Genomic DNA, 48499 nt, shown 5'->3' with positions numbered 1-48499 from the left:
GAGCGACCAGAGTTCGTCAGGAACCAACCGCTGCGACAAACCAACACCCATGGCACGGCATCATGCCGCATCAACCTCACACCACGTGAGACAAGCTCTGAGTCAAGCCACGTGCATGGTCTATCGAAGAGCGCCGAAGCCACTGTCTTACCTGTGCAGCTACCGCCGCGTCGCCGTGCCAAGGCTGATTCCGCAGTGATTTCGCCGCCGAAGATGGACGATGATGGAGCCCCTCGCACCAGACGACGACAAGGGGTGGGTGACTTGGCCGACCTGATCAGACGCCAGGAGTATCCGGTTAATGTGGACTACAACGGGTGGGCCTTGCAGGACTTCGACGACACGCAGGTTCCTGTGCTGTTCCCTGAGGGCTTTGAGAGCGGCACGTTCCTCACTGCTCACCCTGGGCGCCTTGATTTCTACAGTGCCGGACACACCCACACCGCGTCCCTGACGGTGGAGATCTGGGACGGGGAGCCAGCGGTGCCGACCGGAGAGTGGGACGAGGCAGCCCTGGCCAGCATCGTTTGTTCCTCGGGCAAGCTGCGGGCCAGGGGGATGGCGGCAGGACCGATGCTGGAAGCGATCGAACTGTCGGACGGGCCGGGCGTCTGGACGGTGCGAGTGGTGTGCGCCGGTCGTGAGGCGGCAGCTGCGCAGACCCAGCACGGTGTGGTGCACGGAGTCGAGCGCTATATCGCACAGTTCTGGCCGAACGCCTAGTTACGGGGGGCGGCTCGTATCTCCCGAGCCGCCCCCGCACCTGGCCAAGGCCCTACGAGATGATCTCGACCCAGAAGCCGTCATCCGGTCCGTCTATGACCCTGTTCTTGTCATAGAACTGGGCGAGCAGGTTTCCGGCAGCTCCATTGTCCTCCCTCTTGACAGGCAAGACACTAAAGTTCCCCGGCTCAGCGAGATGATCGTAGTCGGAGTGGCGGGATCCCTCGTACGTAGATGCCATCGGATACTCGTCGCACTCCCGTGCATATCCGGCTGACGTCGCGTAGTCCTCGCCGAAGTACTTCCCGCAGTTGTACACGGAGCGGTTGCGGTTCTCCTCCCGGCGTTTGGTGTCCCAGTACAGACGCGTCAACCCGGGGTCGGGACTTTTACCTGGAACGTCCTTCTTTGCCATGGGGGGCTGCGTCATCCCCGGCGTGGTGAAAGCCTTCTGGATATGGAGTGCCACCTCCCGCTCCGGAGCACCGACCGCCGTGCTGTACTGCAGCGGCGTGGTTACGGCCCAGGAGGCTGCCCCCGCCGCCGCGTTGGGCAGGTATGGGGCCTTGTCCCAGCGGGGCGGCAGCATGAACAAGTCGCCGCCCGTAATCGGCTCCGTTGTCCACGCGGGCGGTGCCTTGATGCTGATGTTCGGCACGTACACCGCAGCGACAAGGTCGGCCTTCATGCCGGTAGATCCCTGGCCGGCGGCGACGGTCAACGTGTGCTTGTACGTGTCCGCACCCAGCAGTTGACTCCACGTCCGGGTGAAGGGCATGGTGACGCCGCCCTGCGTGTACGCAGCCGTGGAAGGCCAGCGTTGGGCGATGCTGCCCTTGGTTGTGATACCCATCGCGGCGGCGCCATTCTCCTTGGCCGCGGTGAAGTCGGTGAAGTAGTAGGTGATCGTGACGGTCCTGCTGTTCTTCGGGATGGTGCCGATGGCAAGAACGTCGAAGCGGCTGGTGCCGACGGGGCGTCCGTTGCGCAGCCAGACCTGGTCGAACTGCTTTCCGGAACACATTGCGTAGCGGGACTTGATATAGAAGGTCTTTGTCGCCAGTCCCGCTACGCATTCCTGGGTCGTCATCGTGTGCGGCGGCTCGGGCAAGCTGATTGCCGTCGGCGCTCGGGAGGCGAGCGGCTTGCGACCAGGAGGCTGGTATCGCGCCGAAGCCTCCGTGGCGAGCTGAGCGAAGTTCTTGGCCTGGCCGAGCGTCTCACGAGGCAGAACGGCCTGCGCGCTGTCCTCGCTGGACAGGCCACGTAACTTGCTCGGGCGCTCTTGGAGTTCGGTGAGGTCAAGCAACTCGGCGTTCACCGGCCGCATATAGGACTCCATGCTCAGCGAGTCAGAGTCGTCAGCCTGGGCACTACTCAAGGGCATGAGCAGTGAGGTCACCAGCCCGGGCACCAGTACGGCGGCCGCGCGTATTCGAGCCCGCGCGAGCACACGTCTTATCGTCATCCAACACCCCTGTTCTCAGGTACACGCCAAACGACTTGACCCCTACAGGACTACCGGACACAGGGAATCCACAACATCCACGTGATCTCCTCTGGCTTGATCAGGATTGAACCTGACTCAAATATGCGTTCGAGTAGCCGTCTTTCCAGACCCTCATCGCCTGGTCGGCGCCAGAGGTGCGAAGGTTCGGTTGTCGCGCAGGAGGGCCCACAGGACACTGGCGCGTCGGCGGGCGAGCGCGATAACGGCCTGCTCGTGTTTGCAGCCCTCACCACGCTTTTTGAGGTAGCAGTCCCTGTTTGGGCCTTCACAGATGATGCTGGTCTGCGCCGACAGGTAAAAGACCCTGCGTAGACGGCGGCTATAGCGCTTGGGCCGGTGCAGGTTGCCGGTGCGACGACCCGAGTCCCTCGGAACTGGCACCAGCCCCGCCGCGGAGGCCAGATGGCCAGCGTCCGGGTAAGTCGACCAGGTCACCGGTGGCTACGACGAACTCTGCGCCGAGGATCGGTCCCATACCCGGGCAATGATTCGATGATCTCGGCCTGAGGACGGGTGCGAAATGTCTCGCGGATCTGGCGGTCAACGCGCTTGAGTCGGTCATCCAGGCTCAGAACCTGGGCAGCCAAATCGGCGACGATCTGCGCGGCGACGTCCTCACCGGGCAGCGAGGTGTACTGAGCTTGAGAAGCCTCAAGCGCGGTGGCGCGACTGCATGGGCGTTGCGGACGCCGCGGTTACTGACCTTCAAAGCGTGGTGTCGTAGGGGCTGACGCCTCGTGATCCCTGCGGTATGCCGACTGCATGAGGTATGCGCAAGGGGGCGGACTGACCGGTGAACGGCGGGTCTTCCACGAGAAGTTGAGGATGGAGGCGGCCGAGCGGTTCGCCCAGGGCGATGAGAACTCGGTCATCGCGCACGACCTGCGGGTCAGCGTCCGATCGGTTCAGCGCTGGCGCAGAGCCTGGTCGCAGAACGGGCCCCGGGCCCTGGCCTCCAAGGGTCCGGCGTCACTGCCGCTGCTCAGTGACGAACTGTTCGCCGTGCTCGAGCGGGAGCTGGCCAAGGGGCCGGTGGCACACGGCTGGCCGGACCAGACCTGGGCCCTGTCGCGGATCAAGACGCTGATCGGGCGCCGGTTCCATAAGAGCTACACCGTGCAAGGGGTGGCCGCCCTACTCAAGCGGCATGGCTGAAGCTGCCAGGTCCCCGCCCGCCGGGCACTCGAGCGGGACGAGGCGGCGGTGGCCGGCTGGGTGAAGGAGACCTGGTCGAGCGTGGAAGAACCGTGGCGGCGCTCGACGCCTGGCTCGTCTTCGAGGACGAAGCCGGATTCTCGATGGGCTCTGCCAAGATTTCCGTGAAGCGGTGACAGAACGTCATGCTAGGTCGGTGTGCACGGTCTGTGCTGTGACGCGCCGGTGACGCGCCGGCCGGGGCAGCGGGACGCTGCGATCGTGTGAGGCGATGCTGCAGCAGCTCCTCCCGTACCTGGCCGCGGTGCTGGTGGAACAGGTGCGGGTAGAGGAGGAAAAGGTACTGATCGTCGCGCGGACCCGGGACGGCACGATCGTGTCCTGTCCCGACTGCGGTACGCCGGCTCGGCGAGTCCACAGCCGCTACCGGCGGCGCCTGGCCGATGCCGCCCTGGGCGACCGCCAGGTCGTCATCGACCTGTGCGTCCGGCGCTTGTTCTGCGACAGTGCTCGCTGCGCTCGTCGAACCTTTGTCGAGCAAGTAGCGGGGTTGACTGTGAGATACGGGCGCCGCACGGCTGCCCTCGTCGAGATCGTGCAGGCGATTGCTCTGGCATTGGCGGGGCGGGCCGGCGCCCGGCTCGCGGCCGTCCTCCACGTGCCGATCAGCCGAGCCACCTTGCTCAACGTGGTGAGGGCGCTGCCGGATCCGCCCCGCCCTGTACTGCGTGTGCTCGGCGTTGACGATTTCGCGACCCGCCGGGGCCGACGCTACGGGACCGTGCTCGTCGACCTGGACTCCCATCGCGTCGTGGATCTGCTGCCCGGCCGTGAGAAAGCACCCCTGGTCGCCTGGCTGGCCGATCACCCCGGCATCGAAATGATCTGTCGGGACCGGGCCGGTGCCTACGCGGAGGCGGCAAGCGCCGGAGCACCCCAGGCCCGCCAGGTCGCCGACGCCTGGCACCTGTGGGACAACCTGGCCCACGCGGTCCAGCGCACCGTGATCGCCCACCGGTCCTGCCTGATGCCACCGCCACCGGAGCAGGCCGGGCCCGTGTCGGCGAAGACGCCCGACCCCGCCCTCAACCCGGACACCGGCGCCGAGAAGTGGCTGGTCACCCGCACCCGGGAGCGCTACCGAGCCGTCCAGGACCTGCTAGCCCAGGGATGGACGATCAGCGCGATCGGACGCGAACTCGGACTGGCCCGCCACACCGCCCGCCGCTACGCACGCTGCGAGAACCCCGAGGCCCTCGCCGACCGCGCCATCCGCACCACCCGGCTGGACGCCTGGCGGCCCTACCTGATCAGCCGCTGGAACCAGGGCTGCACCAACGCCTCCGCCCTCTTCCGCGAGATCCAGGCCCAGGGCTACCCAGGCCGCACACCGCAAGCCGTCCGCCGCTTCCTACGTCCACTGCGTGACACCGCGAAGGCGGCGCCCGCACCGCCGCCCAAACCCCAGGACCTCACCAACTGGATCACTCGTCACCCCGGACGCCTACGCGCCGAGGAGGAACGACAACTCGACGACGTCCTCTCCCGCTGCCCGCAGATGGCCGCACTGCGCACGCACGTCCACACCTTCGCCCGCATGATCTGCGACCGCACCGGCACCGACCTCCCCGCCTGGATCTGCGCGGCCCGCGCCGACGACCTGCCCCAGCTGCACGCCTTCGTCGACGGACTCGAACGCGACCGGGACGCTGTCCTGGCCGGCCTCACCCTGCCCTGGAGCAACGGTGCCGTCGAAGGTCACGTCAACCGGATCAAGATGCTCAAACGACAGATGTACGGACGCGCGACCCTTCCGCTCCTACGCAAACGAGTCCTCCTCGCATGACGCTCTGTCACCGCTTCACGGAAATCTTGGCAGAGCCCTGGTCAGGTCACACGCGCTAGCCGGATGGGTATGAGGCCATCCGGCTACGCGTCACCGCACCCAGGTAGATTCCGCCGAAAGCCGCCCAGGTAACAATGGCGGATTCTTCGGCGGGCCGTTGTCGTCACCGTACGAACCGCAGCGGCCATGCATCCACGTCGCGGACAGCAGACACACAGATCGTCCCACGTCATTGAGGGTCCTCCCCGCCCACGTCCTCCATCTCACTGGGAGCTCCGGGTCAGGAGTCGTACGCCCATGCCCGGCCCGTCTGCCAGTACTCCTCAACGCGGAAGGGCCGGGACTAGGAACTGGCGAGGCTGCGGGCCGAGCTCGGCCGTCTGCGCAAGGCCGAGGCCGAATGGCAGTTGGAGCGGGAGATCCTGCGGCGGGCGGCCCAGTATTTCGCCCGGGAGATGAGGGCATGACCGGCCGCTGGGACTTCATCTCCCTCCACCGTGCCGACTTCGGCGTGCAGCGGATATGCCGGGTCCTCGGCGTCTCGCGCTCGGGCTACTACCGGTGGACGGCCGGCGCGGCGGCCCGCGCCGAGCGCAGGGCGGCCGACGACGCACTGATCGCGGAGATCCGCGAGATCCACGCCGACCACCGTGGCACCTATGGAGTGCGGCGCGTGCACGCTGAGTTGCGGGGCTTCGGGCACACGGTCAACCGCAAGCGGGTCGAGCGGCTGATGCGCCGGGAAGGAATCGAGGGCCGGCACCTGCGGCGGCGGAAGCGCACCACCGTCCCCGACCGGCTCGCGCCGCCCGCGCCGGACCTGGTCCGACGCGACTTCACCGCCGAGAACCTGGACGAGAAGTGGTGCGGCGACATCACATACGTGCAGGTCGGCGGCACCTGGCTCTACCTCGCGTGCGTCCTGGACATCTGCTCGCGCCGGGTGCTCGGCTGGTCCATGGCCACGCACATGCGGACCGAGCTTGTCGTCGACGCGCTCACGATGGCGGTGGCGACCCGCGGCGGCCACGTGGACGGAGTGATCTTCCACGCGGACAGGGGATCGCAATACACCTCAGCGGCGTTCGCCCACGGCAGCGACCGTTTCGGCATCCGCCGGAGCATGGGTCGTGTCGGGTCGAGCTACGACAACGCCCTGGCCGAATCGTTCTGGCAGGGGCTGAAGAGAGAAGCCCTGCGCGGGGTGTTCACGACGGTGCGGCAGGCCCGGCTGGAGATCTTCCAGTGGCTGACGTACTACAACGCCCGCAGGCGCCACAGCTCCCTCGGCTACCTCTCACCCATCGAGTTCGAACAGCGGCACCGGGCAGAGCATAGACTCACCCTCGCGGCATGAACCCCCGTGTCCACACTCCAGGGGACGCCTCACCAAGCCGCAAACCCCGTCGGCCGCCGACCTGGTGGAACGCAACTTCACCCGTCACGCCCGGGACCAACTGTGGGTCACCGACATCACCGAACATCCCACTCTGGAGGGCAAGGTGTACTGCGCGGTGGCCCTGGACGCCTTCGCCCGCCGGGTGGTGGGCTGGTCCATCGACGCGTCCCCGACCGCCGCATTGACCACCAATGCACTGAGCATGGCCATCGGTAACCGCCGTCCCCGGCCCGGCGGCACCGTCATCCACTCCGATCACGGAGTACAGTTCGGCTCCTGGGCGTTCACCGAGCGGGCCCGCGCCTCCGGTCTTCTGCCGTCCATGGGCTCGATCGGGGACTGCGTGGACAACGCGATGATGGAGTCCTTCTGGGCCCGGGTCCAGGTGGAACTGCTCAACCGCCGGCGCTGGCGGACCAGACTGGAACTGTCCACGGCACTCTTCGAGTACCTGGAGATCTTCCATAACCGCCAGCGCAGGCACTCGGCCCTGGAAATGCTCACTCCGGTCGAGTACGAACTACGTGCAGCACCGGTAGCGTAAAACCAAGCGACCCGACTCCACCAAACTCAGGACACTCCGAGATCTCTATCGAACCCGGAACGGTTCAAACTATGTTGCCCCGCCACATGTGCGCCTGACCTGCGCCTGACCTGCGGATTCCTACGGTGTGGCGACACGCAAACGTCCCCGTCACACCCCAGGAAGTGGTGCCGATGTCGTCGCCCGCAACCGCTCCACCAGCCCCGAACAACCTCAAGCGCATCGTCGCCGCGTCCCTCATCGGCACCACCATCGAGTGGTACGACTTCTTCCTGCACTGCGATTCTGGGCAACAGCGTCCCGCCGGAGCTGAGTAGCAAAATCGCGTGTGTGCGGGCAGCTACGCCATTTTTCATAACTTACAGCCAAGCGAAGATCACTCAACTACCCAGGGGACTTTGCCCAGCCCAAGGGCTCACAAGGACCCTCCTTGGGCAATCTCTATCGCAAGTCCGACGACCCGGAGGATAAACCATCCTTCTCGGAACCGTAGTCGCAGCCGCGAAATCAGGCACAATTCATCCGGCACTCACAAAACTCCGCCATCACGCTGCCCAACTGCCAAGTATCACAACTGATCTCACGCTGAGCATGATCGACTATGCGGTGAGGGTGTGGTTGAGGGTGGTGGCGGCGGTGCTGATGGTGCCGGGCATGAGGTGTCGGTAGATCTTGAAGGTGACGTCGATGTTCTTGTGTCCCATCCATTCGGCGACGTCGGTGATGGGGATGTTGTGGGTGAGGCAGTTGGAGGCGAAGAAGTGCCGGCAGCTGTAGATCACCATGCCCTCGGGGATCTCGACTTCGCCGGCCTTCTTGATCCGCTGCCATTGGTTGTTGAGGTAGTAGTGCGGGAACGGCCGGGACGGGTCCTGGGGGTGGCGTAGCAGGTAGCCGTCGGTGGTGCCGTGTGTGTCGGCGTACCACTCGATGGTCTCCTTGACCCGGGCGGGCAGGGGGACGTCGCGGTATTCGCCCATTTTGCGATGTTTGAGGCGGGCGTAGTGGCCGGTGGTCTGGTTGACCTGTTCGGTGATCCGGTAGACGTCGTCGGCGACGATGTTGCGCAGGTTGACGGCGGCGGCCTCGCCGTTGCGCATGCCGCAGCCGCTCATCAGATCGGTGATGAGCCGGAAGCGGTCGTCGCCGGCCGTGCGTATCTTCCGCAGCTGCGTGGGGGAGGGGATGACCGCGTGCCTGGGGTCATACTGCGGGGGTTTCACGCCGGTGAGGGGGTGGTCGTCGTAGAGGCCGAGGCGGTGGGCGTCCAGCAGGATCGTCTTGAGTTTGTCGAAGGCGTTGGCCTGGGTGGCCAGGCCGACGCCGGCGCGTTCCATGGACCGGATGAAGCCCTCGACGACCCAGTGGTCGAAGGTGTTCATCCGCCGGCTGCCCAGCAGCGGCAGCATGTGGTGCTCCAGCAGGGACTCCAGATGCCGCACCGACGCCGGGCTCAGATCACGCTGACCGGCCTTCCACTCCGCTGCATACTCACCGAACCGCATCGCCCCATAAACCAAGACCCGCTCCGCCTTCGCTGCGCTGCGAGGTCCCGCCTGCTTCCTGGCGTTGTGCACCTCCGTCAACCGCCCGATGGCCTTCTCCTGCGTGGCGAACCCCGACTCCTGAACCTGCCTCCCGGCCGCCGACCGATACCGGATCTTGTATGAGTGCGGGCACTTCGACCACCGCGGCCGCGGATGCTCACATTCCTTGAAGAACGACCCCATCCCACGGACCAACGAACGAGACACAGAGGAGAACATCCGATCGTACTGAAATAGAACCTGCATGGCGACCTGTCGATTTTTCAGGTGGCTGAAACTCGACACTTTTCACAAGGCGCGCTGCTGCTTTACCCAGACCTCTACTTCTGATGCTTTAAATCGAATCTTGGCGTTGGCGCCGACCCCGAACTTGTAAGGAACCAGCCCTGAGTGCGTAGCATTTCTGTAAACCCATGAAGTGGACACGTTCAGATACTCAGATACTTCCCTCACGCTCATGAATTGTGCCGCCACATTTCCTCCTGAGTTCGTTCATGCACTGTTGCCCCCTTGGTCTCTCGCTGACGTCTCGCACCAAGGGTTCAATTTTCCGGCGGATCGCCGGTTTGGCTAACCGGCGATCTTGCGCTATGTTCCTCGCTTCAAAGACAGGCCGCCCTGCTCGACGAGGGTTTGCTACGGCGCAGAACGTCAGGATCGGAGGCTGTCCTTCACCACTCCGTCCAAGTCGGTCGATCCCAGATAGAGCAGGGTGGCGAGGCAATGCCAACGGGCGAAGGACCTTGACCCACCGTCAGCGGCGTGGGCAGCCCAGGTGACGCGAAAGGAGCGGCTACTCGAGCTGCGCGAGTAGGCGGTTGTCGTCTTCTCGCTGATGAAGGAGTCGCTCATAGCGAGGACGTCGACGGGATTGCGAGGGCTCGTGGTCACTGTCGAGACGCTGGATGGAGCGGGCGGCTGGTCCACCGTCATCGAACTGCCCGTCACTGTCGAGATCAGGCAAGGCCCTCGACCCAGCAGGCTCTCGACCGATGCGTGGCAGCGCTACAGAGGAGAGGAAACGTGATCAACCGGGGATGACGTGGAACGGTCCGTCGAGCAAGCCACTGGGGTGAGGGGTTGAATGACGCATCGTTGCTTCCGACAGGCAGGCTTGGGCCTCAGGCTGCTTGACGCAAAGCCCGGGTCGGTACACACCCGTCCGAGTACACCGCTTGTCGGATTCCCACAAGCAACACGCATCGTTACACCTGAGCAGCTGCCATGGGACGAGCCCGCCGACTCCGGAGTCGGCATCAGCGAAGCGCTATAGCAATCGAGGGCACCTCATGAGGGGGCGAGTGGAGAGGACACCACTCCCCTCTACCTGATGACCCATCAGAAAAGTCAGCAAAAGGTCAGCATTGGTTCGGCTAAAGCTGCCCGCAGATGCCCATACCTTGGAATTCGCGGACAGCTTCAGGGGGCCCAGGAAGCAGAAGTCAAAGACCTGCGCCGCGGGATGCCCACACCGCTGGACAGATGCAGTAGCGATCGCAGGACCCGCGGCCCGGAACCCATGTTTCCGCAGGTCAGCGCACCCTTCCTCGCGGTTTCAAGGGTGCGTTCGGCAGCTCGGGCGCGGGCAGTGGAGCCCCGTCGTACCCCTGTACCTCGCCGAAACGTGACCCCTTCATCCAGTCCTCGCGGGCCTGTACGATCTCGTCATGTGACCGGCCGATGAAGTTCCACCACATGACGATCTCCTCCTCGAAGGGCGGTCCGCCCAGGAGCAGCAGGCGGGCCGGACCGCTCGCCCGGTTGGCCAGGGTGAGGGCGGTGCGGCCGGGGGGCGCGTAGCCGAGTTCGGCCGGCTTCAGGGGCGTGTCGGCGAGGAGGACGTCGCCGGTGTCGACGAGGAACCCGTGTTCGAAACCGGGATCCACGTCGAGGGTCACGCGGGCGCCCGGCTCCAGGGTGATCTCGGCGCCGAGCAGCGGGGTGAAGGTGCGTACCGGCGAGGTGTCGCCGGCGAGCGTGCCCAGGAAGACGCGCGCCTGGCCGCCGTCCAGCGCGACCGGGGCGGGGACGTGGTGCTGGAAGTCCCGTGCCGTGTCGCGGTGTTCCCCGGGCAGCGCCACCCACAGCTGCGCGCCGTGCAGGATCCGGGTGCCGCGGGTGGAGACCTCGGAGTGGCTGATGCCGTGCCCGCCGGTCATGAGGTTGAGTTCGCCGGGCCGGACGCAGGCGTGGCTGCCGAGACTGTCGCGGTGTTCGATCTCACCGCTGAACAGCCAGCTGACGGTCTGCAGGCCGGTGTGCGGGTGCGGCGGTACGCGCATGCCGCCGGACTCGGTGACGTCGTCGGGACCGTAGTGGTCGGCGAAGCACCAGGCGCCGATGAGGGTGCGTGCCCGCTGGGGCAGGGTCCGCCGTACCCGCATGGCCCGGGGACCGCCGAGGGGTACGTCCCTCGGGGTGAGGACCTCGATGCCCGGCGGGGGCGGTCCGTCGGCGTCCGCGCCGCAGACCGTCTCCGTCGGGTGCGTCTCCGTGTTGCTCATGCGCTGGTCCCTCCACCACCCAGGAAAGTTTCGCTTTCGACTTCATTGTCGACGACAGGCCGGACACCCCATGACCGCGCGAGGAGGACGAGAAGGGCGAGGACGGCCTCGTGGACCGTCTGCGAGAATGAGGGCCGGTCTCGGAGCACCGCGGATGCGCGGTGCCCGTCGCACAACGGGAGTACGCACGGTGTCGCCACAGCACGAAGCCCCCCGCTCGTCCGGGGACCGCACGGACCTCCGGGCCGACTGCGCCGCCTGCTTCGGCCTGTGCTGCGTGGCCCTGCCCTTCGCCCGCTCCGCCGACTTCGCCGCCGACAAGGCCGCCGGCCGGCCGTGCTCGAACCTCCGGCAGGACTTCCGCTGCGGCATCCACGAGCGGCTGCGCGACGAGGGCTACCCCGGCTGCACCGTCTTCGACTGCTTCGGCGCCGGGCAGAAGGTGTCGCAGGTGACCTTCGGCGGCACCGACTGGCGCCGGGCGCCGGAGTCGGCGCGCTCCATGGTCGAGGTCTTCCCCGTGATGCGGCAGCTGCACGAGCTGCTCCACTACGTCACCGAGGCCCTCGGCCTCGCGGCGGCCCGCCCCGTCCACGAGGAGCTGCGCAAGGCGCGGGCCCGGATCGACGGCCTGACCCGCGGCAGCGCCGAGTCGATCACCGGACTGGACGCGAACGCGCTGCGCGGCGAGGTCAACCCGCTGCTGCTGCGGGCGAGCGAGCTGGCCCGCGCCCGGGTCCCGGGCCGCAGGAAGAACCACCGCGGGGCCGATCTGATCGGCGCGAAGCTGTCCGGCGCCGACCTGCGCGGGGCGAGCCTGCGCGGCGCCCTCCTCGTCGCCGCCGACCTCGGCGGGGCGGACCTGCGCGAGGCCGACCTGATCGGCGCCGACCTGCGCGACGCGGACCTGCGCGGCGCCGATCTCACCGGCGCGCTCTTCCTCACCCAGGCGCAGCTGAACGCGGCCCGGGGCGACGCGGCCACCGCACTGCCTCCCGCCCTCAGCCGTCCCGCCCACTGGTAGGCGCGGGCGCCGGTCCCGACAGTCCGGCGAGCACCTTGTCGGGGGTCAGCGGGAGTTCGCGGAAGCGGACGCCGGTGGCGTGGTGGACGGCGTTGCCGATGGCGGCCGCGCTGCCCACGTTGCCGATCTCGCCGATCCCCTTGCTGCCCATCGGGTTGAGGCGGGTGTCGTCCTCGTCGATCCAGTGCGCCTCGACGGCGGGCACGTCGGCGTGGGCGGGCACGTGGTACGACGCCAGGTCGGACTCGGTGAAGTCGCCGAACGCGGGGTCCATCGTGCTGCCCTCGGTCAGCGCCATGCCCAGCCCCATGGTCATGCCGCCGATGAACTGGGAGCGTGCGGTGCGGGCGTTGAGGATCCGTCCGGCGGCGAAGACGCCGAGCATCCGGCGCACCCGGACCTCGCCGGTGACGGAGTCGACGGTGACCTCGGCGAAGTGCGCGCCGAAGGCGTGCCGGGCGTAGGGGCTGTCGGCGTCCGCCCGGCCGGCCGTGTCGGCGCGGGCGGAGATCCCTTCGTCGGGCAGCCGGCCCGTGAGGCCGCCCAGCCGGCCCGTGAGCCTGGTGCACGCGTCGTGCACGGCCCATCCCCAGGAGGCGGTCCCGGAGGATCCCCCGGCCAGGGACGCGGGCGGCAGGTCGCTGTCGCCGATCTCGGTCCGCACCCGCTCCAGCGGCACGCCGAGGGTGTCGGCCGCCACCTGGGCGAGCACGGTGCGGGCTCCGGTGCCGATGTCGGTGGCGTTGACGCGGACGACGAAGGTCCCGTCCGGCAGCGCGCGTGCCTCGGCGGTGGACGGCCGGACGAGCACGGGGTACGTGGCCGCCGCGACGCCCGTGCCGACCAGCAGCGGTCCCTCCGCCCGGGAACGGGGGCGGGGGTCCCTGCGGTCCCAGCCGAAGCGGCGCGCCCCCTCGCGCAGGCACTCCGTGAGGTGCCTGCTGCTGAACGGTTTGCCGCTGTCCGGTTCGCGTTCGGGTTCGTTGAGGACGCGCAGCTCCACCGGGTCCGTGCCGAGGGCGGTGGCGAGTTCGTCCACCGCGGACTCCAGGGCGTACATGCCGGGGCACTCACCGGGGGCGCGCATCCAGGACGGGGTCGGCACGTCGAGCCGGACCACGCGGTGGAGCGTACGGCTGCTCGGGGCGGCGTACATGACGCGTGCGGGGACCGCCGCCTGCTCCACGAACTCCTTGACGCGGGAGCTGTGGGTGACGATCTCGTGGGTCAGGCCGGTCAGCCGGCCGTCGGCGCCGGCGGCGAGGCGGAGCCGGTGCAGGGTGGGGGCCCGGTGGCCGACGACGGCGGGCAGGTGACGGCGGGGCAGGGCGACGGTCACCGGCCGGCCGGTCTCGCGGGCGGCCATGACGGCGAGCACGACGTCGGGGCGCGGGGTGCCCTTGGAGCCGAAGCCGCCGCCCACATGGGCGGTGTCGACGGTGATCCGGTCCTCGGGCAGCCCGAACAGCGCGGCGAGCGTGGCGCGTACCGCGGTGCCGCCCTGGCTGGAGGTGTGGACGAGCAGCCGGTCGCCCTCCCACCGGGCCGTGCTGGCGTGGGGCTCCATGGGGTGGTTGTGCAGCGGCGGCACGCGATAGGTGACGTCGACGCGGACGGGAGCGGAGGCGAAGGCGCCGTCGGGGTCACCGTACTCGCGGCGGGCCGGGTATCCGGCGTTGGCGGTCTCCGGCTCGTACGCCTCGGGGTGGTCCGCGGTGAGGGTCACGTCGTGCTCCTCCACGGCGTACTCGACCCGGACGGCCGCGGCGGCGGCACGGGCCTCCTCCGGGGTCCGGGCGACGGCGAGCGCGACGTACCAGCCCCGGTGCGGCACCCCGGGGTCCTGGAGCACGGCCAGGGTGGGATCGTCGGGCTCGGCGAGCCGGGGGGCGTTCTCGTGGGTGAGCACGGCGAGGACGCCGGGCAGGGCGAGGGCGGCGGCGGTGTCGACGGCCGTCACCCGGCCGCGGGCGACGGTGGCCGGTACGGGTCGGGCGTGGACGCGGTCCGCCAAGGGGTGTTCCGCGGCGTAGCGGGCGCCGCCGGTGACCTTCCGGCGTCCTTCGCGGCGTACGGCGGGGGCGCCCAGCGCGGTGCCGGTGCCGGTCATGAGTCCTCCGTGAGGTGTCGGGCGGGCCGGACCGGGGGCGCGAGCCGGGTCAGGACGTCCACGGCGAGGTTCCGGGCGAGGGGCACCTTGTAGCCGTTGTCCCGCAGCGGCCGGGCCGCCTCGAGTTCCAGGTCCACGGCGCGGGCGAAGGAGTCCGGGGTCGCCGGGGCGCCGCGCAGTGCCGTCTCGGCGCGTTCGGCCCGCCACGGCTTGTGGGCGAGCGCGCCGAAGGCGAGCCCCACGTGGGCGACGGTGCCGTCGTCCGCCGTGTCCAGGACGGCGGCGACCGACGCCAGGGCGAACGCGTACGAGGCGCGGTCGCGGGCCTTGCGGTAGGCGGAGGGCAGCGCCGCGGTGGCGGCCGGGAGCACCACGCCGGTGATCAGTTCGCCGGGCCGGATCACGGTGTCCCGCTCCGGGTGGTCGCCGGGGAGCCGGTGGAACCGGTCCGCCGGGACGGCCCGGGCGCCCTGGCCGCCGTACAGCTCCACGCGTGCGTCCAGGGCGGCCAGGGCGACCGCCATGTCCGAGGGGTGGGTGGCGATGCAGTGCTCGGAGTGGCCGAGCACCGCGTGGTCGCGGTGGGTGCCCTCCCGGGCGCCGCAGCCGCTGCCCGGCGCGCGCTTGTTGCACGGCTTGGACAGGTCCTGGAAGTGGGGGCAGCGGGTGCGCTGGAGGAGGTTGCCGCCGGTGGTGGCGGCGTTGCGCAACTGTCCGGAGGCCCCGGCGAGGAGCGCCTGGGACAGGGCGGGGTAGCGGTCGCGGACCAGGGGGTGGGCGGCGAGGTCGCTGTTGCGGACGGTGGCGCCGGCGCGCACGGAGCCGTCGGGCAGTTCCTCCACCGTGTCCAGCGGCAGACGGCCGACGTCGACGAGGACGTCGGGGCGCTCCACGCCCAGCTTCATCAGGTCGACGAGGTTGGTGCCGCCGCCGAGGCAGCGGGCGCCGGGACGGGCGGCGAGCGCCTCGGCCGCCTCCTCGACGGTGGCGGCCCGTACGTATCCGAAGGGTTTCACTCAGATCACGTCCCGCACGGCCTCGACGATGTGCGGATAGGCGCCGCAGCGGCACAGGTTGCCGCTGAGCCGCTCGCGGATCTCGGCCTCGTCCAGCGGCACGGGCCGTCCCGAGGGGGCGGCCGGGTCGGTGACGTGGGACGGATGGCCGGCCCCGGCCTCGGCGAGGACGCCGACGGCGGAGCAGATCTGCCCCGGCGTGCAGTACCCGCACTGGAAGGCGTCCCGGTCGAGGAAGGCCTGCTGCAGGGGGTGCAGACCGTCGCCGCCGTCGGTGAGGCCCTCGACCGTGATGACGTCGCAGCCGTCCAGGGACACGGCCAGGAGCAGGCAGCCGTTGACGCGGCGGCCGTCGACCAGGACCGTGCAGGCCCCGCACTGGCCGTGGTCGCAGCCCTTCTTGGTCCCGGTGAGGCCGAGGTCCTCGCGCAGGACGTCCAGCAGGACCCGCCGGTGGTCGAGGCGGAGGGTGTGCGGCTTTCCGTTGACCGTGAGTACGGTGTCCGAGCGGTGCTCGGGGGTGGGTTCACTGCTCATGGCGAGGTGGCCTTCCGGAGGGGGCGGGCGGTCAGCCGGCGGCGTTGTCGACGCGGAGCCGTACCTGGTCCTCCAGGCGCCGGAGGCTGGTGTCCAGGGCGTCGCCGACGGCCTTCTCGCCCGGGTCGTGGCTGTCGTCGAAGAAGGACAGGTGCACCGTGACCTCGCTGGCCCCGCTGCCGATGCCGGCGACCTGCAGCCAGCCGGTGTAGCCGCCCTGCCCGCGCGTGCCCCATTCGAGCCTCATCTGGTCCCGCCGGGCACGGAGCAGGGCGGAGACGTCCTCGTCGAAGCGGTCCTCGTGCACGGTGACGACGGGCGGTTCCTCGGCGCGCACGTGCAGGTCCTCGGGCAGCCAGTCGCCCATCCGGCCGACGTCGGCGGCCTGGTCGAAGACGTGCTCGGGTGAGGCGGGCATCGTGTGTGAACGCTCGTACTCGGTCATCTCGGTACCGTTCCTCGATTCGGTCGGCCGACAGGGCCGGGGCCGCCGTGCGGACAGCCCCGGGGCACGGTGCTATTCGTTGCCGAAGACCGCCTTCTGCACCTCGTCGGGTCCGTCGAACCGCTTGGCGCCGGTCCGCGTCAGCTTCTGGACGAGCTGGTCGTCCGCGCCGTTGTTCCTCGCCACCGAGACCAGGTCGTCCTGGCCGGCGGGGTAGTCGGCGCCCTTGAGTGCCTTCTGCAGGTCGATCGGGCTGAGGTCGGCCATGGCAGCCTCCCGTGGTGGGGCGGCGCGGCGTGTCCGCGCGAGGACCTGGCGGGTACCCCGGGCGCCCGGAGGTGATTCGGCCGTCGTCCCGGCCCTGAACCGAGTAGGCGGCTGCGCCGGTCCGAGTACGCGTACTCAGGCGCGGGGAGCCCGCCGCGCCCGAAGCTGACCGGCAGGAACCCGTCTGCCGGAAGGACGTCCTTTGCTCAGCCGTGCCGCCGCCGCCCTGCTGCCCCTGTTCGGGCGGCTCATCGTCACCCGTGAGAGCGGCGGGCCGTTCCCCGCGGGCAGTGTCTTCGTCGCCAACCACGACTCGATGGCCGATCCGGCGCTCGTGCTGGCCGCCCTGCGCGGGGTGGGCGTCACACCGGTCGTCCTGGCGACGGCGGGGCTGTGGCGGGTGCCCGTGCTGGGACGCGCCCTGTCGAAGGGCGGACACGTTCCCGTGCACCGGGGGTCGGCACGCGCGGCGGACGCGCTTCAGGCCGCGGCGGAGGCGGTGCGGTCGGGGCGCCATGTGCTCATCTACGCGGAAGGCGGCCTGCCGTCACGTCCGGACGCGGGGTGTGCCGCGCCCCGGCCGTTCCGTACGGGTCTGGCGCGGCTGTCGACCGCGACCGGCGCGCCGGTCGTCCCCGTGGGCCAGGCGGGGGCCCGGCGGCTGGCCTCCGGACCGGTCGCGAAGCAACTGGCCGGTGTACTGACCGCCCCGTTGCGCCGTCCGCGTCTCCATGTCCACATCGGCCATCCCGTGCACCTGCCGCCCGGCACGGCGGCCGGGACGGCGACGGCGCACCGGGCGGTCAGTGCCGCCTGGCGGCGGGCCGCCCGGGCCGTGGGCGAGCCGGTCCACGAGGGATGACGCACGGTCACAGGTCGTCCGTGTCGGTGCGGCCGGCCAGGCGCTCGTAGCGTTGCCGGGCGGCCTGCGGGCTGCCCAGGCCGAGGCCGAAGGCGATCTCGGGCCAGGTCATGCCGCGTCCGCGCGCCATCTGCAGGAGGCCGGCCTCCAGCTCGTCCATCTCCGCGCGGGCCCGGGGCACGAGGCTCAGCGCGGCGGTGATGTCCGCGCGGTCCACCTCGGGTTCGCCGTCCTCGGGCAGCGCGGCGCCGCTGAGCAGGAAGGCCACGAGCCTGACCGCCTCGTGCGGGCCGATCACTCCGGGGTGGATCTGACGGCGGCGCTGTGCGTCCGTGGCCGCGTGCCGCTCGGCGATGCGGAACAGGGAGGCGTGCACCCGTTGCACGCGCGCCGCGTCGGAACTCGGCGGCGTGAAGGGGTCGTCGGGCTGTGCGGGGGTGGTCGAGGACATGGCACGAGCATCACAGGATGAACATCTCGTTGTCAACGGAAAATTTTTTCGCGGCGACCGATGACTTCGCGCGCCCCCGCACGTCCATCCATGCGACGGACGCGCCCGCGGACCGGGCGCAGGACGAGAGGACAACGCCATGAGCACCGAGCGGACCACCACGGACAACGCCTTCTCCTACCACCTGACCCGCATCCTGGACGCCCCCGTGGGCCGGGTGTGGCAGGCCTGGACCACTCCGGAGCAGTACGCCCGGTGGGCGTACGCCGCCCCCGGCTCCGTCGAGATGGACGTGCGGCCGGGCGGCGCCTGGAAGGCCACCATGGTCACGCCGGGCGGCGAGTTCCCGCTGACCGGGTCCTATCTCGACGTCGCCGAGAACCGCCTGCTGGTGGTGGGGATGGACGTGCCCGGCAAGCCCGAGCCGTCGGCGATGACCGTGGAACTCGACGAGGAGGGCGGCCGGACGCGGATCGCGGTCCGCCAGACGTGCGACACGGCGGAGGAACGCGACATGACCGAGCAGGGCAGCACCATGCTCCTCGACAGCCTCACCGCCTTCCTGGCCGAGGACGCCTGACGGCGGGTCCGGCTCGCGTGGTCGGACTCGTCCACCGGTGCGACGCTGGGGTGGACAGGTTCCCAGGACGAGAACCCGGAGGGAGAACGATGGGACGGGACGTCCCGGCGCTCACCTTCACCCGCGAGGACCGCCGCCGCTACCGGATCAAGATGCAGGAGTGCCTCGACACGTTCGCGCAGATGCTGCGCGACTCGCGCTTCGAGGCCGAGCGGCCCCAGGTGGGGCTGGAGATCGAGCTGAACCTGGTCGACGACCGGGCCGAGCCCGCGATGCGCAACACCGATGTGCTGGAGGCGATCGCGGACCCGGCCTGGGCGACGGAGCTGGGCCGGTTCAACCTCGAGATCAACATCCCGCCGAGGCGGCTCACCGCGGGCGGCCCCGACTCCTGGGAGTCCGAGATCCGCGCCGCGCTGAACCACGCGGAGCAGCGCGGCGCGTCAATCGGCGCCCATCTGATCATGACGGGCATCCTGCCCACCCTGCGGCAGGAGGACGTCGGCGAGGGATCCCTCTCGGAGAACCCGCGCTACCGGCTGCTCAACGACCAGATCTTCGCGGCGCGCGGAGAGGACCTGTACATCGAGGTGACCGGCATCGACCGGTTGCGCGCCTACGCGGACACGATCACCCCGGAGGCCGCCTGCACCAGCACGCAGTTCCACCTCCAGGTGTCCCCGGAGCAGTTCGCCGACTACTGGAACGCGGCGCAGGCGATCGCCGGGGTGCAGGTCGCGCTCGCGGCCAACTCGCCCTTCCTGTTCGGCAAGGAGCTGTGGCACGAGACCCGCGTCCCGCTGTTCGAACAGGCCACCGACACCCGCCCGCAGGAGATCAAGGTGCAGGGCGTGCGGCCCCGGGTGTGGTTCGGGGAACGCTGGATCACCAGCGTCTTCGACCTCTTCGAGGAGAACCTGCGCTACTTCCCGGCCCTGCTCCCCCTGTGCGACGAGCAGGACCCGGTGGAGACGCTGGAGCGGGGCGACACCCCCGAGCTCGCCGAGCTGACCCTGCACAACGGCACCATCTACCGCTGGAACCGCCCGGTCTACGCCGTCGCCCACGACCGACCGCACGTGCGGGTGGAGAACCGGGTGCTGCCCGCCGGCCCGACCGTGGCCGACACCCTCGCCAACGGCGCCTTCTACTACGGGCTGACCCGCGCCCTGGTGGAGGAGGACCGTCCGGTGTGGTCACGGATGTCCTTCTCGGCCGCCGAGGACAATCTGCGGACGGCGGCGCGGTACGGCATCGACGCCCGGCTGTACTGGCCCGGGATGGGTGAGGTGCCCGCGTCCGAACTGGTCCTGCGGCGGCTGCTGCCGCTGGCGCACCGCGGGCTGGAGCGCTCCGGCATGGACGACGCCTGGCGCGAGCCGCTGCTCGGCGTCATCGAGCAGCGCTGCGTCACCGGCCGCAACGGGGCGGTGTGGCAGAAGGAGATGTTCCACCACATCGAGGCCCTGGCGCACTGCGGGCGCCACGAGGCGCTGCGGCGCATGACGCAGCAGTACATCGACTACATGCACCTCAACGCCCCGGTCCACACCTGGCCCGTCGACTGATCCGGGCGGGCGCCCGTCAGCCCGGCCGGCGTCCGGTGTCGGAGTCGTCGGGGTCGACCCCGGTGAAGGCGGACTCGTCCTTGGTCCCGCCGGGGCGCCGGGAGCGGCCCCGGGGGCCCGTGTCCCGCTTGCCCTCCTCGTCCCGGCCCGCGTACTCCTCGCCCCGCCGGGCGTCACTGCGCGCGACGTCGCCCGGGACGGAGGTGCGCTCCTCCTCGGCGTGCTCGCGGCCCGCCCCGCGCGACGGCGCGTGTTCCTCCGCGTGGAAGGACCGGCGGGCGCTCGGGTTCTCCTCCTGCCGCGTCCCGTCCACGTCCGGGGACCAGCCGTGGTGCTCACTCCCCTGGTGACGACTGGCCCCGCGGCCCTGCGACGGCCGCGGCGACTTGCGATCCTCGGGCATGGGTCGTCCCACCTGTCCGCTCTCGTGGGGGCGCGTCCCTCAGCGCCCCGGCAGTAAAAGCGTCCCACTCATCACGAGGGCGGGCATATCGGACGCGTCGGGGGCCGGTTGCCTCGACCCACTTCACTCACACGGGTGATGACCGGGATTCATGTCGACGTCCGCCGCCCGGTGTGTCCGACCATCGCAGACAGCCGGGCCGTTCCTCGCCGACGGCCGCAGCATCCCGGAGAGGCCGTCGCCATGCGCATCCCGCTCATCACCGGCGCCTGCGCCTGCCTCACACGGCGGGTCCACGCCGAGCGGCGGGAGCGCGGGCACGCCGTCGCCGTCGGGATGACGCCGGCCGGTCCGGACGTGGTCGCGGCCGTGGACCGGCACGCCCCCCGGGCTGGTCGTGGCCCCCGTGCCGAAGACGGTCGCCCCGCGCGAGGCGTGGCCGGGTCCGGACGGGCCCGGTCGCGCGCCCCGGGCCCGTCGGCGGCCGGGGGTCGTCCTCCCCGGACCGGGCGGTCCACGAGGGCGTCACGGTCCTTTGGACCGGGGAGGGGAGGGACGCGGGGTCCGTGCGGGCCACGGCGGCGCTCCCCCCGCCCCCGGCCGCCGGGAGCGGCCTGTACCGGGGTGAGCCGCCCGAGGGGTCCCTCGGCCATGCCCGTCCGGACCGCGCGGCCCGGCACCGCACCTCGCCGCGTCGCCGGAACGCCCGTGCGGCTCCTCCCCCGCTCCCGGCTCCGCCCGAGCGGGGACCCCCGTGGAGGGCGCTCCGGCGCCTTGCGACGCACGGCACGACCACGCGGCCCGACCGGATGCTCGTGGGGGAAGGACCCCCAAGAGATCACCCGGCCGGCCCAGCGCCGGGCGGGTTCCTCCGGCGCGCGGCCGTGGCTCGTCGCGGAGAAGGCCGGGAGCGGGCTCCGCGAGGCCGTCACACCACTGGCCGCGGTGCGCGAGCGGGACCGCGCGCACACGCGCAGGATTTCCCTCGACCCCGGCGCTCCGTACCACGCCCCGCGCCGGGCGTCCGTACGGAAACAGCCGTCGCCTGCTCCGCCTGCGGTGCCGTCCGGCGGGGCCGACGCTTGAGAGCCAAGGACACGGGCCGAGACATCGGCACGGCCGCATTCCTCCCCAGGAGGCGTTGATGAACGCAAGCCCCCCGGCCACGAACGCCGAGGCGGAGACGTCCGGCGGCACCGGCGCGGACGAGAAGCCGATCCACATCCTCTGGATCAACGCCGGGCTGAGTTGCGACGGCGACTCGGTCGCCCTGACGGCCGCGATGCAGCCCAGCATCGAGGAGATCGCCCTGGGCGGTCTGCCGGGTCTGCCGAAGATCGCCGTGCACTGGCCGCTCATCGACTTCGAGTGCGGGCCGATCGGCGGCGCGGACACGTTCATCGAGTGGTTCTTCAAGGGCGAGCGCGGGGAGATCGACCCGTTCGTCCTGGTGGTCGAGGGGTCCGTGCCGAACGAGGCGATCAAGAAGGAGGGGTACTGGTCCGGCTTCGGCGACGACCCGGAGACCGGTCAGCCCATCACCACCAGCGAGTGGATCGACCGGCTGGCGCCCAAGGCGCTCGCCGTCGTGGCCATCGGCACCTGCGCGACCTACGGCGGCATCCACGCCATGGCCGGGAACCCGACCGGCGCGATGGGCGTGCCCGACTACCTGGGCTGGGACTGGAAGTCGAGGGCCGGCATCCCCATCGTCTGCGTCCCGGGCTGTCCCATCCAGCCGGACAACTTCGCCGAGACCCTCACCTATCTGCTCTACCAGGCCGCGGGGTCCGCGCCGATGATCCCGCTGGACGACAAGCTGCGCCCCACCTGGCTGTTCGGGGCCACCGTGCACGAGGGGTGCGACCGGGCCGGCTACTACGAGCAGGGCCAGTTCGCGATGGCGTACGACTCCCCGACGTGTCTGGTGAAGATCGGCTGCTGGGGGCCCGTGGTGAAGTGCAACGTGCCCAAGCGCGGCTGGATGAACGGCATCGGCGGCTGCCCGAACGTCGGCGGCATCTGCATCGCCTGCACCATGCCCGGCTTCCCCGACAAGTTCATGCCGTTCATGGACGAGCCGCCCGGCGCGAGGTTCTCCAGCTCCGTCAGCGGCGCCTACGGAGGCGTGGTGCGCAAGCTGCGGACCATCACCGCCCGGACGGTGGACAAGGAGCCCAAGTGGCGGCACACCGGCCGGAAACTCACCACCGGCTACCGGCCGCCCTGGTGATCACCACCTGACGCCGGCCCGCGATCCGCTCACCGACCCGAACGACCGAAGGGCAGCACCGACACAATGGCGACCTCGACGACGACCGGTGAGGGCACCGGCCTGGTGGAGATGGCATGGGACCCGATCACCCGGATCGTGGGCAGCCTCGGCATCCACACGAAGATCGACTTCAAGCAGAAGCGGGTCGCCGAGTGCTACAGCACCTCGTCGGTCTTCCGCGGCTACAGCCTCTTCATGCGGGGCAAGGACCCGCGCGACGCCCACTTCATCACCAGCCGCATCTGCGGCATCTGCGGCGACAACCACGCCACCTGCTCGGTGTACGCGCAGAACATGGCGTACGGCGTGAAGCCGCCGCACCTCGGTGAGTGGATCATCAACTGCGGCGAGGCCGCGGAGTTCATGTTCGACCACAACATCTTCCAGGAGAACCTGGTCGGGGTCGACTACTGCGAGAAGATGGTCCGCGAGACCAACCCGGGCGTCCTCGAACGCGCCGAACGCACCGAGGCGCCGCACGCCGCCGACCACGGCTACCGCACCATCGCCGACATCATGCGCTCGCTCAACCCGCTGGAGGGCGAGTTCTACCGGGAGGCGCTCCAGGTCAGCCGGTACACGCGGGAGATGTTCTGTCTGATGGAGGGCCGCCACGTACACCCCTCCACGCTGTACCCGGGCGGTGTCGGCACCATCGGCTCGGTGCAGCTCTTCACGGACTACATGACCCGCCTCATGCGGTACTGCGAGTTCATGAAGCGGGTCGTGCCGCTCCACGACGACCTGTTCGACTTCTTCTACGAGGCGCTCCCCGGCTACGAGGAGGTGGGCCGCAGGCGCGTGCTGCTGGGCTGCTGGGGCGCGTTCAACGATCCCGAGTACTGCGACTTCACCTACGCCAACATGAGCGACTGGGGACGGCGCATGTTCGTCACCCCGGGCGTGATCGTGGACGGCGAGCTGGTCACCAACGACCTCACCGAGATCAACCTCGGCATCCGCATCCTGCTGGGCAGCTCCTACTACGAGGACTGGGAGGGCCGGGAGCAGTTCGTCACCCGTGACCCGCTCGGCAACCCGGTCGACCCGCGCCACCCGTGGAACCAGCACACCATCCCCGCACCCCAGAAGCGGAACTTCGACGACAAGTACAGCTGGGTGATGTCCCCCCGCTGGTTCGACGGCAAGGACCACCTGCCGCTCGACACCGGCGGCGGCCCCCTCGCCCGTCTGTGGTCCACCGCGCTGTCCGGGCTCGTCGACCTCGGGTACGTCAAGGCGACCGGGCGCAGCGTCGTCATCAACCTGCCGCGCACCCTCACCAAGCCGGAGACCACCTTCGAGTGGAGGATCCCGCAGTGGTCCAACGCGCTGGAACGCAACCGCGCCCGCACCTACTTCCAGGCGTACTCCGCCGCCGTGGCCCTGCACTTCGCGGAGATGGGCCTCGCGGAGGTGCGCGCCGGACGCACCCGGACGTGGGAGAAGTTCGAGGTGCCGGACGAGTCGATCGGCGTCGGCTTCACCGAGGCGGTGCGCGGTGTGCTGTCGCACCACATGGTCGTCCGGGAGGGGAAGATCGCCAACTACCACCCGTACCCGCCGACCCCGTGGAACGCGTCCACCCGCGACACCTACGGCACTCCCGGCCCGTACGAGGACGCGGTGCAGAACACGCCGATCTTCGAGGAGAACTCCCCGGAGGACTTCAAGGGCATCGACATCATGCGCGCCGTGCGCAGTTTCGACCCGTGTCTGCCGTGCGGCGTCCACATGTACGTCGGCGAGGGCCGGACGGTGAAGTCGATGCACGTGCCCACCGGCCTGAGCGGTCTGGCCGGATGAGCGCCGCGGACGCGGGCCCGAACGCGGAGACGGCCGGGCGGAGGGTCGAGGAGGTCCTCGACCGGCTCGCCTCCTTGGGCGACCGCGCGGCGTGCGAGGCCGCCGAGGAACTCGTGCGCGTCCTCATGGAGTTCTACGGCGCGGGGTTCGCGCGGGCCGTGGACCTGCTCGGCCGCCGCCCGGAGCGGCCGGCCCGTGAGGCCGTGGACGCGCTGCTCCGGGACGAGCTCGTCGCGGGCCTGCTGGTGCTGCACGGACTGCATCCCCACGACGCGCCGACCCGTATCGCCCACGCCCTCGACGCCCTTCCGCAGGACGTGGAGAACACCGGATTCGACCCGGTCACGGGCGAGTTGCGGCTGCGGCCGGTCTCCTCGGGGGGCTGCGGCGGCTCCCGGGACGCCGTCGAGCGGGCGGCCCGGGACACGCTCGCGTGTTTCGCCCCCGAGGTGACGGCGGTGACGTGGGAGCCGGACGCCGCGTCCGGGCCGGTGCTGCTCCAGATCGGCGCGGGCCCGCCCGGCGCGTCCCCGTCCGGGCCGAACGGCCGTCCGCCGGCCACCGCGGCGCCGTGAGCACGCGGCAGCTCCCGGAGCGTGGGGGCCTGTTCCGGTTCACCGCGCCCCGGCCGCCCCGCGAGGAACGCTGCGAGCTGTGTGCCGTCGCTCTGCCGGACCCCGGGCACCGGCATCTCGTCGACACCGAGAACCGGTCCCTGGCCTGTGCCTGCGACCCCTGCGCCCGGCTCCTGGAGGTGTCGGGCGCGTCCGCGGGACGGTTCCGCGCGGTTCCGGGCCGCTATCTGAGCGACCCCGGGCACGGCCTCGACGAGGCCGCCTGGGAACGGCTGCGCATCCCCGTGGGCGTCGCGTTCTTCTTCCGCAACTCCGCGCTCGACCGGCTGGTCGCGCTCTACCCGAGCCCGGCCGGCGCGACCGAGAGCGAACCGGAGCCGGAGGCCTGGCAGTCCGTCCTGGACGCCTCCCCCCTGGCCGGGCTCCTCGAACCCGACGTGGAGGCGCTGCTGCTGCGCCGCCACCGAGGGCGGGTGGAGTGCCATCTGGTGCCGATCGACATCTGCTACGAACTGGTGGGCCGCATGCGACTGCGGTGGCAGGGCTTCGACGGCGGCGCGGAGGCACGCGCCGATCTGGAGGAGTTCTTCGGCCATGTGCGCGAGCGGGCCCGTGCGCTCGGAGGGGGCCCGTCGTGACCGAGTTCGGCTTCGCGTGCACGGGGGTGCGCGCCGACCCGTACGCCGCGGGTCCGGCACTGGTCTTCCGGCTGCGGGTCACCGCGTCCCCGGGCACACGGGTGCACGCGCTGGCGCTGCGCTGCCAGATCCGCATCGAGCCCGCCCGCCGGGGCTACGACGACACCGAGGCCGCCGCCCTGACCGACCTGTTCGGGCAACGGTCCCGCTGGGGCGCCACCCTCAACCCCGTGGAGTTCGCCCAGGTCCCGGTGATGGTGCGGGGGTTCACCGGCGAGACCGAGACCGACCTGGTGGTGCCCTGCACCTACGACATGGACATCGCCTCCTCCCGCTACTTCCACGCCCTGGAGGACGGGGAGGTGCCGCTGCGGATGCTGTTCTCCGGCACCGCCTTCACCGGAGCCGGCGGGTTTTGGGTCGAGCCCGTCCCCTGGGACGAGGAGGCCGCCTTCCGGATGCCGGTGAGGACCTGGCGGGAGATGGTCGACCGGCACTTCCCCGGCTCGGGCTGGATCCGGCTGCCCAGGGACGCGATGGACGCGCTGCTCGCCTACCGGTCCCGGCGGGCGCTGCCCTCGTGGCAGGCGACCGTCGAAGGGCTGCTGGAAGCGGCGGGTGAGAGGACACGATGACCACGACGACGTTCACCGCCCCGGCCGAGGCCCGCCTCGCGGTGGCCCGGCAGGTCGCCGACGCCGTGCTGTTCGAGGGGTACGTGCTCTACCCCTACCGTGCGTCGGCCGCCAAGAACAGGCTGCGCTGGCAGTTCGGGGTGCTGGTGCCCCCGTCCTGGACGGCGACGGCCGCGGAGCACGACTTCCAGCACACCGAGCTGCTGATGGAGCCGCGCCGGGGCGCCGTCCTCTCCGTCGAGGTGCGCTTCCTGCACGCCCGGCGGCGCACGGTGCAGCGGGTCCTGCCGGACGGTGGTTTCGAGACCGTCGGCGAACTGCGCCTGGCGGACCGGGTGATCGTCCCGTGGGACGAGGGCCGGGAGGAACGGGTCCGGCTCACCGTCGCCGTCGAGGAGCTGGCGGGTTCCGGCGCCGTCGTCCCCTTCGACCGGCCGGCCGGTGAGGAGACCGAACCGGTCACGGACGCCGACGGGACGGTCGTGGGGCGGCTGGTCCGGCGCCACGAGGCGGTGCGGGGCGTCCTGCGCCTGTCGGCGAGCCCGCTGGACGGCCCGTACACCGCGCAGCGGCTCAGCGCGGTCGTCGAGAACACCGGCGAGTGGCTGCCCGGGGAGGGCGCCGGCCGCGACGCGGCGCTGTCCCGTTCCCTGGTCGCCACGCACACGCTGCTGCACCTGGACGCCGGGCGGTTCCTGTCGCTGACGGACCCTCCGGAGTGGGCCCGGGGCGCCGCCGCGGCCTGCCGCAATCTGCACACCTGGCCCGTGCTGGCCGGGGAGCCGGACTCCCGTGACCTGGTGCTCTCCTCCCCGATCATCCTGGAGGACCACCCGGCCATCGCCCCGGAGAGCCCGGGCGCCCTGTACGACGCCACGGAGATCGACGAGATCCTCGCCCTGCGCACCGCGGCCCTCACGGACGAGGAGAAGCGCGAGGCGAGGGGGACGGACGACCGGGCAGCGGCGGTGATCGAACTCACCGACTCGATGCCGGCTCAGGTGCTGGAGCGGCTGCACGGCGCGGTCCGCGGCCTGCGTGAGGTCACCGCGCCCGCGCCGCCGGTGTCCGGTGACGCGGGGGGCGGCCCCGTCCGGCCGGACACCCCCTGGTGGGATCCGGGGGGTGTCCGGCCGGACACCCCCTGGTGGGATCCGGGGGCGGACGCCTCGGTGGACCCGGCCCGCGACCACGTGCTGGTCGACGGGCGTCAGGTGCGGGCGGGCAGCCGCGTCGTCCTGCGGCCCCGGCTGCGGCACACCGACGCCCAGGACCTGTTCCTCGCCGGGCGGCGCGCCCTGGTGGAGGCGGTCCTCCACGACGTCGACGGGGGCGTGCACGTCGCGGTCACCGTCGAGGACGATCCGGGCGCCGACATCCGCCGTGAACAGGGCCGCTACCTCTACTTCCAGCCCGCCGAGATCGACGTGGAGGCACCGTGAGCGCCGACAGCGCACACCCGCGCACCCTGGTCGCCGGGGTGGGCAACATCTTCCTCGGCGACGACGGCTTCGGCGTCGAGGCCGCCCACGCCCTGGCCGGACGGCCGCTGCCGGAGGGCGTCGAGGTCGCCGACATCGGCATCCGCGGCGTCCACCTGGCCTACCGGCTCCTCGACGGGTACGACACGCTCGTCGTGCTCGACGCGACGGCGCGGGGCGGGGAGCCGGGCACCCTGTATGTGATCGACGCGGCGGAGCCCGGCGGCCGGCCGGCACCGGACGGCGTCCCCCTGGACGGCCACCGCATGTCGCCCGACGCCGTACTCGCCCTGCTCGGCACCCTGTGCGCGGGCATCGGCGCGGTGCCGCCCCGGCGCACGCTGGTCGTGGGCTGCGAGCCCGCCACCGTCGAGGAGGGCATCGGCCTCAGCCCGCGGGTCGCCGCCGCGGTGCCCGAGGCGGCGCGCCTGGTCCTCGGACTCGTCGGCGGCGAGACCGTCGCCCGGCTCGACGACACCCTCCTTCCCTCCCTTCGGAGCACACCATGAGCAAACGCCTCGTCGGCGGTGCCGCCGCCGTCCTCACCCTGTCCGCGCTGGCGGCGATCACCGTGAGCCTCTGGCCGGACGTGCGGCGTTACCTGCGCATCCGCCGTATGTGACGCCCGCCGAACGGGCTACGGTCCCGGCGCGCCGGGCCGCCGGCCGTCCCGGCCGCGCCTCTAATGGGCAGCGGACCCCACCCCCGGCCCAGGACGGAGCGGCGATGCACGAGATGTCCGTCGCCCTGTCGGTCGTGGACCAGGTCGAGCGGGCGGCACGGCCCGGCGGCGCGCACGGGGTGCGCCGGGTCGTCGTCGAGATCGGGGAACTGGCCGGCGTCGTCCCCGACGCGCTCGCCTTCTGCTTCGAACTGGCCTGCGCGGGAACGCTGTTGGAGGGCGCCGAGCTCGCCACCCGGTTCCTTCCCGGCCGGGCCTCCTGCGCCCCGTGCGGGCGCACCTGGGACACGGGGATGCCGCCGGACATGCTCTGCGCGGTCTGCCGCGGGGGCGCCGGCGAACTGCTCTCGGGCCGCGAACTGCGGATCACCGAAGTGCACTGGTCCGCCTCCCCCACCACACCCGATCCCACACCGGTACCGCAACCCGAGGAGAGCTGACGATGTGCCGCACAGTCGACCTCCGGCAGGCCGTGCTCGCCAAGAACACCATGGCGGCGGGCGTCCTGCGCACCGAACTCACGGCCCGGGGCACCACCGTCGTCAACCTCCTGTCGAGCCCCGGCAGCGGCAAGACGGCCCTGCTGGAGCGCGAGCTGCCGCTGGCGCGGGAGCGCGGCATCGAGGTCGCGGCCCTCACCGCGGACCTCGCCACCGAGAACGACGCCACCCGGCTGGCCCGTTCGGGCGCCCCGGTCAAGCAGGTGCTCACCGACGGGCTGTGCCACCTGGAGGCGGACATGCTCGCCGGGCACCTGCACGACTGGCTGCCCGACGCCACCCGGCTGCTCTTCGTGGAGAACGTGGGCAACCTCGTGTGCCCGGCCTCCTACGACCTGGGCGAGTCCCTGCGCGTCGTCCTGGCGTCCGTCACCGAGGGCGAGGACAAGCCGCTCAAGTACCCCACCGCGTTCGGCCTGGCCCAGCTGGTGATCGTCACCAAGTCCGATCTGGCCGGTCCGGCCGCGTTCGACGAGGCCGCCTTCCGCGCCCATGTGGAGCGGGTCAATCCGGGTGTCGAGGTGGTGCTGACGTCCGTACGGACCGGTGAGGGCGCCGGTGTCCTGGTGGACCGGGCGCTCGCGGCGGCCGACGGGGACGCGGTCCACACGCCGGTGATGGCGCGGGCCGGGGCGTGAGCACCGCTCCCGGCCTGCGTCCCGCGCCGGCGCCGGACGCCGGTCCCCTGCGGCGTGCGCGTGTCGTCGTGCGGGGCGTGGTGCAGGGCGTGGGGTTCCGGCCGTTCGTGTACGGGCTGGCCACCGGTCTCGGGCTGGCGGGACATGTGACGAACACCGGTGAGGGGGTGGTGGCGGAGGTCGAGGGCGCGCCGTCGGCCGTCGACCGGTTCTGCGCGCGGATCGCGCCGGAGGCGCCGCCGCTCGCGGTGGTGGAGTCGGTGGAGACCACCGAGCTGCCCGTCGCCCGGGAGAGCGGCTTCAACATCGTCGCGTCCCGCACGGGCGGTCCCGTACGGACGCTCGTGCCGCCCGACACCGCGACCTGCGCCGACTGCCTGGCCGAGCTCGGCGACCCCGCCGACCGGCGCCACGGCCATCCGTTCATCACCTGCACGCACTGCGGACCGCGTTTCACCCTCGTCACCGGCCTGCCGTACGACCGTGCGCACACGACGATGGCGGGCTTCCCCCTGTGCCCGGACTGCGCCCGCGAGTACGAGGACCCCCGCGACCGGCGTTTCCACGCGCAGCCGGTCTGCTGTCCCGCGTGCGGTCCGCGGCTGCGGCTGGTCACCGGCCCCTCGTGCGCCGGCGTGCCGCTCCCGGCCGGCGACGACCCCGTCGGCGCGGCGGCCGCGCTGCTCGCCGCGGGCGCCGTGCTCGCGGTCAAGGGCGTCGGCGGCTACCACCTGGCCTGTGACGCCACCCGGCCGCAGGCGGTGGCCGAGCTGCGCCGCCGCAAGGCCCGGGGGGACAAGCCGTTCGCGCTCATGGCGCGGGACGCCGAGGACGTCGAACACCTGGTGCGCCTCGGTCCGGTGGAGCGGGAACTGCTCACCGGACGGGTGCGGCCGGTGGTCCTGATGCGGCGGCGCTCCGGTGTCCGGCCGGCTCCGGGGGCGCCGGTGCCCGCGGACGCCGTCGCGCCGGGCAGCCCGGACCTGGGTGTGATGCTGCCGTACACGCCGGTGCACCACCTGCTGCTCGCGGCGCCGGGGGCGCCCCGGCTGCTGGTGATGACCAGCGGCAACGTCTCCGGGGAACCCATCGTGACGGACGACGAGGAGGCCCTGGTGCGGCTGGCCGGGCTGGCCGACGCGTGGCTGACGCACGACCGGCCCGTCCAGGTGCCGTGCGACGACTCCGTCGTGCGCGTCTGCGACGGCGAGCCGCTGGTGCTGCGCCGCTCCCGCGGCTACGCGCCGCTGCCCGTCACGCTGCCGGTTCCGGTGACCGCGGCGCTCGCGGTCGGCGGGGACCTGAAGAACGTCTTCTGTCTCGGGGAGGGCGAGCGGGCCTGGCTGTCCGCCCACGTCGGGGACATGGACGACCTCGCCGTCCAGGAGGCGTTCGGCCGTGCCGAGCGGCACCTGGAGTCCGTGACCGGTGTGCGGCCGGCGCTGCTGGCCGCGGACGCGCATCCCGGCTACCGGTCGGTGGCCTGGGCGCGGCGGCACGCCGGCGGCCGCCGCGTGGCCCGGGTCCAGCACCACCACGCGCACCTCGCCTCCGTCCTGGCCGAGCACGGGATCGAAGCCGGCGGACGCGTCATCGGGGTCGCCTTCGACGGCACCGGGTACGGGGACGACGGCGCCGTGTGGGGCGGTGAGTTCCTGCTCGCGGACTACGACGGGTTCCAGCGGTTCGCGCACCTGTCCTACGTGCCGCTGCCCGGTGGCGACGCGGCGGTGCGGCGGCCGTACCGGATGGCGCTGGCTCATCTGCACGCGGCGGGCATCGCCTTCGACCCGGACCTGCCGTGCGTGTCCGCGTGTCCTCCGGGTGAACTCGACGTGTTGCGGACGCAGTTGGAGCGGGGGGTGAACTGTGTGCCGACCTCCAGCATGGGCCGGCTGTTCGACGCGGTGTCGTCCCTGGCGGGGGTGTGCCACCGCGCGGGGTACGAGGCGCAGGCCGCGGTCGAGCTGGAGGCGGCGGCCGTGTCGGCCGGCGACCGGGCCCACGACCCGCGCTACGCGTTCCGTCCGTCGGACGGTCCCGGCCCGTCGACCGCCGACCCGGGACCGCTGCTGGCGGCGGTCGCCGAGGACGTACGGCGGCGGGTCCCCGCGGCCGTGATCGCCGCCCGCTTCCACCTGGCCGTCGCCCGGCTGGTGCGGGAGGTGTGCGTGGCGGCCCGCGGGGCGGCGGGACTGCAGACGGTGGCGCTGACCGGCGGGGTGTTCTCCAACACGCTGCTCTCCTCGGCCTGCGCCGGCGAGCTGCGCACCGCCGGTTTCACCGTGCTGCGCCACCGCGGGATCCCGCCGAACGACGGCGGGCTGGCGCTCGGCCAGCTGGTGGTGGCCGCCCGGGCGGGAGCCGGAAGCCGATGACGGGCGCGGGCGTCCCCGCGCGCGACGAGTGAGGAGATCCGCATGTGTCTGGCGGTACCCGGCCGAGTGCTGGGCGTCGAGGAACGGGACGGGACCCGCATGGCCACCGTCGATTTCGGCGGTGTGGTCAAGGAGGTGTGCCTGGAGTACCTGCCCGATCTGCGGGTCGGCGAGTACGCCATCGTGCACGTCGGCTTCGCCCTGCAGCGGCTGGACGAGGAGTCCGCCCGCCGGACCCTGGAGCTGTTCGAGAACCTCGGCATGCTCCAGGAGGAGTTCGGCGACCCGTGGGAGCAGGCCGCGCGGTTCGGCGACGAGGAACCGGCCCGGGAGGCAGGGCGATGAAGTACATCGAGGAGTTCCAGGACCCGAAGCTGGCGGGGCGTCTGCTCGACGACATCCGGGCCACGGTGACCAGGCCGTGGGCGCTGATGGAGGTGTGCGGCGGCCAGACGCACAGCATCATCCGGCACGGCATCGACCAACTGCTTCCCGAGGAGGTGGAGTTGATCCACGGGCCGGGCTGTCCGGTCTGTGTGACGCCGCTGGAGGTGATCGACAAGGCGCTGGCGATCGCCTCGCGCCCCGAGGTGATCTTCTGCTCCTTCGGCGACATGCTGCGGGTCCCGGGCACGGGACGCGACCTGTTCCAGGTCCGGGGCGAGGGCGGGGACGTGCGCGTGGTGTACTCGCCGCTGGACGCGCTGCGGATCGCGGAGGAGAACCCGGACCGGGAGGTCGTGTTCTTCGGCATCGGCTTCGAGACCACCGCGCCGCCCAACGCCATGACGGTGCACCAGGCCCGCAGGCGCGGCATCCGCAACTTCAGTCTGCTGGTCTCGCACGTCCGGGTGCCCCCCGCGATCGAGGCGATCATGCAGTCCCCGGACTGCCGGGTGCAGGGGTTCCTGGCGGCCGGACACGTGTGCAGCGTGATGGGCACGCGGGAGTACCCGGCGCTCGCCGAGCGGTTCCGGGTCCCGATCGTGGTGACCGGGTTCGAGCCGCTGGACATCCTGGAGGGCGTGCGGCGGACCGTGCGGCAGCTGGAGCGGGGCGAGCACACGGTCGACAACGCCTATCCGCGCGCCGTCCGTCCCGAGGGCAACCCCGCCGCGCGGGCGATGCTGGACGACGTGTTCGAGGTCGCCGACCGGGCGTGGCGCGGTATCGGGGTCATCCCGGACAGCGGCTGGCGGCTGGCGGAGCGCTACCGGGACCACGACGCCGAGCACCGCTTCCAGGTGGGGGACATCGCCACCCTGGAACCGGCGGAGTGCCGCAGTGGCGAGGTGCTGCAGGGGCTGCTGAAGCCCCACGAGTGCGAGGCCTTCGGGACGGCCTGCACACCGCGCACGCCGCTGGGGGCGACCATGGTCTCCAGTGAGGGCGCCTGCGCCGCGTACTACCTGTACCGGCGGCTGGAACTGGACGTGACCGTCCCGCAGCGCGAGGAGAGCTCCGTTGTCTGACGCCGTCGCGGCCCCGGACCTGCTCTCCTGGTCCTGTCCGGCGCCCCTGCGCGGCCGGCCGCGCGTGGTGATGGGCCACGGCGGTGGCGGCGCCCTGTCCGCCGAGCTGATCGAGCAGGCCGTCCTGCCGGGACTCGGCGGGGCGGCGCCGGGCGCGCTCACCGACTCCGCGGTGGTCGAGCTGGACGGCGCCCGGCTCGCCTTCTCCACCGACTCCTTCGTGGTCCGGCCGCTGTTCTTCCCCGGCGGCAGCATCGGTGATCTCGCGGTCAACGGCACGGTCAACGACCTCGCGATGAGCGGGGCGCGCGCGGCGTACCTCTCGTGCGGCCTGATCCTGGAGGAGGGCGTCGAGATCGAGACGGTCGGCCGGGTCGCCGAGGCGCTCGGCGCCGCGGCCCGTACCGCCGGGGTACGGGTGGTGACGGGCGACACCAAGGTCGTGGAGGCCGGCCACGGGGACGGCGTGTACGTCAACACGTCGGGCATCGGTGTGGTGCCCGCCGGGGTGGACCTGCGCCCGGAGCGGGTGGTTCCCGGCGATGTCGTCCTGGTGAGCGGCGCCATCGGCGTGCACGGCGTGGCCATCATGAGCGAGCGGGAGAACCTGCGATTCGAGACGGAGGTCGAGAGCGACTGCGCGCCGCTCGGCGGGCTCGTGGAGGCGATGCTGGCGGTCACTTCGGACCTGCACGTGCTGCGCGATCCGACCCGCGGCGGTCTGGCGGCCTCGCTCAACGAGATCGCCGTGGCATCGGGGTGCGGCGTCGTCGTCCGGGAGCGCGCCGTCCCGGTGCCGCAGCCGGTGGCCGGGGCCTGCGCGATGCTGGGTCTCGACCCGATGTACGTGGCCAACGAGGGGAAGCTCGTCGCCTTCGTGCCGCGGGAGCACGCGGACGCGGTCCTGGCCGCGATGAGGGCGCATCACCTGGGCGCCGACGCCGCCGTCATCGGTGAGGCGGTCGCGGAGCACCCCGGCATGGTCGTCGCACGGACCGGGCTCGGGGGCACCCGGGTGGTGGACCTGCCGATGGGCGAGCAGCTCCCTCGGATCTGCTGAGCGGCACGCGCCGGTGCGCCACCCGGGGCGGTCCGGGCGGCGCACCGTCGTCAGCGGCCGCCGGCGCGGTCCAGGACGGCGGTCACCTCGCGGCGCACCTCCTCCCGTGCCCCGGCGGGCAGCGATCCCAGGTCCGTGGCGTCCAGGGTGCGGAGCACCTCCTCGGCTCCGGTGCGACAGGGCGCGGCCTCGCTGATCACCTCGTAGCCGTCCCGTACGGCGACGAGGAGGCGGCGGGCGCCGTCGCCGTCGGCGTGCACGGCGGTGGCGACGACGAGGGGCGGCGGCCCGCCCGCCTCACCGGCCGCCTTGTGGTAGCCGCTGGCCACGGGGTCGCGCCAGCGGAGGCCGAGCAGCAGAGGGCGTTTGGCCACCACTTCGGCCAGGTCGGTCTCGTAGACGCCGTCCCGGTCCAGTACGGTCGCCCGCGCGTCCAGGACCAGGGCCGCGGGCAGCAGACAGCGCAGGGTGCTGCCCACGATGTTGCCGCCGACGGTGGCCGTGCGGCGCACGGCGCCGGTGCCCACGGTGGAGGCCGCGCGGCGCAGCACGTCCGGCACCCGGCCGTCCACCTGGTGCAGCAGCACGGCGGCGCCCAGCGCCTCGCGTTCCATGAGGTTGGCCTGGGGAAGCCTGCGCAGGGACATGGCCTGCTCGGGGAAGCCGTCGCGTTGCCAGAGGGCCCACACGAGGGTGGCTCCGCCGACGGGCACCGCTCCTTCGGCCAGGTGCCGCCGGGCTTCGGACAGGGACGTGGGCAGACGCAGCAGCACGACGGTCGACCTGCTTTCCTCGACGGGGGCGGGGAGCGCGGCGCTTCACGGGGCGGTCACGGGCACCGCATTGTCCTCGGCCGTGCGGGGGCGCGCACAGGGCTCACGGGTTCGCCGAGCGCGCCCGCCGGCGGTCACCGGAGCCGGCGGATCTCGCCGCGCACCCGGTAGAAGCCGCCGGCCGCCGGGTGCAGCGCGTCCACGACATAGCGTGCGCCGGGCACCCGTATCGCCCGCGGGAACTGCACGTTCCAGGAGTCGTCGTAGCCGTCGGAGACGACGTGGACGCGCAGCCGGCCGTGGTGCTGGACGCATTCGACGACGACGGCGCCGGAGGGGGCCTGCGCGACGGTCGCCACCGCGGTCGCGGCCGTGGCCGGCGCGTAGGTCGGCAGGGCCGCGGCGAGTTTGACGTCCCGCGCGACCGGCACCGTGCCCTGCTGCGCCGCGGCGACGGCGGCCTCGCTCGCGTCCACGCACACCAGCGACCCGTCCGTGGTCACCAGGTAGAGCCGCTCGTCCCGGTACTGCATGGACAGCGCCGATCCGCCTCCCGTGCCGAGCTTCCACAGGCGCGTGCCGTCCCGGTCGAAGCAGTAGACGGACGACGCGGAGTCGCCGGCGAAGACGAACCGTCCGCCCGGGGAGGTGGCGCAGGAGTACACGGCGCTGTCGCAGGCGTAGGTGGCCTCGACGGCGCCGGTCGCCTTTGACAGCCGCTGCACCACGCGGTGCGCCGTACCGGCGTAGACGGTGTCGTCCTCCTGCCAGCCGAACAGCACCCCGCCGCGGGTGGGGGTGTGCCACAGCTCGCCGCCGCCGTCGGGCGCGTAGGCCGTGACGCCCCCGTGGTGGCCGTGGTAGACGGCCCGGTCGTCGGCGCGGACCATCCAGGCGTGCTCGCCCTGGCTGCGGCGGGTCCACTGGTGCTCGTCCTCGTGGTCGATGACGGTGAGGCGGCCGGCGCGGTCCGAGACGTTCAGCACGCCCTCGTGGATGTCCAGCCAGAAGATGTCGACGTCCGCGGCGATGTCGTAGGCGGCGAACGGCAGTTTCGAGGAGAGGTCGTAGACCCGGCCGTCGTCGCAGCCGGCGTAGATCCAGAAGTCGTCCGCGACCAGGCACTTCACACCGTCCGGCAGGCTGAAGCGGGCCAGTGCCTCGCCCTCGTGGTCCAGGGTGAAGACGTCGCCGGACTGGTTGCCGACCCAGCAGCGTTCGTCGTCGACGTGGATGCCGAACGCCGAGGAGCCGGTGTCGAACCGCCACAGCACGGGGGCCACGGCACGCGCGGTGGACGGGGCCGAGACCACCTGACGGCGGGTCACCGCGCGCGGGGCCCGCTGTCCCCGCACCGCCGGCGCGTACCCCTTGCGGACCTTCTCCCCCACCTTCTTCGCCGCGGCGGCCTGCGCCTTCGCGGCCGTGGGGAACGTCGTCGTCTGGACCTGTCCCGTCGCGCCGATCCTGCCGTAGCGCACCGTCACCGTCGGGCCGTCGACCGTCACTTCGTAGAACTTGTGCGCGGCGCCGTCCTCCTGCGACAGCTCCAGATACGTCGTCGTCACCGTGGCACCAGCGGACATGGCAAAGCCCTTCCCGGACGGAACCCGCGGCCGTTCCGCCGGGTCCTACTGATCGAACCGTAGGCGCAGCCACTGACAACGGGGTCGGTCGTCGTCGCCGGCCCGTCGACCTCGGACGAACGAACGGACCCATGAACGCCGAAACGCTGCTGGACGTCCTGCTGGACGCCGCCCTCCGCGCCCCCGACCAGGTGGTCGTCCACGTCCGGGGGGACGGCGGTGAGACACCCGTCACCTTCCGGCGGCTGCTGGAGGACTCCTTGCGCGTCGCGGGCGGTTACCGTGCCGCGGGAGTCGTGCCGGGCACCTGCGTGCCGGTGGTCGCGGACCGAGGTGAGGACTTCCAGCCCTTGTTCTGGGGCGCGCTCGCGGCCGGTCTGGTGCCGGTGCCGCTGGCGCCCGACGTGCGGCGGGTCCGCCCCGTGTGGGAGCACCTCGGCCGTCCCCCGGTCGCGGTGGACGAGGCCTGCGCGGACGTGGCCGGCCGGCTTCCGGAGGACGCCCGTGTCCTGCGGCTGGAGGAGCTGCGGACGTCCCGCGCCGTGGAGTCGCCCGCCACCGCCGCCCCGGACGACCTGGCGTTCCTGCAGTTCTCCTCCGGCAGCACCGGGGCGCCCAAGGGCGTGGAGCTGACCCACGCCGCCGTGCTGGCCAACCTCCGCCAGCTGCTCGGGGCCGCCGCGCTCACCGACCGGGACGTGGTGGTGAGCTGGATGCCGTACTTCCACGACATGGGCCTCATCGGCACCCATCTGGCGCCGCTCGCCGCGCGGGCCAGACAGGTGAGGATCGCCCCGCTGTCGTTCGCGAAGAACCCCCGGCTGTGGTTCGAGGTGGCCGCCGCGCACCGGGCCACCCTGCTGTCCGCCGCCAACTTCGCCCTGGCGCTGACCGTCCGCCGGGTCCCCGAGGAGGTGTTCGCCGGGCTCGACCTGAGCTCGGTGCGGCTGATCCTGGTGGGCGCCGAGCCGATCTCGGCGACGGTGTGGCGGGACTTCACCGCCAGGACCCGTCCGTCCGGGCTCGACCCCCGGGCGGCGACGCCCGTGTACGGACTGGCCGAGGCGACCCTGGCTGTCACGTTCCCACCGCCGGGCGAGCTGGCCGCGCCCGTGGCGCTGGAGCGTGCCGCGCTCAGCCGGGGACGGGCGGTGGAATGCGAACCGGGCGGTGAAGCCGTGGAGTTGATGGACGTGGGACTGCCGGTGCCGGGATGCTCGGTGCGGGTCACCGACGACCGCGGCCGTCCGCTGGGCGACCGGCGGGTGGGGCACGTCGAGGTGCGTGGTCCGCAGGTCGCCCGGGGGTACCACGGTCTGCCGGAGGCGACGGCGGCCGCCTTCGCCGACGGCTGGCTGCGCACCGGCGACCTCGGTTTCCTCCGGGACGGCCGGCTGTGCGTCAGCGGCCGGCACAAGGACGTCCTCTTCGTCAACGGCCGTACGTTCCACGCACCGGACATGGAGGAGGTCGCGGCGGCCACGCCCGGGGTGCCGTCCGGGACGACGGCGGTGATCGGGTCGACCGACCCGGTGACCGGCGGGGAGCGGGTGGCGGTGTTCGTGGCCTGGGCCCGGCCGCCGCGTTCCGCGGCCGGGGTGCTGGACCGGGTCGCGGGGCGGGTGCGGGCGGCGCTGGGCCACGACGACGTGCGGGTGTTCGCGCTGCCGCCGTCCGCCTTCCCGCGCACGACCAGCGGCAAGGTGCGGCGGCAGCGGATGCGGTCGCGGTTCGAGGCGGGGACGTACCGGCCGACGGCCGCCTCCGGGGCGGCCCCGGTGCGCCGGGAGCCGCCGCGGCCGTCCGGGGACCCGGCGCCGGCGCCCCGCTCCCGCGCGCAGGTGCGGGGCGTGGTGCGGGAGATCTGGGCGAAGGTGCTGGGGATACCGGAGCCGTCGTTCGGGGACCGGGACCGGTTCGCCGAGCTGGGCGGCGGCTCGCTCAAGGCGATGGAGGCGCTCGCCGAGCTGGAGCGGGCGCTGGACGTGACGCTCGGACCGGCCGTGATGCGCGACGACACGGTGGCCGCTCTCACCGACCACCTGCTGGACGCGGCGGGGCGACGGACTTCCGGACGCCGGGAGTCCACGGGCGGCGCGCCGGCCCGGGGCGCAAGGACCGCCGTGGTGGGACTGGCCTGCCGGTTCCCCGGCGCCGGTACGCCGGAGGAGTTCTGGGAGCTGCTCACCGCGGGCCGCGACGCCGTGACGCCGGTGCCCGCGGGGCGCTGGGGCACGGCCGGCGCGGAGGACGGACGGTGGGGCGCCTTCCTGGACGACCCCGCCGCCTTCGACGCCGGGCACTTCGGGATCGGCGCCGAGGAGGCGCGCGCGCTCGACCCGCAGGCGCGGATCTTCCTCGAACTCGCCCACGAGGCGCTGGAGCGCGCCGGATACGCCGGGCCGCGCCGGCGCGGCCTGCGGATCGGCGTCTTCGCCGCCGTCGGCGACAGCGGCTACCGGCAGGTCCTCGCCGAGGCCGGCCCCGGCGCCGCGCCGCCGGACGGGGCCGTCCTGACCGGCAGCCTCCCGGGTCTCGTCGCCGCCCGCGTGGCGCACTGTCTCGACCTGGACGGCCCGGCGCTGGCCGTGGACACCGCCTGCTCCTCGGGCCTGGTGGCCCTGCACCTGGCCCGGCGCAGCCTCGCGGACGGCGAGTGCGACCTCGCGGTCGTCGGCGGCGTCAACCTGCATCTGACCCCGGCCGCGCACCGGTCCCTGGAGGCGGCGCAGGCCCTGTCGCCGACCGGGCGCAGCCGCGCCTTCGGCTCGGCGGCCGACGGGTTCGTACCGGGCGAGGGCGGGGCGGCACTCGTCGTACGGCCTCTGGCGGAGGCTCAGCGTGACGACGACACGGTGCTCGCCGTCGTCCGCGGCACCGCCGTCAACAACGACGGCACGTCGCTGAGTCTGATGGCGCCCAATCCGCTGCGCCAGCGGGAGGTGATCACCCGCGCCCACCGGGACTGCGGCGTCGACCCGGCGTCGGTCACCTACGTCGAGGCGCACGGCACGGGCACGGCCGTCGGCGACCCGATCGAACTGCGCTCCCTGGCGCACGCCTTCCCGCCCCGTCCGGACGGCCGGCCCCGGCTGCTCGGCTCGGTGAAGACCAACATCGGGCACCTGCTGAACGCGGCCGCGCTGCCCTCGCTGGTGAAGGTCGTCCTGGCCCTCGGCCACGGCCGGCTGCCCGCCTCGCTGCACCACACCCCGCCCTCCCCCGCGGTGGAGCGGGCCGGGTTCGCCCTGGTCGCCGAGGAGACCGACTGGGAGTCGGACGGACCGCGCAGGGCGGGCGTCAACGCCTTCGGCTTCGGCGGCACCAACGCGCACGCCGTCCTGGAGGAGGCCCCGCCCGCGCCGGTGCGCACCGCGCGCCGGACGGGCGGCGGGCCGCGTCTGCTGACCCTCTCGGCGGGGAGCGCCCAGGGGCTGGAGGCGTGGACGTCGCGGCTCGCGGAGCATCTGCGCGCGCACCCGGAGCTCGACGAGGCCGACGTCTGCGCGACGGTCGGTGCGGCACGGGACGAGCGGCCCCACCGTCTCGCGCTCGTTGCCGACGGCGACCTGCGGGAACGGCTCACCGCGGCGTCCACGGCGGGGCGGGGCGCGATCACCGGGACGGTGACGCGCCGGCCCCGGACCGTCTTCGTCCTGCCCGGTCAGGGCGGTCTGCGGCCGGGTCCGGGCGCGGCGCCGTACGCCACGGCGCCGGTGTACCGTGCCACGCTCGACGAGGCGTCGGCGGTCGTCGGAGAGGTGCGCGGGCGGAGGCTGACGGACTGGTGCGTCGACGGCGACGTGACCGAGGACGACCTGGCCGCGACGGAGGTGGCGCAGCCGCTGCTGGTCGCGCACGGGGTCGCCCTCGCCCGGCAGCTGACCGCCTGGGGCGTACGACCCGACGCGGTCGTCGGGCACAGCGTCGGCGAACTCGCGGCCGCCTGCGCGGGCGGGATGCTGTCCCTGCGCGAGGCGGTCACGTTCGCGGCGGAACGGGGCCGGCTCATGGGCGGATCGACCGCACCGGGCGCCATGGCGGCCGTGCTGGGCGCCGCGGAGCGGGAGGTGTCCGCCCTGGTGGACGCCTCCGGCGGCGAACTGGCGGTCGCGGCGTACAACGGGCCGGGCCGGCTGGTCGTCTCCGGCACCCCGGAGGCGGTCGGCCGGGCGGCGCGACGGCTCACCGGACAGGGCGCGGCGGTCCGCCCGTTGCGGGTGTCGCGCGCCTTCCACTCCCCGCTGATGGAGCCGGTCGCGCGGGCCCTGGCGGACGCGGCCCGCGACCTGACCCCGACGGCGCCCACGACACCGGTGATGAGCACGCTCACCGCCGCGTGGCAGCCGCCGATGACCCCGGAGCACCTGCGCGAACACGCCCTGCGGCCGGTGCGGTTCGACCGGGCGGTGGCGCGCCTGCTGGAGGAGGGCTACGACACGTTCGTGGAGCTCGGCCCGACCCGGACGGTCGCGGCGGACGGCGACGTCCTCGTGGCGTCCGTACCGACGGGCGGGCCACGGGAGTTGCTGGAGATCGTGGCGCGTCTGTGGGCCCGAGGCGTACCACTGGACCGCACGACCCTCGACGAGGGCCACCGCCGGGTCCCGCTCCCGCCGTACCCGTACCGGCGACGCGGGTACTGGCCCGAACCCGCGACGCAGGGCCTGCTGCACGACATCGTGTGGCGTGCGGCACCGCCGCCGGCTGCGGGCAGTCGTGCCGCTGGGGCGGCACAGGCGGGCGCGGCGGCGCCTCACCGGCGCCGAGCGGCGCGACCCCAGCCCCGGCCCACCCCGACGCGCCCCGGCGGCACCATCGCGGTGACCGGCGCGGATCCGGCGGCGGCACACCGGCTGGCGGACCGGCTCGCCGCCCACGGCGCGCACGCGGTCACGGCGGCGGACGACATCGATCCCGCGGAAACCGTGATCCTGCTCGCCGGCACGGCTCGAGCGCGCACGGCCGCGGACCTCGCCGCACACCAACGCGACGCGATCACGGCGCTGAACGACGCACTCGCCCTGCTCGACCGCGCCGGCGCCCACCGCCTGCTGGTGGTGACCCGGGACGCACACGTCACGGGCCACGGCCCGGAGCACCCGAATCCCGCCCAGGCGATCCTCGGCGGACTCGCCCTGGCCGTCCCCGAGGAGTCGGAGGCGATCGCGAACTGGGTCGACCTCTCCTCCCTCGACGACGAGGAACAGCACCTGCGGGCCCTGCTCGCCGAGACGTCGGCGCCGCAGGCGGAAGGAGCCGTGGCCTGGCGGGCCGGACACCGCTCGGTGCGGACCGTCGTGCCGCGCGCCGGGGACCGCACGGCCGCCGCGGCCCCCCTGCCCGCCGACGGCACGTTCCTGATCACCGGCGGCGCCGGCGGCATCGGCTCCGCGCTCGCCCGGCAGCTCGCCGACCGGGCCCACCCCGTCCTGGTACTGGCCGGCCGCTCCCCCCACCCGCCCCGGGGCCTGCTGGAAGAGCTCACCGCGCTCGGCGCCGACGCCCGCTACGTGAGGGCCGACCTCGCCGTCCCCGAGGACGTCGAACGGCTCGTCGCCGGCCTCCCCCCGCTGGACGCCGTCTTCCACGCGGCCGGAGTCGCCCGGCCCGGCAGCCTGCGCGGAACGGACGTGCGGGAGACGGTGGACGCGCTGGGCGCGAAGACGCTCGGCACCGTCCTGCTGGCCGAGGCACTGGACCGGCACGGGCAGCGTCCCGGGGTGTGCGTCGCGTTCTCGTCGGTGTCGTCGGTGCTTCCCGGCCTGGCCGGCGCCCTGGGCGCGTACGCGGCGGCGAACGCCTTCCTCGACTCCTTCGCCGGCGCCGAGCGGCGGGCGGGCCGCCCGTGGCTGTCGGTGAACCTCGGGCCGTTCGGCGGAACGGGCCTCGCCGCCGGGGGCGTCGGCGGCGCCGCGACCGCCGCCGGCCGGCCGCTGGCGACGGCGCCCGCGCTGGCGGCCCTGCGGTCGGCCTGCGGCACGACGGCGGCACAGCTGGTCCTCGCCGACCTGGCGCCCGTGGCGCCCCCGGTCGCCCCGGTCGCCCCGGTCGCCCCGGTCGCCCCGGTCGCCCCGGTGCCGCCGTCCACGGCCGACGGGACGAGCGGGCCGGCCCCGGCCTCCTCCGGTACGGCCGCCGTCCTGCGGGAGCTGCTGGCGCGGACCCTCGAGGTGCCGCCGGCGACGGTCGACGACGACACGCCGTTCCTGTCCCTGGGGCTGGACTCGCTGGGCGCCGTCGACCTCGTCAAACGGCTGGAGCGGAAGCTGGGGCGGTCCCTGCCCACCACGCTCTTCTTCGAGCACCGGACCGTGCGCGAACTCGCCGCCCACCTCGACGAACGGGCCCCGGGCCGCCCGGACGGCGAGCCCTTCGCGCTGACGCCCGTCCAGCTCGCGCTGCACACCAGCAGCCTGCTCCACCCGGACGTCCCGGCCCGCGGCCATCTGCGGCTGACGGTCCGCGGCCCGCTCGACACCGGCGTCCTCGGCCGGGCGCTGGCCCACCTGGCGGACCGGCACGGCATGCTGCGGCTGCGGGTGGACACCTCGGGCGGGCGGCCGACGCAGCGGGTGGCGGCGCCGGTTTTGGTGGCGGACTGGTACGAGGTGCGGGACTGCGCCGCCGAGGACGTGGCCGGCGTCGAGTCCGCCGTGTGCAACCGGCCCTTCGACCTGACGGCGGGTCCGCCGGTACGCGCCGTGCTGCTCCGCCAGGAGCCGGAACTCGCCCATCTGCTGCTGGTCGTGCACCACGCGGCCGTCGACGGGTACAGCCTCAACCTCCTCGCCGGGGAACTGTGGACCGCGTACACCGCGCTGTGGCACGGAGAACCCGCACCGCGACGGGCGCGCTCCGCACCGGACTTCGCGCGGTACGCGGCGGGCACGCGGCACTCCGGCGTGCCGGACGCCGTCCGGCGCCACTGGGCGGAGCGTCTCGCCACGCGCGGCACGCCCCCGCGGCTGCCCTACGACGGTGACCCCGACGCTCCCGCGGCCGGCCCGATCCTGCAGCACCACGGCGTGTTCGACGCGGAGCTGAGCACCGGTCTCGAACGGCTCGCCGCCGCGCACGGCGTGTCCCTGTTCCACCTGCTCCTCGCCGCGTACGCGCGCTGCCTCGCGCGGTGGACGGGGCGCCGGGACGTCGCCGTGAACGTGGCCAGGGCCGGCCGCGACGACCGCTTCGACGGTGTGGACCGGCTCGTCGGTCCGCTCGCCGACACCCTGCCGCTGCTGTGCGAGGTGGACGGCGAGGAGCCGGTCGTGGCGCTGGCGGAGCGGGTGCGCCGCCTGTGGCTGGAGAGCGAGCGGCACGCCGGGGTGAGCAGCCTGGACCTGGCCGCGATGCTGCCCGGCGACGGCGCCGGGCCCCGCACGGTGAGCCCGGCGGGCTTCAGCTTCGCCAGGTTCCCGGCCGTGGCGGCCCCCGGCTGCCCGGTGGAGGTGGCGGCGACCGCGGCCGGCACCGGGTCGGCGACGACCCGGCTGTCCCTGCTGTGCTGGGCGGACGGTCCGGTGCTGCGCCTGTCGTGGAACTTCCCGGCGCCGCTGTTCGAACGGGCCACCGTGGCACGTCTGGACCGGGAGTTCCGGGGGGAGCTGGCGGCACTCCTGCCCACGCCCGGACCGGCGCCGTCCGCGCTGCCCGGCGGGCGTCTCCCCCTGGTGACCCGGCTGCTCGACCGGTTCCGTGCGCGCCCCGGCGCGACCGCCGTCGACGCCGGGGAGGCGTCCCTGACGTACGGGGAGCTCGACCGCGCCTCCGCCGCCCTCGCGGCACGGCTGCGCACCCACGGCGTCCGTCCGGGTGACCTGGTCGGACTGCTCACCGAGCCGGGCGCGGACACGGTGGTGGGTGTGGTGGGCGTCCTGCGGGCCGGGGCCGGCTGGGTCCCGCTGGATCCGGAGCACCCCCGGGCCAGGCTGGCCGATCAGCTGACCCGTACGAGCGCCTCCACGGTGGTGTGCCACTCCCCCACCCTGCGCCTCGCCCGGGCCCTGACCGGCGTGCGGACGGTGGCGGCCGACGAACCGTCCGACGACGACGGGCGCACCGTCGCCGCGCCGGATCCCGGGGCGATCGCGTACGTCATCTTCACCTCCGGGTCGACGGGGCGCCCGAAGGCGGTGCCGGTCACCCACCGGGCGATGGAGAACTACCTCGACTGGGCCGTCGGCGCCTTCGGCTACGGCCCCGACGACCGGCTCGCGCAGACCGCGTCGCCGTGCTTCGACGCCTCGGTGCGCCAGTTGCTCGCCCCGCTGCTGGCGGGCGGCGCCGTGGTGACCGTGCCCAGGAACCTGCTGCGGGACCCCGAGCTGTTGCTGGCGCACGTGGAGCGGGCGCGGGTGACCGTGTGGAGTTCCGTTCCGACGCTGTGGGAGCAGCTGCTGTCGGCCGCCGAGGCGCGGGCGGCGCGGGGCGTGGAGCCGGTGGACCTGTCGGCGCTGCGCTGGGTGCACGTCGGCGGTGAGGCGCTGCCCGTGGAGCACGTGCGGCGCTGGTTCGACCTGTTCGGGAGCGGCACGCGGATCGCGAACCTGTACGGGCCGACCGAGACGACCGTCAACGCCACCTGCCACGTCATCGGGGCGCGTCCGGGCGACGGGGTGCGGCGGCTGCCGATCGGGCGGGCCGCGGCCGGCGCCCTGCTGGAGGTGGTCGACGCCGACGGCGCCGTGTGCGGGGCGGGCGAGGCCGGGGAGCTGCTCATCGCGGGCGTCGGTCTGACCCCCGGCTACCTGGGCGAACCGGAGCTGACCGCACGGGCGTTCACGATGCGCGGGGGGCGGCGCTGGTACCGCAGCGGGGACCGGGTGCGCCGGTCGGCGGACGGCGTCCTGGAGTTCCTGGGGCGGCTCGACGACCAGGTGAAGGTCCGCGGGAACCGGGTGGAGCCGGGAGAGGTGGAGGCGGCGCTGCAGACCTGTCCCGGTGTCGGGCGGGCCGTGGTGCTCGCGCACGAGGGGCGGCTGCTCGCCTTCGTCACCACCCGGAGGGGTGCCGAACGGCCGGTCGCGGGTGAGGTGCGCCGGCATCTGGCCGGGCTGCTGCCGTCGTACATGGTCCCGGCGCGGATCACGCCCGTCGACGCGCTGCCGCTGACCGGAACCGGCAAGGTCGACCGGTCGGCGCTCCTGTCGACGGACCCCGGGGCCGTCCTCGGCGGTCCGGACGCGTCGCCCGGTGACGGGAGGACCCCGCCGGCCACGGCGACCGAGCGCCGGCTGGCGGCGATCTGGTGCGCGGTGCTACGGGTGACCGCCGTGTGCCGGGAGGACGACTTCTTCGGACTGGGCGGCGATTCACTGCTCGTCCTGGAGGTGTTCGCCCGGCTCGCGGAGCGGGCGGGGCCGCTGCCCCGGCCGACCGTGATCTACCGTCACCGCACCCTCGCCGCGCTGGCGGGGGCCGTGGACGCCGCCGCGGAAGAGGGCTCCGTGGCCGGAACCGGGAACGCCGGGGCCGGGGACGGCGGGCCCGTTCCGGCCGGCGACCGGGAGCCGGGTCCGTTCCCCGTCACTCCCGGTCAGCGCGGCTTCCTCCTCGCCGAGGCGCTCTCACCGGGCGGCGGGACGTGGCTGGCGCGGCTCCGGCTGTCCGGGCCGCTGGATCCGGACCTCTTCCAGCGGGCGGTGGACGTGCTGGTGGAGCGCCACGGCATGCTGCGCACCGTCTTTCCCTCCGGTGCCCGGCCGCCCGTCCAGCAGGAGCTGCCCCGGTCGCTGCGGCTGCCGGTCGACTTCGAGACGGTCGCCGGTCCGGCCGAGGTGGACGAGCGGGCCGCGGCCGAGGCCGAACGGCGCCTGGAACCCTGGGCGTGGCCACTGCTGCGGCTTCGGGTGCTCACCCTGGAGCGGGAGGAACACGTCCTGCTGGTGCACGCGCACCATCTCATCGGCGACGGTTACAGTTCGGCGCTGCTGATACGGGAACTCACCGAGACGTACGACCGGCTGGCGGACGGCACGGAGCCCGGACCGCCCGCGCCGCGGTCCGGCTTCCGCGACCACGCCCTGGCGGTGGCCGGGCCCGGCGCCGGCGCACCGGCCGCGGCGGGACACCGGGCCCGGGCCGACCGGCTGAACGCCCCGTACCGGCCGCCGGTGCTGCGTACCGCCGCCGAGGGCGGCGTCCGGCGTTTCGAGTCGGCCGGGTTCACGCTCGACGCGACGCTGACGGCCGCCCTGCGCGAGGTCGCCTCGGCCGCGCGGACCACGCTGTACGCCCCGCTGCTGACCGCCTACTACCAGGAGCTGACGGCGGTGACGGGCCGGCCGGACCTGGTCGTGGGTCTGGCGGTCAGCGGCCGGGACCGTGCGCTGCCCGACGCGCACCGGGTCTTCGGGCCGTTCGCCACCGCCGTGCCCGTGCGGCCGGCCGGGGCGGCCGGGGCGCCCCTGGCGGACGGGGAGTTCGGTGACGCGCTGCGCCGGATCGTGGCGGAGGCCGAGGAGGCGCGCGCCCACGAGGACGTGGTTCCGCGGCACGCCGACGGTCTGCCCGTGACGTCGCAGTTCTTCTTCAGCCACCTCGACTTCGCCGCGCTGGCCCCGCGGGGCGACGGCACGCTGCGGGTGTCGTGGGAGGCGGGGGGCAGCATGTTCCTGCCGCCGTCGTCGGCGACGGACCTGTTCATGGCGGTGCGGCCGGACGGTGACGGGCTGCGGGTCACGGTCCGGGGCTGCGCCGCCGCGTTCTCGCCGGCCGCGCTCGACGGGTTCGTCCGCTCGGTGCGCGACCGTCTGGTGCGGGCGGCCGGGAACCGCCGGGCCGTGGCGCCCCCGCCGGGGAGGCGGCGGGGGACGATGGACGCGGCCCTGGTCGGCTACCTGCCGGCGCCGGGGCATCTCGCACGGCTGGCCGGCCTGCCCGAGGCGGCGCTGCCCCGGGCCGAGGTGCGCGACCTGTTGTTCCCCGACGGCGGCCCGAGGCTGCTGGAGACGGTGCGCACACCGCTGGGCAGGTCGGGTTTCGTGTGCGTGCCGCTGTTCGCCGACGAACTCGGGCGGGGGGCCGGCCTGGTGGACCAGACCGCTCGCGCGGTGTCGCTGGCCGCCTCCCTGGGAGCGCGCTGCGTCTCCCTCGCCGGGATGATCCCGTCGCTGACCGGATACGGCTTCGACGTGCTGCGGCACCGGCGGTACCCGTCGGCGGTGACGACGGGGCACGCGGCGACGGTGGTGTCGGTGGTCAGGACCGTGCACGCGGCGCTGGAGGCGACCGGCCGGGATCTCGGGGACCTGGAGGTGGCGTTCGCCGGGCTGGGTTCGATCGGCGCGTCCTCGCTCGAACTGCTGCTGTCGCTGGCCGCCCGCCCGCCCCGGCGTCTGCTGCTGTGCGATGTGCGCGGCAGCGGGCCACGGCTGGGGGAGCTCGGCCGCCGGCTGAAGGAGCGCGGGCAGGCGGGCGAGGTGGAGGTCGTCGAGGCGCGGCGGATGCTGCCGGACGCCGTGCACGCCGCGGATCTGCTGGTGACGGCGGTGAGCGGGGCGACGGC

Annotated in this window: 37 protein-coding genes and 2 pseudogenes (1 of these 39 cut by a window edge); 25 read left to right on the top strand and 14 right to left on the bottom strand. The window is 72.9% G+C overall.

Going from position 1 to position 48499, the window contains the following annotated elements:
* The first annotated feature begins 264 nt into the window (after positions 1 to 264).
* The gene (locus tag ADK41_RS20740) at positions 265 to 723 is read left to right on the top strand and encodes a hypothetical protein (protein ID WP_030833399.1); all 459 of its coding nucleotides are present in this window, start codon (positions 265 to 267) and stop codon (positions 721 to 723) included.
* A 52-nt stretch (positions 724 to 775) separates the two neighbouring features.
* On the opposite strand, the gene ADK41_RS20735 is transcribed toward ADK41_RS20740, so the two are convergent.
* Positions 776 to 2191 (bottom strand): NucA/NucB deoxyribonuclease domain-containing protein, encoded by a 1416-nt coding sequence (locus tag ADK41_RS20735; protein ID WP_078662114.1) that lies wholly within the window; start codon positions 2189 to 2191, stop codon positions 776 to 778.
* Between the two features lie 153 nt (positions 2192 to 2344).
* Positions 2345 to 2969: pseudogene (locus ADK41_RS39585) on the bottom strand (transposase); the annotation flags it as partial.
* Positions 2970 to 2995: 26 nt separating this feature from the next.
* Between ADK41_RS39585 and ADK41_RS20730 the strand changes: the two are divergent.
* The 5 genes and pseudogenes from ADK41_RS20730 to ADK41_RS39580 all read left to right on the top strand — a co-directional run bounded on the left by ADK41_RS20730 (position 2996) and on the right by ADK41_RS39580 (position 7494).
* On the top strand, positions 2996 to 3388 hold the full coding sequence (locus ADK41_RS20730; RefSeq protein ID WP_420706782.1) for a helix-turn-helix domain-containing protein: 393 nt from the start codon (positions 2996 to 2998) through the stop codon (positions 3386 to 3388).
* Between the two features lie 271 nt (positions 3389 to 3659).
* The gene (locus ADK41_RS20725; protein ID WP_030833393.1) at positions 3660 to 5234 is read left to right on the top strand and encodes an ISL3 family transposase; all 1575 of its coding nucleotides are present in this window, start codon (positions 3660 to 3662) and stop codon (positions 5232 to 5234) included.
* Positions 5235 to 5581: 347 nt separating this feature from the next.
* Positions 5582 to 6591: pseudogene (locus ADK41_RS20720) on the top strand (IS3 family transposase); the annotation flags it as partial.
* Positions 6569 to 7177 (top strand): IS3 family transposase, encoded by a 609-nt coding sequence (locus ADK41_RS20715; RefSeq protein WP_078940487.1) that lies wholly within the window; start codon positions 6569 to 6571, stop codon positions 7175 to 7177. The pseudogene ADK41_RS20720 and the gene ADK41_RS20715, both read left to right, overlap by 23 nt.
* Positions 7178 to 7350: 173 nt before the next feature.
* Positions 7351 to 7494, top strand: a complete 144-nt coding sequence (locus ADK41_RS39580) for a hypothetical protein (RefSeq protein ID WP_199822413.1) — start codon at positions 7351 to 7353, stop codon at positions 7492 to 7494.
* A 282-nt stretch (positions 7495 to 7776) separates the two neighbouring features.
* On the opposite strand, the gene ADK41_RS20710 is transcribed toward ADK41_RS39580, so the two are convergent.
* The 3 genes from ADK41_RS20710 to ADK41_RS20700 all read right to left on the bottom strand — a co-directional run bounded on the left by ADK41_RS20710 (position 7777) and on the right by ADK41_RS20700 (position 11228).
* Positions 7777 to 8682, bottom strand: coding sequence for a tyrosine-type recombinase/integrase (locus ADK41_RS20710; protein ID WP_234318992.1), 906 nt, complete (start codon positions 8680 to 8682; stop codon positions 7777 to 7779).
* Positions 8683 to 9012: 330 nt separating this feature from the next.
* Positions 9013 to 9183 carry a helix-turn-helix domain-containing protein gene (locus tag ADK41_RS44315; RefSeq protein ID WP_420706783.1) on the bottom strand — a complete coding sequence of 57 codons (171 nt, stop codon included), beginning with the start codon at positions 9181 to 9183 and terminating at the stop codon, positions 9013 to 9015.
* 1073 nt (positions 9184 to 10256) lie between these two features.
* Complete coding sequence (locus ADK41_RS20700) at positions 10257 to 11228, bottom strand: pirin family protein (protein WP_030833379.1); 972 nt, start codon at positions 11226 to 11228, stop codon at positions 10257 to 10259.
* 154 nt (positions 11229 to 11382) lie between these two features.
* On the opposite strand from ADK41_RS20700, the gene ADK41_RS20695 reads away from it, so the two are divergent.
* Complete coding sequence (locus ADK41_RS20695) at positions 11383 to 12252, top strand: pentapeptide repeat-containing protein (protein ID WP_037805019.1); 870 nt, start codon at positions 11383 to 11385, stop codon at positions 12250 to 12252.
* Here the strand turns inward: ADK41_RS20695 and ADK41_RS20690 are convergent.
* The 5 genes from ADK41_RS20690 to ADK41_RS20670 form a co-directional block, all read right to left on the bottom strand.
* The gene (locus tag ADK41_RS20690) at positions 12230 to 14362 is read right to left on the bottom strand and encodes a xanthine dehydrogenase family protein molybdopterin-binding subunit (RefSeq protein WP_030833373.1); all 2133 of its coding nucleotides are present in this window, start codon (positions 14360 to 14362) and stop codon (positions 12230 to 12232) included. The genes ADK41_RS20695 and ADK41_RS20690 overlap by 23 nt on opposite strands.
* Positions 14359 to 15378 carry an FAD binding domain-containing protein gene (locus ADK41_RS20685; protein WP_030833370.1) on the bottom strand — a complete coding sequence of 340 codons (1020 nt, stop codon included), beginning with the start codon at positions 15376 to 15378 and terminating at the stop codon, positions 14359 to 14361. Before ADK41_RS20685 ends, ADK41_RS20690 begins: the two co-directional genes overlap by 4 nt.
* Positions 15379 to 15915, bottom strand: coding sequence for a (2Fe-2S)-binding protein (locus ADK41_RS20680; RefSeq protein ID WP_030833368.1), 537 nt, complete (start codon positions 15913 to 15915; stop codon positions 15379 to 15381).
* Positions 15916 to 15946: 31 nt separating this feature from the next.
* On the bottom strand, positions 15947 to 16360 hold the full coding sequence (locus tag ADK41_RS20675; RefSeq protein WP_030833365.1) for an SRPBCC family protein: 414 nt from the start codon (positions 16358 to 16360) through the stop codon (positions 15947 to 15949).
* 72 nt (positions 16361 to 16432) lie between these two features.
* Entirely contained in the window at positions 16433 to 16627 is a 195-nt protein-coding gene (locus tag ADK41_RS20670; protein ID WP_030833362.1) for a DUF2795 domain-containing protein, read from the bottom strand.
* A 202-nt stretch (positions 16628 to 16829) separates the two neighbouring features.
* Between ADK41_RS20670 and ADK41_RS20665 the strand changes: the two genes are divergently transcribed.
* Positions 16830 to 17489, top strand: a complete 660-nt coding sequence (locus ADK41_RS20665; protein WP_030833359.1) for a lysophospholipid acyltransferase family protein — start codon at positions 16830 to 16832, stop codon at positions 17487 to 17489.
* A 7-nt stretch (positions 17490 to 17496) separates the two neighbouring features.
* Here the strand turns inward: ADK41_RS20665 and ADK41_RS20660 are convergent, their stop codons facing one another.
* On the bottom strand, positions 17497 to 17940 hold the full coding sequence (locus ADK41_RS20660) for a hypothetical protein (RefSeq protein WP_030833357.1): 444 nt from the start codon (positions 17938 to 17940) through the stop codon (positions 17497 to 17499).
* 139 nt (positions 17941 to 18079) lie between these two features.
* Here ADK41_RS20660 and ADK41_RS20655 point away from each other — a divergent pair, with 139 nt between their 5' ends.
* Entirely contained in the window at positions 18080 to 18520 is a 441-nt protein-coding gene (locus ADK41_RS20655) for an SRPBCC family protein (protein WP_030833355.1), read from the top strand.
* An 89-nt stretch (positions 18521 to 18609) separates the two neighbouring features.
* Complete coding sequence (locus tag ADK41_RS20650) at positions 18610 to 20088, top strand: glutamate-cysteine ligase family protein (RefSeq protein WP_030833354.1); 1479 nt, start codon at positions 18610 to 18612, stop codon at positions 20086 to 20088.
* 16 nt (positions 20089 to 20104) lie between these two features.
* Here the strand turns inward: ADK41_RS20650 and ADK41_RS20645 are convergent, their stop codons facing one another.
* Complete coding sequence (locus ADK41_RS20645; protein ID WP_030833351.1) at positions 20105 to 20491, bottom strand: hypothetical protein; 387 nt, start codon at positions 20489 to 20491, stop codon at positions 20105 to 20107.
* A 1144-nt stretch (positions 20492 to 21635) separates the two neighbouring features.
* Here ADK41_RS20645 and ADK41_RS20640 point away from each other — a divergent pair.
* The 14 genes from ADK41_RS20640 to hypE all read left to right on the top strand — a co-directional run bounded on the left by ADK41_RS20640 (position 21636) and on the right by hypE (position 34631).
* Entirely contained in the window at positions 21636 to 22724 is a 1089-nt protein-coding gene (locus ADK41_RS20640) for a hydrogenase expression protein HypE (protein ID WP_030833348.1), read from the top strand.
* 66 nt (positions 22725 to 22790) lie between these two features.
* A complete protein-coding gene (locus ADK41_RS20635; protein WP_030833346.1) occupies positions 22791 to 24572 on the top strand; it encodes a nickel-dependent hydrogenase large subunit in 1782 nt (593 codons plus the stop codon).
* Positions 24569 to 25147 (top strand): hypothetical protein, encoded by a 579-nt coding sequence (locus ADK41_RS20630; RefSeq protein WP_030833343.1) that lies wholly within the window; start codon positions 24569 to 24571, stop codon positions 25145 to 25147. Before ADK41_RS20635 ends, ADK41_RS20630 begins: the two co-directional genes overlap by 4 nt.
* Positions 25144 to 25785, top strand: coding sequence for a DUF5947 family protein (locus tag ADK41_RS20625; protein WP_030833341.1), 642 nt, complete (start codon positions 25144 to 25146; stop codon positions 25783 to 25785). The genes ADK41_RS20630 and ADK41_RS20625 overlap by 4 nt, the downstream gene beginning before the upstream one ends.
* Positions 25782 to 26420: a DUF6084 family protein gene (locus tag ADK41_RS20620; RefSeq protein WP_030833338.1), complete on the top strand. Its 639-nt coding sequence runs from the start codon at positions 25782 to 25784 to the stop codon at positions 26418 to 26420. Before ADK41_RS20625 ends, ADK41_RS20620 begins: the two co-directional genes overlap by 4 nt.
* The gene (locus tag ADK41_RS20615) at positions 26417 to 27862 is read left to right on the top strand and encodes a hypothetical protein (protein ID WP_030833335.1); all 1446 of its coding nucleotides are present in this window, start codon (positions 26417 to 26419) and stop codon (positions 27860 to 27862) included. Before ADK41_RS20620 ends, ADK41_RS20615 begins: the two co-directional genes overlap by 4 nt.
* Positions 27859 to 28410: a hydrogenase maturation protease gene (locus ADK41_RS20610; protein ID WP_030833332.1), complete on the top strand. Its 552-nt coding sequence runs from the start codon at positions 27859 to 27861 to the stop codon at positions 28408 to 28410. The genes ADK41_RS20615 and ADK41_RS20610 overlap by 4 nt, the downstream gene beginning before the upstream one ends.
* Positions 28407 to 28523 carry a DUF6893 family small protein gene (locus ADK41_RS44310; RefSeq protein WP_380956182.1) on the top strand — a complete coding sequence of 39 codons (117 nt, stop codon included), beginning with the start codon at positions 28407 to 28409 and terminating at the stop codon, positions 28521 to 28523. Before ADK41_RS20610 ends, ADK41_RS44310 begins: the two co-directional genes overlap by 4 nt.
* A gap of 104 nt (positions 28524 to 28627) precedes the next feature.
* On the top strand, positions 28628 to 29023 hold the full coding sequence (locus tag ADK41_RS20605) for a hydrogenase maturation nickel metallochaperone HypA (protein ID WP_051843466.1): 396 nt from the start codon (positions 28628 to 28630) through the stop codon (positions 29021 to 29023).
* 2 nt (positions 29024 to 29025) lie between these two features.
* On the top strand, positions 29026 to 29721 hold the full coding sequence (gene hypB, locus ADK41_RS20600; protein WP_030833327.1) for a hydrogenase nickel incorporation protein HypB: 696 nt from the start codon (positions 29026 to 29028) through the stop codon (positions 29719 to 29721).
* On the top strand, positions 29718 to 32099 hold the full coding sequence (hypF, locus tag ADK41_RS20595; protein WP_030833324.1) for a carbamoyltransferase HypF: 2382 nt from the start codon (positions 29718 to 29720) through the stop codon (positions 32097 to 32099). The genes hypB and hypF overlap by 4 nt, the downstream gene beginning before the upstream one ends.
* 42 nt (positions 32100 to 32141) lie before the next feature.
* A complete protein-coding gene (locus ADK41_RS20590; protein ID WP_030833321.1) occupies positions 32142 to 32444 on the top strand; it encodes a HypC/HybG/HupF family hydrogenase formation chaperone in 303 nt (100 codons plus the stop codon).
* Positions 32441 to 33571: a hydrogenase formation protein HypD gene (gene hypD, locus ADK41_RS20585; RefSeq protein WP_030833318.1), complete on the top strand. Its 1131-nt coding sequence runs from the start codon at positions 32441 to 32443 to the stop codon at positions 33569 to 33571. Before ADK41_RS20590 ends, hypD begins: the two co-directional genes overlap by 4 nt.
* A 70-nt stretch (positions 33572 to 33641) precedes the next feature.
* Complete coding sequence (gene hypE / locus ADK41_RS20580; RefSeq protein WP_234318999.1) at positions 33642 to 34631, top strand: hydrogenase expression/formation protein HypE; 990 nt, start codon at positions 33642 to 33644, stop codon at positions 34629 to 34631.
* Between the two features lie 50 nt (positions 34632 to 34681).
* Here hypE and ADK41_RS20575 read toward each other — a convergent pair whose 3' ends face one another.
* Both ADK41_RS20575 and ADK41_RS20570 read right to left on the bottom strand, forming a co-directional pair.
* Positions 34682 to 35404: an FAD binding domain-containing protein gene (locus ADK41_RS20575; RefSeq protein WP_030833312.1), complete on the bottom strand. Its 723-nt coding sequence runs from the start codon at positions 35402 to 35404 to the stop codon at positions 34682 to 34684.
* Positions 35405 to 35538: 134 nt separating this feature from the next.
* Entirely contained in the window at positions 35539 to 36990 is a 1452-nt protein-coding gene (locus tag ADK41_RS20570) for a WGR domain-containing protein (RefSeq protein ID WP_030833310.1), read from the bottom strand.
* A 131-nt stretch (positions 36991 to 37121) separates the two neighbouring features.
* Between ADK41_RS20570 and ADK41_RS20565 the strand changes: the two genes are divergently transcribed.
* Positions 37122 to 48499: the 5' portion of a hybrid non-ribosomal peptide synthetase/type I polyketide synthase gene (locus tag ADK41_RS20565; protein ID WP_030833308.1), read on the top strand. The gene runs 445 nt beyond the window's last position; only the first 11378 of its 11823 coding nucleotides appear in the window; it begins with the start codon at positions 37122 to 37124; the stop codon falls past the right edge of the window.

Source organism: Streptomyces caelestis (assembly GCF_001279005.1).
Taxonomy (GTDB): domain Bacteria; phylum Actinomycetota; class Actinomycetes; order Streptomycetales; family Streptomycetaceae; genus Streptomyces; species Streptomyces heliomycini.
Note: the sequence above shows the minus strand (reverse complement) of the source record. Positions and strands in the feature narration are given on the sequence as shown.

What these genes read in the sequence shown, in the direction of transcription:
- ADK41_RS20670 (WP_030833362.1), bottom strand. Translation starts at nt 16,627, where the DNA reads ATGGCCGACCTCAGCCCGATCGACCTGCAGAAGGCACTCAAGGGCGCC.
- ADK41_RS20570 (WP_030833310.1), bottom strand. Translation starts at nt 36,990, where the DNA reads ATGTCCGCTGGTGCCACGGTGACGACGACGTATCTGGAGCTGTCGCAG.
- ADK41_RS20700 (WP_030833379.1), bottom strand. Translation starts at nt 11,228, where the DNA reads ATGAGCAACACGGAGACGCACCCGACGGAGACGGTCTGCGGCGCGGAC.
- ADK41_RS20640 (WP_030833348.1), top strand. Translation starts at nt 21,636, where the DNA reads ATGAACGCAAGCCCCCCGGCCACGAACGCCGAGGCGGAGACGTCCGGC.
- ADK41_RS20650 (WP_030833354.1), top strand. Translation starts at nt 18,610, where the DNA reads ATGGGACGGGACGTCCCGGCGCTCACCTTCACCCGCGAGGACCGCCGC.
- ADK41_RS20660 (WP_030833357.1), bottom strand. Translation starts at nt 17,940, where the DNA reads ATGTCCTCGACCACCCCCGCACAGCCCGACGACCCCTTCACGCCGCCG.
- ADK41_RS20655 (WP_030833355.1), top strand. Translation starts at nt 18,080, where the DNA reads ATGAGCACCGAGCGGACCACCACGGACAACGCCTTCTCCTACCACCTG.
- ADK41_RS20690 (WP_030833373.1), bottom strand. Translation starts at nt 14,362, where the DNA reads ATGACCGGCACCGGCACCGCGCTGGGCGCCCCCGCCGTACGCCGCGAA.
- hypB (WP_030833327.1), top strand. Translation starts at nt 29,026, where the DNA reads ATGTGCCGCACAGTCGACCTCCGGCAGGCCGTGCTCGCCAAGAACACC.
- ADK41_RS20645 (WP_030833351.1), bottom strand. Translation starts at nt 20,491, where the DNA reads ATGCCCGAGGATCGCAAGTCGCCGCGGCCGTCGCAGGGCCGCGGGGCC.
- ADK41_RS20675 (WP_030833365.1), bottom strand. Translation starts at nt 16,360, where the DNA reads ATGACCGAGTACGAGCGTTCACACACGATGCCCGCCTCACCCGAGCAC.
- ADK41_RS20735 (WP_078662114.1), bottom strand. Translation starts at nt 2,191, where the DNA reads ATGACGATAAGACGTGTGCTCGCGCGGGCTCGAATACGCGCGGCCGCC.
- ADK41_RS44310 (WP_380956182.1), top strand. Translation starts at nt 28,407, where the DNA reads ATGAGCAAACGCCTCGTCGGCGGTGCCGCCGCCGTCCTCACCCTGTCC.
- hypD (WP_030833318.1), top strand. Translation starts at nt 32,441, where the DNA reads ATGAAGTACATCGAGGAGTTCCAGGACCCGAAGCTGGCGGGGCGTCTG.
- ADK41_RS20710 (WP_234318992.1), bottom strand. Translation starts at nt 8,682, where the DNA reads ATGCGGTTCGGTGAGTATGCAGCGGAGTGGAAGGCCGGTCAGCGTGAT.
- ADK41_RS20590 (WP_030833321.1), top strand. Translation starts at nt 32,142, where the DNA reads ATGTGTCTGGCGGTACCCGGCCGAGTGCTGGGCGTCGAGGAACGGGAC.
- ADK41_RS44315 (WP_420706783.1), bottom strand. Translation starts at nt 9,183, where the DNA reads ATGAGCGTGAGGGAAGTATCTGAGTATCTGAACGTGTCCACTTCATGG.
- ADK41_RS20630 (WP_030833343.1), top strand. Translation starts at nt 24,569, where the DNA reads ATGAGCGCCGCGGACGCGGGCCCGAACGCGGAGACGGCCGGGCGGAGG.
- ADK41_RS20605 (WP_051843466.1), top strand. Translation starts at nt 28,628, where the DNA reads ATGCACGAGATGTCCGTCGCCCTGTCGGTCGTGGACCAGGTCGAGCGG.
- hypE (WP_234318999.1), top strand. Translation starts at nt 33,642, where the DNA reads ATGGGCCACGGCGGTGGCGGCGCCCTGTCCGCCGAGCTGATCGAGCAG.
- ADK41_RS20730 (WP_420706782.1), top strand. Translation starts at nt 2,996, where the DNA reads ATGAGGTATGCGCAAGGGGGCGGACTGACCGGTGAACGGCGGGTCTTC.
- ADK41_RS39580 (WP_199822413.1), top strand. Translation starts at nt 7,351, where the DNA reads ATGTCGTCGCCCGCAACCGCTCCACCAGCCCCGAACAACCTCAAGCGC.
- ADK41_RS20680 (WP_030833368.1), bottom strand. Translation starts at nt 15,915, where the DNA reads ATGAGCAGTGAACCCACCCCCGAGCACCGCTCGGACACCGTACTCACG.
- ADK41_RS20615 (WP_030833335.1), top strand. Translation starts at nt 26,417, where the DNA reads ATGACCACGACGACGTTCACCGCCCCGGCCGAGGCCCGCCTCGCGGTG.
- ADK41_RS20635 (WP_030833346.1), top strand. Translation starts at nt 22,791, where the DNA reads ATGGCGACCTCGACGACGACCGGTGAGGGCACCGGCCTGGTGGAGATG.
- ADK41_RS20695 (WP_037805019.1), top strand. Translation starts at nt 11,383, where the DNA reads ATGCGCGGTGCCCGTCGCACAACGGGAGTACGCACGGTGTCGCCACAG.
- ADK41_RS20725 (WP_030833393.1), top strand. Translation starts at nt 3,660, where the DNA reads ATGCTGCAGCAGCTCCTCCCGTACCTGGCCGCGGTGCTGGTGGAACAG.